The following is a 55,388-nucleotide window of genomic DNA, read 5'->3' as shown; positions in this document are numbered from 1 at the left end:
CTACACCAAGGCGCGCGAAGCCATGTTGAAGGCCACGCACACCCGGCACGCCCCTTGGACGCTGGTCGATTTCAACGATCAGCGACGGGGACGGCTTACCCTGATCAGCGACCTGCTGCATCGGTTGCCGGACACGCAGGTGCCGGATGCGCAGCTGGATTTTCCGGCGTTGAAGAGCAAGCCGTTGAAGGAACGCTTCAGCGTGATCAAACCGATCGCAGCGTTCGACGCCGACGATTGACCGGCCACGCGTTCAGAAGTGACCGTGGGAGCGGCGTCCCGCCGCGAGCTCTTCGCCTCTTCCCAAGCTGTCCAGAAGCTCGCGGCGGGACGCCGCTCCCACGGTTGCCGGCCGTGGTTGTTTGCAGGCGTGAGCCCTGGTTTGGCTGAATGCGTCCTTGAGTTGCGCCAGGGTGGATTTCATCCAGTCAATTCGTGTCCTTTCACTGTCTGCAAGGGACAACACAAGGACAGATCGTGGCGCGTACGCAGCATCGATTCCGAATTGTGCGGACATGCACAGGAAGCACTGCATTTCTTAATGTGACGATGACTGCAATATCAGCATGCGGTGCCTTGACACCACTGACGTTGCCCACCAGTGTCGGACCCGCCCGACAGCGCCGCACACCGTATGCGGGCGCACCGTTCACGGGCTTGCGGCATCCAGCGACACTCTTGTGGTTCTTGCCTGAGGGAACAAACGCGCCGCAGCCGTATCGCCGCGCGCAAGCGAATCGCAGACGCCGTTGCGCGTCTGCGTCGATCCTCACCGTCAGGTATCTGGAGAACGCACCATGAGCACTAGAGTGATGAAAGCCCTGCTGTCCGGCTGTCTGCTGGCGGCCTGGATAGCGCCTGCACAGGCGCAGGCGCAAAGCGTCAGTTGCACGGGAGTGGCCGAATGGAACGCAGCCACCATCTACAACCCCGGCGACAAGCTGGTTTACCAGGGCAAGCTCTATCAAGCGCAGATCGCCATCTGGAACGCGCCGCCCACCCATTGCCCCAGTTGCGGTTGGTACCTGGATCTGGGTACATGCAGCACCGGCGGCACCAACCAATCGCCGACCGTCTCACTGACTTCCCCGGCCAACAACGCGACCTATACCGCAGGCGCTTCGATCACCGTTTCGGCCAATGCCGCCGATAGCGACGGCACTGTGGCGCAGGTGCAGTTCTTCCGCGGCACTACCTCGCTGGGCGTGGACACAAGCTCTCCGTACAGCGTCAGCTGGAGCAATGTTGCCGCTGGAAACTACGCGATCAAGGCCGTGGCCACCGACAACGCCGGCGCCACCGGTACGTCCGCGCTGGCCAATATCACGGTCAATCCGGTGACTTCGCCCGACACCACTGCGCCCAGCGTGCCTGCTGGCCTGGCTGCTCCGTCGGTGACCTCTTCAAGCGTCAACCTGACGTGGACCGCTTCGACCGACAACGCCGGCGGCAGCGGCGTGGCCGGATACGATGTTTACCGCAACGGCAGCCTGGTCGGGTCTTCCACCAGCCCGGGCTATACCGACAGCGGCCTGTCCGCGGCCACCGCCTACACCTATCGTGTTCGCGCGCGCGACAACGCAGGCAACGCTTCGGCGCAAAGCGCACAGATCAGCGCGACCACCAGCCCCGGCGGTGGCGGCGGCAACAAGCGCGTGCTGGGGTATTTCGTGCAATGGGGCATCTACGGGCGCAACTACCGGGTCAAGAACATCGACACCAGCGGTTCGGCGGCCAAGCTGACCCACATCAACTACGCCTTCGGCAACGTGCGCAACAACGTCTGCGAAGTCGGCCTGACCATTCCTTCCAACGAGTCCACCGGCGCGGGCGGCGATGCGTTCGCCGACTACACCAAGGCCTTCGGCGCGGCCGAAAGCGTCAGCGGCGTCGCCGATACCTGGGACCAGCCGCTGCGCGGCAACTGGAACCAGCTCAAGCAGCTCAAGGCCAAGTACCCCAACATCAAGGTGCTGATCTCGCTGGGCGGCTGGACCTGGTCGCGCGGGTTCGCAAGTGCGGCGCGTCCGGAGAATCGCGTGGCCTTCGTGACCTCCTGCGTCAATGCCTACATCCGCGGCAACCTGCCCGTCACCGATAACGCAGGCGGCACGGGTGCGGCAGCCGGTGTGTTCGACGGCATCGATATCGACTGGGAATACCCCAATGCCTGCGGCCTCTCCTGCGGCGGCGCCGAAGACCGCGCCAACTTCACCGCCTTGCTGGCCGAGTTCCGCCGCCAGCTCAACCTGGTGCGTCCCGGCCTGTTGCTGACCATCGCTTCGGGCGCTGGCGTCGACAAGATCGCAGCCACCGACCCCGGGCAATACGCGCAGCACCTGGATTTCATCAATGTGATGAGCTACGACTTCCACGGCACCTGGGAACCGAGGACCAACCATCATTCGGCGCTGTTCGCTTCGCCCAACGACCCTTCCACCGGCGATGTGAAGTTCTACAACAGCAACGATGCGATCGAGGCCTTCCTGGCCCGCGGCGTGCCCGCAAGCAAGTTGAACCTGGGCATCGGCTTCTACGGCCGCGGCTGGACCAATGTGCCCAACGTCAACAACGGCCTGTACCAGACCGGCAGCGCGGCGCCTGGCACCTACGAAGCGGGCAACGAGGACTACAAGGTGCTCAAGGACCGTCCGGGCACGATCTACACCGACGCCAATGCGCGCGCGACCTGGAAGTACGACGGCAACACCTTCTGGAGCTACGACACGCCGGCGATGGTCACCGAGAAGATGAACTATGTGAAAGCGCAGAACCTGGGCGGCGCTTTCTTCTGGGAATTCAGCGGCGACGATGCGCAGGGCACATTGGCCAAGACGGTAGGCAACGGATTGCAATAGTTCTGGTTAGGAACACGGAATAGGAACAGGGCGCCTAAAGAGCGCCCTGTTTTTTTGAGCAGTCGCAAAAATCCATCAGTCGCGTCCTTCTCCCGCTTGCGGGAGAAGGTGGCCGACAGGCCGGATGAGGGTGCGAGCGAAGCCGCCGTGTCGGTGTTGCCAGTGGTGCGTCTGGCGAGGGAGTCCAATCCCACACTCGTCGTGAGGTCGGATACCCAGTTAATTGGCTCCGATATGCCCTCACCCGCCTTCGGCACCCTCTCCCGCAAGCAGGAGAGGGGCTCCAACTGTGTTCCGCCCAGAAATCCAAACATTTTTGAAGCCATCGCCACTCAGGCGACGCGGAAACCCGGTGCCACCGGCCCTTCCCAGTCCTCTCGCACGACCTCCACAACATCCGCTGCAGGAGGGCCTTCGTGCAGCCAGCGCGACAGCGTTTCCAGCGACTCCTCATCGCCCGCGGCGATCACTTCCACCCGCCCGTCGACAAGGTTGCGCGCACTGCCGGACAGGCCCAGGCGCAACGCCTGCTGGCGAGTGGAGGCACGGAAGAAGACTCCCTGCACCTTGCCGCTCACCCAGAACCGCGACGCCGGCATGACATTACTTCGCAGCTTTGGGCGAACCGGCCGAAGCGGCTACTGTTTCTATTTCCTTGGCCGTTACCGGCCCCAGGAACTGCTTGGCCACCTTCCCGTCCGGCGCGATCAGGTAGGTCATGGGCAAGCCGCGCGGCGTGGCGAAATCCTTGGGCGGGTTGTAGACGTCGAGGATGGCGACGGGATAGACCACCGGGCGCGTCTTGAGGAAATCGCGCATGGCCTGCGGCTCTATCTCTTCGTAGGCCAGGCCCACGACTTCTATGTCTTCCCTTTGCTTGTCCAGCGCCGACAGCTCGGGCATTTCCTTGATGCAGGGCGCGCACCAGGTGGCCCAGAAGTTGACCACCACCCACTTGCCGCGATGCGCCGCAAGTTCGTAAGCGGACCCTTCCACCGTCTCGATTTTCAGCACCGGAACCTCTGCGGTCGCATGGCTGGAAGAAACGGCATCGGGCGCGGTGGCGTCCGGCACGACCGGCGGAGTCGCCGCAACCGGGGCCGCCTCTGCGTCGCGTTTGCACGCCGCCAGGGCGAACAGGAGAAGCGCGCCGCAAAGCATCGTCTTGGATTTCATGGTTCCGGATTCCATGGCCTGGATTTTACGCTCCGCTATCGCCTTCGTTCGCATAGAGATCGCTGACCCTGCGCTTCAACAGTACGCGCAGGGGAACGCGCAGTTCGTCCAGAGCGTTCCTGGCCGCGATACCCAACTGGTCGTCGTGGCAAGGCAGGCGCGCCTCGGCCACCGGAACGCGCAGCTGGCAGGCCTCGTACAGCTCGGCCAGGGTCATGTCGTCCAGATCGCGCGCCAGCAGCCACTCGCCCTGTTCGTCGCGACGCAGCAGATTGATGTCGCCCAACTGGCACAGAAGCTGCTGCGCCAGGGAATCGGTGAGGATGGGCTCCATCTCCAGTATCTGGTCGCTGTGCAGGCCCCGCCCCTCCGCGCGCGCTTCGTCGAAGCGCCCGAGCAGGCGGAGCAATGCGTAGAACTCGTATCCCAGCGGCAGCCGCATGGACGCCGGCTGATAGCGGAACGCCGATATGGCCGAGGCGAAAGAAGCGCCGAGCAGGATCGCGACCCAGCAAAGATATATCCATAGCAGCAGCAGGATGGGTGCGACGGCGACGGCTCCGTAGATCTTCTCGTAAGAATCGAAACTGCCCAGATAAATCCCTAACCCCCACTTAATCAGCTCCAACAGCAGTGTGGCCACCAGGCCACCGGCCAAGGCATAGCGGAGCTTAATGGTGCGATGGGGTACGACACGATAGATAGCCGTGATGGCACCGAGTTCGATCAATACCGGCGCCAGACTGACGCTCAAGGTCTGCAGTACATAGCCGGTAGTGGTGGCGAAGACAGGTAGTGCGAAGAAGCGAGCGGAAATCGCCAGAGAGGCGGCCGCCACCATTGCGCCCAGAGTGAGCACTGTCCAGTACACAAGGAAGCGCCCCAATCGGGGGCGCGAACTGCCCACACGCCAGATATGGTTGAAGGTGGTTTCCACGCTGTTCAAGGTGATCAACAGCGATATGACCAGAGCGATTACGCCAGTGACAGTCAGCTTTTTTGCGTTGGCCGAGTACTCCTCGATGTACCCTGACACCGAACTTGCGGCACTAGGTACGAAGTTGGAAAAAACATAGTCGGTGAGCTGCTTGCTCCATTCATCGAACACGGGAAATGCGGACAGCACTCCGAACACCACCATTGCCAGCGGCACCAGCGCAAAAATCGTGGTGTAGGCCAGCGCGGCGGCGGCCTGGAATAGGCGGTCGTCGAGGAAGCGCCGGGCCAGGAAGCGGGCGAAAGTGCCGGCCCGCGCGCGATCACGCATGCGTTCGCTCCAACGGTTCAACGAATCCAATGGTTCCATTGCCGGAAGGTTACCCGATGCGCGGAGCCGGCGACATCGCCGATACTAGGCGCCATTGCAACGATCGGGCGGGACCATGCCGGAAATCCTGGTGCTCTACTACAGCCGCGGCGGGTCGGTGGCGCGGCTGGCCAAGCAGGTCGCGCGCGGCGTCGGCGAAGTCGCCGGCATGGCCGCGCGCCTGCGCAGCGTGCCGCCGGTGGCCGCGGTGACGCAACAGGCCTCGCCGCCGGAACCGGAGGAAGGCGCCCCCTACGTGCAGGCGCGCGACCTGGCCGAATGCGCCGGACTGGTGCTGGGCAGCCCTACCCGGTTCGGCAACATGGCCGCTCCCCTCAAACATTTCATCGATGGCCTGGGCGCCGAATGGGCCAGCGGGACGCTGGTGGACAAACCTGCAGGGGTTTTCACCTCCACCGCTACCCAGCATGGCGGACAGGAATCGACGCTGCTTTCCATGCAGGTCCCGTTGTTGCACCACGGCTGCGTGATCGTCGGCATTCCTTACACGGAGCCGGCTCTGAGCACTACGCGCGGCGGCGGTACGCCTTACGGCGCCAGCCACGTGGCCGGCCTGGCGGACGACCCGCAATTGAGCGAGGAAGAAGCGATCCTGGCCCGTGCGCTGGGCCGGCGAGTGGCGGAGATCGCCAGGCGTCTGGGGCCGGCGGCATGAAGGCGTCGCGCGTGGTCCTGGCATTGTCGCTGTTCGCACTGTCGGTGCTGTTCTCTGTGTGGTTCCACGACAGCAAGCTGCGTGTGGCCGCGATGATCTTCTTCACCTTGCCGCCGCTGCTGTTGCTGGTCGGTGTGCTGCGCGGCAACGCCAAGGCCGTGTTCTGGGCCGGCGTACTGGGCCTGTTCTGGTTCAGCCATGGGGTGATGGAAGCCTATACCTTGCCTGCCGAGCGCGCCTATGCGCTTACCGAGGTCGTATTGGCGGTCATGATCATCATGGCCGGCAATTGGCCGGGCGTCAGCGCGCGGTTCGGCAAGAAGAAAACGGCAGGCGGCGCATGATCGCTTCTGCGCGCGTTCCCGCTGTTCTGGCGGTCCTTGCCCTGTTGATTTTCGCCCCGCAGGTCCGCGCCGACGAGAACTGCGAACCGGTCGCCGAACAGGTGGCTACCAACGCGGACCGATCGACGCTGTCGGTAGCCACGGTATGCGACAAAGAGGGAATCCGCAGCTACCTGATGCGCGCCCGAACCAGGGACGGCCGGACCGACCAGAAAACCGTGGAAGTGGAGACCGAGTACACGACCATGGGCAGCGCCAGCCTGGTCGATATCGACGGCGACGGCTATCACGAAGTCGAGGTGCGTGGCATGTGCGGCGCCGGGCCGAACTGCGAAGGCGAGCTTTACCGCATCGATCGCAGCACAGGGAAACTGGAACTTTTCTTCAGTGGCGGCTATTCCGAACTGTCGGTGATCGACGGCTATCTGGTCGAGGCCGGCCGCGCCAGTTGCTGTTCGTGGGAATACCATGCCTACCGCCTGCACGGGCGCACCGGCACGCTGGACTACGACGACATGGATTTCATGGTCGAAGTGGGCGCCGACCTCGACAGCGAAGAAGAAAATGCGCCGGCGCGCTGTACTTTCAGCCGCAGCATCGAGGGCGCGCGCCGAGTCATGCCTCCGCACAGCCGCGAATGGTTGCAGTTGTGCGAACTCTACGGCGACTACCGCCTCACCACACCCGAAGAAGCGAGCGCGGCCGGAACGGCCGGGAGCGCGCAGGAGTAAGCGAAATGGAAGAACTGCTGATCGTCACCACCGGTGGCACCATCGACAAGATCTACTTCGACGACAAGTCCGACTTCCAGGTGGGCGATCCGCAGATCGGCCGCATCCTGCAGGAGTTGGGGGTGGCGTTCCGCTTCAATGTGATCCCCATCATCCGCAAGGATTCGCTGCACATCAGCGACGCCGACCGCGAACTGGTGCGCGACACCATCGCCGCGCAGTCCGCGCGGCACGTGTTGATCACCCACGGCACCGACAGCATGGTCGCCACCGCCAAGGTGCTGTCCAGCATCGAAGGCAAGACGATCGTGCTGACCGGCGCGCTGAACCCCGCGCGCTTCCGCGGCTCCGACGCCGAATTCAACATCGGTTGCGCGGTGGGCGCAGTGCAGTCGTTGCCCGCTGGCGTCTACATCGCCATGAACGGGCGCATCTGGGACCCGGCCAAGGTGCGCAAGAACGTTTCCGCCAATCGTTTCGAAGCTGCGGATTGATGCGTCAAGAATAAAGCGAGAACATCTTGATTTAGTAGGGGATGCCGCAACTTCTTTCCCCTCTCCCCTTGCGGGAGAGGGTCTGCTTTTGATCTTCCGGCTTGTACTTAGCACCCCGGAGACGGAAACAAAGCACGCTCGCTGCGCTCACGCTCCCCTCTCCTGCCCTTCGGGCATCCTCTCCCACAAGGGGAGAGGAACAACATCAATGGCAACAGAAAAGACTCCTCCCGCAGACAAAAAGAAACCCCGGCTCGCGCCGGGGTTTCCACTCGCCTTCCTGGCGGCCTTCGATCAGAAGGTGACGCTCCAACTGTTGATGTAGCCGGTATCGCCACCGGCGTTGTCGTTCACGCGCAGGTTCCAGGTGCCGTTCAATGCTTCGCTCGACAGGTTCACCGTGTAGGTCGAGTTGATGTTGTCGGCGCTGCCGCCGCTGCGGTTGTGAAGCACGTACACGCTGCCATCGGGAGCCACCAGATCCACCTTCAGATCGCCGATGTAGGTGTGCACGATATTCACCGCCACCGAAGTGCTGGCCAGTCCGCTGCCGCTGCGGCCGGAGACGGTGATGGGGCTGTTGACCGTGGTGTTGTCGCCGATGGCCACATCGGTGCCGTTGGTGTAGGTCTGCGTGCCGCCACCGCCGCCGGTGGTGTAGCTGCCGGTCAGACTGACGCCGGAGAAGGCCGAGTAAGCCTTCAGGCGGACGTAGTACGTGCCTGCGGTCGGCGTGGCGAAGGTGCAGGTCTCGGCGTTGCCGGACTTGTACGGACGGCAGTCGTAGACCGTGTCGGTGGGCGCGCTGCCCGACTTGACGTACAGGTCGGCATCGCCGGTTCCGCCGGAAGTGGCGATGTTGAGATTGCTGGCGCCGGCCGGCACTACGATGGTGTAGTTCAACGATGCGCCCGCCGCTGCCGCCAGGCCGGTTACCGGCACGCCGTTCTGCAGCACGGTACCACCACCGCCCGAGCTCACCGTGACCGAACTGGTCTTGGTGTTGGTGGCGCCGCCGTTGTCGGTCACCGTCAGGGTGACGGTGTAGGTACCTGCGGCCGAGTAGGTCTTGCTGGGGTTGGTGGCCGTGGAAGTGGTGCCGTCGCCGAAATTCCAGCTGCGCGAAGCGATGGTGCCGTCGCTGTCGGTGGAAGTGTCGGTGAAGCTGACGGTAAGCCCGCTGGCCGAGGAGGTGAAGTTGGCCACCGGATTGACGTTGCCACCGCCACCGCCGGCCGCATCCACCGCCGCCTTGGCGTCGGCGATACCGGCGCCGATCGGCTGCGAGGGCGTGGACGGGAACGGACGCGCCGAACTCTTCAGCAACGCTTCGACCTGCGCCGGGGTTTTCGGCGTGGCCGAGACGGCCTGGATCAACGCCACCACGCCGGCCACGTGCGGAGTCGCCATCGAGGTGCCGCTGTAATTGGCGTAGGTTTCCGAACCCGGTGTGGTGGTGCCGGTGTTGAGCGTGGACATGATGGTCGAACCCGGAGCGGCGATATCCACGCCCGCGCCGTAGTTGGAGAAGCTCGAACGCGCGCCGGTGCTGGTGATCGAACCCACCGCCACCACGTTGGCGCAATTGGCCGGCGAAGCGTTGGACACGTTGGTGTTGTCGTTGCCCGCCGCTATGACCAGGGTGGTGCCGCGGCCGACCGCGCCATTGATCGCCGTCTGCGTGGTCGAACCGCAGGCGCCGGAACCGCCCAGGCTGAGGTTGATCACTTCGGCCGGGTTGGCATTGGCCGGAACGCCGCTGACCGTACCGCCGGAGGCCCAGGTGATGGCGTCGGCGATGTCGGAGTCGTAACCGCCGCAGGTGCCCAGCACGCGCACGGGAACGACTTTGGCGCTGTAGGCCACGCCCGCCACGCCCTTGGCGTTGTTGGTCACCGCCGCGACCGTGCCGGCCACGTGGGTGCCGTGCCAGCTGGAGTTCTGCGCGGCATGCACGCCGCCGCACTGGTTGGCGGTGACCCAGTCACCCGGATCGCTGGGATCGCTGTCGCGGCCGTTGCCGTCGTTGGACACGGTGGTGTCGATGATGAAGTCGTAACCCGGCAGGATGTTGGCGTTGAGGTCGCTATGGTTGGTGATGCCGGTGTCGAGCACCGCGACTACGGAGCCGGCGCCGCTGGTGACGTCCCAGGCTTCGTTGGCGCGGATGCCGGCGTCGGAGTCCTGGTAGCCCCACTGCTGGCTGTAATTGGTGTCGTTGGGGGTCAAGAAAGGTTTGTTGAGTTTGTCGACTTCGATGTATTCCACGTTGGGGTTGCTGGCCAACTGACGCATCAGCGATTCGGCTTCCACCCGGTCCAGTTTGCGGTCCGAACGCACGACATCGGCGCCTACCGCCAGGCGGCGCAGCTGCCTTACTTCCAGAGCGCGGCCCGCCTTGGCAGGAACGGCGCGGGTCGCCGATCGCAGCGCGCTGTCCAGCGACGCCGCGCTGACGCGCTCGGTGCTGCCGTCGCGGTATTTGACGATGAACCGGTCGAAGCTGTTCTGCTCGGGAGAATGCAGCCCGCTGACATCAACGCGGCCTGCCGCCATGGCGGGCAACGCGCACATCGAGGAGATTGCGATAGCGGTGGCGCTGGCCAGCACATGCATACGCAGACGACGCTTTGAGACATCTGACATTGAAGTTCCCTCTACAAGTGAGTGGTGCCGCTAACGCGGCTGCTTCGGGAACGGCCGTGGCTTGGAGCAAGGGTGGGTACGGCCGTTTCCGCTGGTGGGATACGCCGAAAGCGCATCCTGAGCCGAACCTAACCGGGCGTACGGTATGCGCACAAGACATTCCGGTGAGGAATCTCACCGAATCGAGCGCAGATATCTCTAAATGTGACGGTAACCGGTTTCAAATGTTACTAACCGGCCTTGCGGCGTGAAGGCCGTGTGAGCAGAGTCCGGTAATGGAACCGTTTGCATGCTGCGTCACGGAGCCGCATTGCGCGGCCCGGGGCCTGTCAAAGCTGTTGGGCGAGCCTCAAAGCATTCCCGTTTCCAGCTTGGCCGCTTCCGACATCATGTGCCGGCCCCACGGCGGGTCGAAGACCAGTTCGACATCGGCCTCGGCCACGGTGGGGATGAGCTCGAGCTTGTTGCGCACGTCGTCGACCAGGATCTCGCCCATGCCGCAGCCGGGGGCGGTCAGGGTCATCTTGACCTCCACTTCGCGCTGGCCGTCGCCGCGATGGCGCAGGTTGGCTTCGTAAACCAGGCCCAGGTCCACGATATTGAACGGGATCTCCGGATCGAAGCAGGTGCGCAGCTGTTTCCAGACCAGCTGCTCCACCTCTTCGTCGCTGGCGTTCTCGGGCAGGCTCAGCGATTCGGCCGGCTCCTTGCCTATGGCGTCGCCGTCCACCCCCGCGATGCGGAACAGGTTGCCTTCCACGAACACCGTATAGCTGCCGCCCAGCGCCTGGGTGATGTAGCCGAAACTGCCCGCCGGCAAAGTGACGCTGTCGCCTTGGGGCACCAGGACGGCGGCGCAATCGCGCTCGAATTGGACCGGTTCGCTGCTACGGGAGTACATGACAACCAGATGGGGGCCGCGCGGGCTGGCGCAAGCCGTCATTTTAGCCCGCCTGCCCGCTGCGCAGCGGGGCGAGGCGATCTGGTGAGGGCAACGGAGTGTTCCGGAGCGGACAAACCGCGGATGGCCGCCATTGCGGTGCCGACGATGCGGCGCTTTTTCCTCACGCTCCTGCGCGGCGACCCGTATCCTATGCCGTCACCACGGAGCCCCGATGCAAGAAGCCCAACCCAACACACGCCCCGCACGCTGGCTGGCCCCGGTGATGCTGCTCCTGGGGGGACTCTGCTTCACCGTGGTCTGGATCATGTTGTCGGTGTACACCGGCAGGACCTGCGGCTGGATGGCCGTGCTGGGAGCGCTGGATGCCGCCGTGATGCTGCGGCTGGGCGGAATGCCGCGCGGCGCGGCACGCACGCTGCTGGCAGTACTGGCGACGGTAGCTATCCTGGTGCTGGCCAATTGGGGCGTCGCGGCCACGCAGATCGGTTTCTCCATGGGACTGAACCCATGGGATTCAGCGCTCAAGCTGGGTATGGACTACGCCTGGACGCTGGCCGGTTTGGCCAATCACATGGTGGACCGCGTGTGGATGTCGGTGGCGCTGGTGGTAGCGGCCGTAGCCGCGCGCTGAAATTTCCGACGCTTTGTAGAGCCGAGCTTGCTCGGCCGCTTTTCTGGATCGCCGCGAAGGGCAGCCGAGCAAGCTCGGCTCTACAAGGCGGGCTAATGGCCGCCATCAAGCGCCTTGAGTTCGCTCACCAACGCGCTGGCCATTTCCGCGCCGTCGCCATACAGCATGCGCGTGTTGTCGGCATAGAACAGCGCGTTTTCGATGCCGGCGAAACCGGTGCCCTTGCCCCGCTTGATGACGATGGTGTTCTTGGAATCGACCACGTCCAGAATGGGCATGCCGTAGATGGGCGAGGCCGGATCGGTCTTGGCCACCGGATTGACCACGTCGTTGGCGCCGATCACCAGCGACACGTCGGTGTTGGGGAATTCGGGATTGATGTCGTCCATGTCGGCGATCAGGTCGTAGGGCACGCCGGCTTCGGCCAACAGCACGTTCATGTGCCCCGGCATGCGCCCGGCGACCGGATGGATGGCGAACTTCACCTTCACCCCGCGCTCCATCAACCGCTGCGCCAGCTCCCAGATCTTGTGCTGCGCCTGGGCCACGGCCAGGCCGTAGCCGGGCACGATCACCACGCGTTCGGCGAAGGCCATCATCGCCGCCACGTCGCCGGCTTCGATGGGCTTCTGCGAGCCGCTGATTTCCTGCATTTCGCCGCTGCCGGGACCGAAGCTGGAGAACAGCACGCCGCTGATGGGGCGGTTCATGGCCTTGGCCATCAGCCGCGTCAGCAGGATGCCGGCCGCGCCGACCATCATGCCGGCGATGATCAGGGTTTCGATGCCCAGCACATAACCTTCGAAGGCCACGGCCAGGCCGGTGAACGCGTTGTACAGCGAGATCACCACCGGCATGTCGGCGCCGCCGATGGGCAGGGTCATCAGGATGCCCAGCGCCAGCGCGACGATGAAGAAAGCGATGATCCACGGCGTGCCCAGCGTCCAGATTGCCATGACGCCCAGCACCACCGCCGCCAGCGCGACCAGCGCGTTGAACCACTGCTGGCCCGCGAACGTGTAGCGCTTGTCCATGCGCCCATCGAGTTTGGCCCAGGCGATGATGGAACCCGACAGCGACACCGCGCCGATCAGCGCGCCCACCACCGCCAGCACCAGGGTCACCCGTGAAGGCGAGCCGCCCATGGACGAATAGCGCAGCAGTTCCACCGCGCCGATCGCCGCCGCCGAGCCGCCGCCCATGCCGTTGTACAGCGCCACCATCTGCGGCATGTCGGTGATGGCCACGCGATTGGCCGAGATCCATGCCGCCGCGGTGCCGATGGCTACTGCGGTGAAGATCAGCAGATGGTTGTGCAGCTCGGGCAGCAGGAAGGTGGCGGCGGTGGCGATCAGCATGCCCAGCCCTGCCCAGCGGATGCCGCTGCGCGCGGTCATCGGCGAGGCCATGCGCTGCAGGCCCAGCAGGAACAGCATGGCTGCGACCAGGTAGCTCAGTTTGACGAAGGTCGCCAGCACCTCTGGTGTGATCAAGCTCATGGCTGGGCTCATGGCTGCGCCCCCGGCTTGCCGGCCGGTTTCTTGGAGGACTTGAACATGTCCAGCATGCGCTCGGTGACCACGTAGCCGCCGGCGGCGTTGCCCGCGCCCAGCAGCACGGCGACGAAGCCGATCACTTTTTCCAGGGTGGTGTCGGCATGGCCCAGCACGATCATGGCGCCGATCAGCACGATGCCGTGGATGAAGTTGGAGCCCGACATCAGCGGGGTATGCAGGATCACCGGCACCCGCGAGATGATCACGTGACCGGCGATGGCCGCCAGCATGAAGATGTACAGGGCCACGAAACCGTCGCTCATCCACTCTCTCCTCGGGCACTGCGCCCCGCCCGCATCATAACCGGCCCCTGAATCCGTTGGCAGCAAGGTCAACCGTTCGCCGGGAACAGCGTTTCCTTCCCCGAACCCACCACACCAAGGACGACGCGATGAAATGCAAACCCGTGCTGTTGTTCGCCGCATTGCTGCTGGGCATCGCCGGCACCGCTTCCGCCCGCGACCTCGGCGACCGTGTCGACCATCGCCTGGACCGCCGGGGCGACCGGGTGGAACAGCGGCTCGACCTCAAAGGCGACCGGATAGAAACCCGCTATGACCAGCGCGCTGCCTGGGCCGATAACCACGGCCATGCGCGCGCGGCCGATCGCCTGACAGCGCGCGGCGATCATGTGGACCGCCGGCTGGACCGCAAGGGACAGCGCGCCGACAACCGTCTGGACCGTCGCGGCGACCGCTTCGACCGCCATTGGGACCACAGGCACTAAGCTGTGCTGGTGAGTGCCGACATCAGCCAGGCTGGCTTCGACCAGCAGACCGGGAACGCCGCGCGTCCGCCTGCGGCGACGCTGGAACTGTTCCTGGCCGGTATCGGCACCCGTGCGTTCCGCTTCGCCGAAGCCGGCCTGCGCAGCCGCGACGACGCACTGGATGCGGTGCAGGACGCGATGATGAAGATGCTAGGCTACCGCGAGCGTCCCGCCGCCGAATGGACCCCGTTGTTCTGGAGCATCCTGCGGCGCAAGATCGTGGACGTGCAACGGCGCGGCAATTTCCGCCTGCGCTTGTTCGCTCCGGCCAACGAACGCGGCGAGGAAAGCCTGATCGACTGGGCCGACTCCGCCGCCGGACCTTCGCAAGCCCATGACCAGCGCGAAGCCTATGCCAAGCTGACCCTGGCCCTGCGCAAGCTGCCGGCGCGCCAGCGCGAAGCTTTCACCTTGCGCGTGCTGGAAGAACTGGACGTGGCCGATACGGCCCAGGCCATGGGCTGTTCGGAAGGCTCGGTCAAGACCCATCTGTCGCGCGCGCGCGACGCTTTGCAGAAACAACTGGAGGATTTCCGATGAACCCGGGAATCGAAGAACGCAACAACGAATTCGACCGCGACATGCGCCAATTGCATGCGGCCGCCGTCGCGCAGGTTTCGCCGCAGACGCTGGCCCGGCTGCGCGTAGCGCGACATGCCGCGCAAACCGCACCCAAGCGCGAGCACGTCTGGCGCTGGGCCGCTGCTACGGCATTCTCCGCAGTGCTGGCAGTGGCCTTGGGCGTGCAGTTCCTGCCGCGCTCGGGCACCGTGCCGACGGCGCAACCCATAGTCGCGGCCGTGGACAACGACGATGAGTATGGCGACAGCGTCGCCGCGCTGGACGAAAGCCCCGACCTGTACATGTGGCTGGCTTCTTCCGAAGCCGAGCCGCTGGCGATGGAGTAACCGCATGAAGACCGTTCTTCCCCGTTCCCTCGCGCTTGGCCTGCTGTTGCTGGCCGGCAACGCGCTGGCGCAATCGGCACCTGCGCAGCCGCTGCCAGACTGGGACAAATTGACCCCGCAGCAGCGCGATGCGTTGATCGCACCGGTGCGCGAGCGCTGGAACAGCGATCCCGACGACCGCCCGCGCATGCTGGAGCACGCGCAACGCTGGAAGAGCATGACGCCCGAGCAGCGCCAGCAGGCGCGCAAGGGCATGCGCCGTTACGAGGGCATGAACCCCCGCCAGCGCGAAGAGGCGCGCGTGCTGTTCATACGCATGAAGGACCTGCCGCCGGAGCAGCGCAGGAAATTGCGCGAGGACTGGAAGAACATGACGCCGGAACAGCGTCGCGTGTGGATACAGAAGAATGCGCCGAAGGAGCCGTTGCCGCCCTTGCCGCCTCGATGAGTCCAAGCCGATGGCTTCAGCTGCAGAGCCGGCTTGCGGCACCATCGGCCGGATAGTTCCGCTGGGCTACGGATACACCCGTATCAAGGGTCGTTATCCCGGCGAAAGCCGGGATGACGGCCTGGATTATTACGATTGGGCCGCGAATCCGCTTCCCGCTTTCAACTTATTTTCATGCCGCCGCAACCGCTTCCGGCCACCGCGTCTTCGCGAGCAGCTCATCGTTCCAGTCGAAATCGATCGCGCCCTCCTTGACGAACAAGGAAACGAAATTGAACACGTTGCGCGAATACATCTCGCTGGCGTGCACCGCGCCCATGCTGGCCAAATTGAGCGGACCGGCGACGGTCACCCCGTTGTGCGCGATGGTTTCCCCCGGCCGGGTCGCTTCGCAGTTGCCGCCCGTTTCGGCAGCCAGATCCACGATCACACTGCCGGGCTTCATCGCCTCCACCATCGGCATGGTGATGATCTTCGGCGCAGGACGCCCTGGCACGGCGGCGGTGCACACCACCACGTCGATGCCCTTCAGGTGCTCGGCCAGGCGGCGTTGCTGTTCGGCACGCTCCTCGTCGGTGAGCTGGCGCGCATAGCCGCCCTCGCCCGCCGCGCTGACGCCCAGGTCCAGGAACTTGCCGCCCAGCGATTCGATCTGTTCGCGCGTTTCCGGGCGCACGTCGAAGCCCTCCACCTGCGCGCCCAGGCGCTTGCTGGTGGCGATGGCCTGCAGGCCGGCCACGCCGGCGCCGACGATCAAGACCTTGGACGGACGGATGGTGCCGGCCGCGGTGGTCAGCATGGGGAAGAAGCGCGGCGCCAGCTGCGCGGCGATCAACACCGCCTTGTAGCCCGCCATGCCGGCTTGCGAGCTGAGCACGTCCATCGCCTGCGCGCGCGTGGTGCGCGGCAGCTTTTCCAGCGGAAACGAAAGAATGCCGCGCGCCTTGAGCGCCTCGCCGCGTGCCGCGTCGGCTTGCGGCTGCAGCATGCCGACCAGGGTCGCACCCTGCTTCAATTGTCCGATGGCCGCAGGATCGGGCGATTGCACGCAAAGCACCAGATCGGCCTGCGCCGGCGTATCGGCCGTCGCCAGCTGGGCACCCGCATCGAGATAAGCCTGATCGACGAAACCGGCGCCGAGTCCAGCACCGGGTTCGACCTTGATGCTGGCGCCGGCAGCCACCAGCTTCTTCACCGTTTCCGGAGTGGCGGCCACGCGACGCTCACCCGCCGCCGACTCCTTCAACACCAGCACTTCAATCGCCATGTTCCCCTCACCGGTCCGATTCCAGACTGCCGATGCTAGCAAAGCGCGGGGAAGAAGGCCGATTTGCGGGAAAGGGGGCTTTGGCTTTGGCTCAACCACCCCCGTGAGGCGCGGCAAGCGGGCCGGGATCAACCCCGCAGGGGCGGCGCACAGGGATGTGCGCCGTTTCCGGAGGCGCAGGATGCGCCTTACGGAAATTCCCGGCCTGCTTGCGGACCCGGTGGCTTCATCGCCGGGCGCGACGTTAGAGCCTGCCCCGTACTTGATACGGGGGCGGCTTTCTTTTGGTTACTTTTCTTTGCCGTTCAAAGAAAAGTGACTCGCGCAAAGCGCGAAACGCTTTTGATCTGCTTCTGAGACAGTAAAGCAAAAAAGCAAGATCAAGATGGATCCCAGCTTTCGCTGGGATGACGTCCGATTCTTTCCGGCTTGTGCGTAGGTCGCCGGGTCCCGCCTTAGCGAGGATGACGATTCATGAGAATCTGAGACGAAGGCGAGCGGAAATCAGGCGCCGACGGCCGCCTTTTCCGGGTCCAACCGCTCGATCACGCCCTGCATAGCGCTATCGAACGCATCCTCTTCCTCATGCGTGCGCAGCCGCCCCATGCGCACCATCATCGCCAGCTCTTCCGGCGAGGCCACGCAGAAACGCACCCCGCGGCGATTGACGAACAGCAGGCGCGAAGAAATCGGGCTGACCCACGACAGCTTGCCGGCCTGCACCTTGTTGTCCTTGTCCACGAAGTCAAGCCACGTGCCGATCGCCAGCGAGCGGAAATGGTCTGCGTCGGTGCTGTCGAAATCCAGCGTATCGGTGCCTCCGACCAACTGGATGGAAACCGAATCGTCCTCCGCCACCTTCGGCAGCGCGACCTGCGGCAGCTCGGGAAGCTGTCTTTCCAGGTCCGGGCGCGAAGCCGCCACCGCCTGCAAAGTGTCGTGCAGCGCATCGACCGCGGAACTGGCGGCATCGGGATTCATGCCCACGCTGGCGAACACCTTCTGCAGCGAAGGCCGCCAGCTTTGCAGCCACGGCTTGCCGATGATCTGGCGCTGCGCTTCGGTGAGCTCCTCCATCAATCCGTCGGCCAGGGCCAGCGCATCGCGCAAACCATCGCCGTCCTCGCCTTCGCGCAGCACGGTCATGGTGACGTGGTGGGCCCAGGGCTGGCGCATGAAATCGTCGATGGCCTGCGGCACATGGCGGCCGTCCAGGCGGGCGGACAGCTCTTGCGCCATGCGCACGCGCGCACTTTCCAGGCGTTCCTGGCCGCTCTGTATTTCCGCGGCGCGGCGTTCGGCGATCTCGATGCGGCGCTTGTGCTGGCCCAGGAAATCGCGGAATTCCTCTTCCAGGGTCAGGAAAATGGCGAGGTTCTCGTTGAACTCGGCGGTCAGGCGGTCCACCACTTCCTCGACCTTGGTCATCAGGGTGCGCTCGGCCGCGCTCTCGCCGTTGTTGCCTTCGCAAGCCTCGGCCAACACATTGAGCAAGCGCCGCGCCGGGTGGGTCTTCTGCACGAACATGCGCCGATCCAGCAACGCGACCTTGACGAAAGGAACCACCAGCCGGCCGATCAGCTCGCGCGGGCGGCCTTCCAGATCGCGCTCGTCCAGCATCACGTCGAAAAGCATGCCGACCAGATCGATGGCGTCCTCGTCCACCGGCGCCAGGCGCGCGGTCGAAGGATCCACGCCCAGTTGCGTGGCGCCGCTGAGCACTTCGCTCTTCAAGCGCTGGGCCAACGATTCGCCGGTATCGCCGATGGCCGCGCGCAGCGTTGCGCTGGGCGTGCTTTGCAGCAGGGAAAGCACCGACAGCATTTCGCGCTGCGACAGCGGACGGTTGTCCCCGCCGGAGGAAGCGCGCGCGGGTTCGGCGACCTCGCGATTGCCCCGCGATTCCTGCAGCAAGTGGTGCAAAGCCTCCAGCAGCACGCCCTGCGCCCCACCGGCGTAGCCGGAAGGGCCATCGCCGAAACTGCCATGCCCCATGGACGCCTGCATGCCGCCTTTCATGCCCGCCATGCGGTGGGTGAACCGCGCGGCCCAGGCAGGTGCGCTGGCTTCGTCTTCCTCGGCCATCGCCTCCCGCTCCATCTCGCGGGTCATCTCCGGCGCGCGCTGCGCCGGCCGGGCGGGCGAACGGGTAGCAGGCATCTCGGGCATCACCCCCGATTGCACGAGTCGTTGATCAAGCGCTTCGTAGATACGGCCGATGCCGGGCACCAGGTCGCGCTCGCACAATTTGATGACCACCAGGCGCACTTCCAGCGAAAGCTCGCAGGTAGCGAAGGCTTCGTGGATGGCGACGCCGATATGTTCCGGGCCGATGGGGTTGTGGTCGTTGTCCAGCACCAGGTTGCCGGCGATCCATCCCAGCCGGCGGTCCAGGCGCTGCAGCACCGGCTTGCAATCGCGCATGATCACGCTGGCCAGGTTGCGTGCGGCCAGCCGCGACTCCAGCTCCTGGTCGGAAATCAGGCTCAGCCCAGAGCTGGGTTCGGCCAGCGCGCTTTCCATCGAAAGCGGCTCGCCGGCCTCCAGCGATCGCCAGGCTTTCTCGAGATGCGTACGGAAACGACGGATGATTTCATCCCGGCGGCGGCGCAGTTCGCGCATCGCATCCAGAAACGCCATCTGCGAATGGCCGGCGCGTTCGGCGCGATCGAACAAGGCGTCGTCGAAGCGGCCAAGGGCCACGGCGAAGGTATCCACCAGCGGAGGCACCACGGTGACGCGCGCTTGCTCCAGCAACCGCGAATCGCGCCTGTAATGCTCGGCGTTGTGAGTGCTGCTGGACATGCTCAAGGTTCCCCGCCTTGGCAGGCGATTTGTGTCGGGGGCTGGACAGGATCGGAACTCCTAGTCCCACCCGCACAGCTTAGGGAATCGCGGTCTGCGGCAACCGTGACCCGTTAGGCACTTTGATGCCGTGCAACATGCATGAAACGCTAAACTAGCCCCCATGACCACCCCGAACCCATTGCAATTCCTCGATAGCCGCCTTTCCGTCCCCTCCAAACAGCTGACCGAGCCCGGTCCCGACGACGCCACCTTGACGCGCATGCTGCGGGCCGCGGTGCGGGTGCCCGATCACGGCAAGCTGGTGCCCTTCCGCTTGCTTCGCATACAGGGCCTGGCCCGCCATGCGCTGGGCGAAGCGCTGGTCGCACGCACCCTGCAGCGCGATCCGCAGGCGCCTGCGGCGGCCATCGAGAAGGAACGCATGCGCTTTTCCCATGCGCCGCTGATCATCGCCGTGATAGCGCGGCTCACCCCGGATCACAAGGTGCCAGAGCAGGAGCAACTGCTCAGCGCCGGTTGCGTCTGCTTCGCGCTGCTGCAGTCGGCGCAGGCGCTCGGTTTCGGCGCGCAATGGCTGACCGGTTGGGCCGCCTACGACGAAGCGATCGGACGGACCCTGGGCCTGCGGGAAAACGAAAAGGTCGTCGGTTTCATCCATATCGGCACACCCAAGCTGGATGTGCCCGAGCGCGAGCGCCCACAGGTCGCGGCCTTGCTGAGCGACTGGCAGCCACCGTCGGTGGTGAGCACGTCGAACCATGCCTGAAGCAATGGTCGCGCCCAAGCCCCTGTATCTGGTGGACGCCAGCCTGTACGTGTTCCGCGCCTGGCATTCCATGCCCGACCAGTTCCACGATGCCGATGGCTGGCCGACCAATGCGGTGCATGGCTTCGCGCGCTTCGTGCTGGAACTGCTGGAACAGGAGCGTCCGCAGAACATCGCCATCGCTTTCGACGAAGCGCTGGACAGCTGTTTCCGCAACAAGCTGTATCCGGCCTACAAGGCCAACCGCGACCCTGCGCCGGAAGAACTCAAGCGCCAGTTCACCCACTGCAAGGCGCTGTGCGCCGCACTGGGCCTGAACGTGCTGGCGCATAGCGAATACGAGGCCGACGACCTGATCGGCAGCGCGCTGCACTTCGCCCGGCCGCGCGGCTTCCGCGGGGTCATCGTGTCGGCCGACAAGGACATGTCGCAATTGCTGATGGAATCCGACGAGCAGTGGGATTTCGCCCGCGGGCAGCGCTGGGGCATGGCCGGGGTGAAGGCGCGCCATGGCGTGGAAGCCGCCCAGATCGCGGACTACCTGGCGCTCACCGGCGATGCGGTCGACAACATTCCCGGCGTCACCGGCATCGGCGCCAAGTCGGCGGCGATCCTGCTGGCGCATTTCGGCAGCCTGGACGTTCTGCTTGCGCGTATCGACGAGGTAGCCTTCCTGCGCCTGCGCGGCGCGGCGCAGATGGCCGTGCGCCTGCGCGAGCAACGCGAACATGCGCTGCTGTGGCGGCAACTGTCGACCATCGCGCTGGATGCGCCGGTGGACGGCGCGGAACCGGACTTCGTCCGCGCCAGCGTCGACGCCGGCATGCTCGATGCGCTTTCCGAATCGCTGCGCTTCGGCCCGATGACGCGCCGGCGGCTGCGCGCCGCCGCCGGCCTTGCCGACAATGCCTTGTAGGAGCGGGCCCTGCCCGCGACCGGGGCTTTCCCAGTGAAGCTTCGTCGCGGGCAGGGCCCGCTCCTACATCGGTTCTTATCTTCCCGTTAGCATGTACGCATGAACGACAAGACCGCATCCCCCAAGACCGTCTACGAAGGCAAATACCTGCGCATGTTGGAGCGCGGCACATGGGAATACGTGGAACGCACCCACGCCACCGGACTGGCCGCGATCATCATCGCGGTGACGCCGGAGGACAAGGTGCTGTTCGTCGAACAATTCCGCGTGCCGCTGCAGGCGGCGACCATCGAGATGCCGGCCGGACTGGTGGGCGACATCCATGCCGACGAATCCATCGAGATATCGGCGGTCCGCGAGCTGGAAGAGGAAACCGGCTGGACCGCCGCGCACGCGGAAGTACTGATGATCGGTCCGACCTCTTCGGGCATGGCCAGCGAAAAGATCGCCTTCGTCCGCGCCACCGGCCTGACCCGGGTCGGCGCGGGGGGCGGCGATGGCGACGAGAACATCACCGTCCACGAGATCCCGCGCAAACAGGCCGCCGCGTGGCTGGTGCGCAAAATGGCCGAAGGCTACGAACTGGACGCCAAACTGTGGGCCGGTTTGTGGATGATCGACCATCACCTGGACGGCGCGCCGCGTGGATAGCCTGGCGACGTTGCTGGGCGCGGACGATCCGGCCCCCTTCACCGTGCATCGCGAACATGGCGATTCCCCTTTCGTACTGATCGCCGACCATGCCGGACAAAAAATCCCCGCGCGCCTGGGCGATATGGGCCTGACGCAGGCCGAACTCGATCGCCATATCGGCTGGGACATCGGCATCGCCGGCCTGGCCGAACGCCTCTCGGAAAAGCTCGACGCCTTCGCCATCCTGCAGACCTATTCGCGGCTGGTGATCGACTGCAACCGTCCGCTGGAAGCGCCCGGCTCGATAGTCGCGGTCAGCGATGGGACCACAATTCCCGGTAATGAAAGCTTGGACGACGACGCCAGGACCGCACGCGCGTTGGAGATCTTCGCGCCCTATCACGCGCGTATCACCCAGGAACTGGATCGCCGCAGCGAAGAGTCACCCGCACCGGTGCTGGTCTCGCTGCACAGCTTCACCCCTGTGTTCGCAGGCTTCGTGCGGCCCTGGCATACAGGCGTGCTCTATCACCGCGATGCGCGCCTGGCCCATGCCTTGCGCGACGCGCTGCGTGCGGAGGCGGGACTGGTAGTCGGCGACAACGAACCGTACGCGGTCAGCGACACCAGCGACTTCGCCGTTCCGGTGCATGGCGAGCAGCGCGGGCTATTGCACGTGGAGCTGGAAATCCGGCAGGACCTGATTGACGATGCAGCGGGACAGGAAGAATGGGCCGAGCGGCTGGCCCGGATTCTGCCTGCACTGTTGCCGGATTTGACGCACGGCTGATCCGCTTCTGCTACAACGGTGCTACCCCACGCTTCCAGCACCGCTATTCCGCCCGTTGCACCTGCACGGTGCGATGCAGTGCCGGCGGCTCCATGCCCCGGAGTTTCCCGTGCTGATACGCCTCGGTTTCGAAATCACCCACCGCTTCCCCGAACCGACGCCGATGCTGCTGACCTTGAACGTGCACGATTCGCGGCGCACGGACATCGCCATCGCCAAGGAACTGCAGACTTCGCCGGCCGTTCCGCTGCAGCAGTACCACGACGGCTTCGGCAATCTCTGCACGCGGCTGGTTTCGCCGGCCGGGTCCTTCACCGTGTCCTCGGATGTCGTGGTGCGCGACACTGGCTGGACCGATGCGGTGGTCCCCGACGCGCAGCAGATTCCGGTCTATCAATTGCCGGATGAAACCCTGGTCTACCTGCTGGGCAGCCGCTACTGCGAGACCGACAAGCTCGCCGAGCAAGCCTGGGATCTGTTCGGCCATACGCCCACCGGCTGGGCGCGCGTGCAGGCCATCTGCGACTACGTGCACAATCGCATCCAGTTCGGCTACGAGTTCGCCAACGCCACCAAAGGCGCCGCGCAAGCATTGCAAGAAGGGCGCGGCGTGTGCCGCGATTTCGCTCATTCGGCAGTGGCGCTCTGCCGCTGCATGAACATCCCGGCGCGCTACTGCACCGGTTACATCGGCGATTTCGGCGTGCCGCCCAGCACGGCGCCGATGGATTTCTCGGCCTGGTTCGAAACTTTCCTCGACGGCCAGTGGTACACCTTCGACGCACGCCACAACTTCCCGCGTATCGGCCGCGTGCTGATCGCGCGCGGACGCGATGCGGCCGACGTGGCGATCAGCAACACCTTCGGGCCGAATACGCTGGAGAAGTTCGAGGTGTGGTCGGAGGAAACCTTCGTGGAAGCGTTGATTCCTCGCGAACCCACCGCCACGCAGGAGCTGCGTAAGCTGCGACTGTGAAGATGGGCTGCCGGTTGCTGCCTCTTGCGACCGGAAAGATTCCGGTCGCAGCTTGCGCAGCTCCTACAAAGCGAATTTGTCGGTGGCGGTCACCAGCGCATCCACATGCTCTGCTTCGAACGCCGAGTGCCCCGCCGTCGGCGAGATCACCAGCTGCGCTTTCGGCCAGGCCTTGTGCAAGTCCCAGGCGTTGGCCATCGGGCAGACCACGTCGTAGCGGCCGTGCACGATCACGCCCGGGATGTCGGCGATCCTGTACGCGTCGCGCAGCAACTGGTCCTCCACTTCGAAGAAACCGCCGTTGACGAAGTAATGGTTCTCGATGCGGGCGAAGGCCAGCGCGAAGGCGGCGTCTTGGTGTCCGCTGATGAAATCCTGGTCCACGCGCAGGAAACTGGTAGCGCCTTCCCATACGCTCCACGCGCGGGCCGCAGCCAGGCGGGTGGCTTCGTCTTCGCTGGTCAGGCGGCGGTGGAAGGAAGAGATCAGATCGTGACGCTCCACCGCCGGAATCGGCTCCAGGAAGTGCTCCCATGCATCGGGGAACAGGCGCGAGCAGCCTTCCTGGTAGAACCATTCCAGCTCCCAGCGCCGCAGCATGAAGATGCCGCGCAGGACCAGTTCGGTCACCCGCTGCGGATGTTTCTGCGCGTAGGCCAGCGCCAGGGTGGAACCCCAGCTGCCGCCGAATACCTGCCACCAGTCGATGCCGAGTTTTTCGCGCAGCCGTTCAATGTCCGCGACCAGGTGCCAAGTGGTGTTGTCCACCAGATCCGCATGCGGCGTGGAGCGGCCGGAACCGCGCTGGTCGAACAGCACGATGCGGTATTTGGCCGGGTCGTGGAAACGCCGCATCTTCGGGCTGCAGCCGCCGCCCGGGCCGCCGTGCAGCAGCACCACCGGCTTGCCATGCGGATTGCCGCACTGTTCGTAGTAGAGCGTGTGGCGTTCGTCGACCTTGAGCGTACCGGTGTCGAAGGGTTCGATTTCCGGGTAGAGCTGACGCATGGGTGTGACCTGCGATCTGGGAGCGCGAAGTTTAGCGCAGGGGCGATTGCTTCGTTGTTTCGACGGCAGGCGCGGGTCGCACTTCGCATGCGAACCCCGCCACTCATGAGGTCATCCCAGCGAAAGCTGGAAGTGCTCCTCAACAGCCGAATGGCTGGTCATCCATTTTGACTTTGCTCTTGCTTCAAGGCTTTACGACGAAAAACAAGATCAAGATGGATCCCAGCTTTCGCTGGGATGACGATCGCAAGGATTAGAGCTCCGGCATAACGATGGACATTGCGGTCCTTGCCATGCTCCGCATCACGGCCGACGCCCCAACGTCACTCTATCGCGCGACTCGAGGTCGCGCTCGGTCGCTATTTCGACAAATCCCGCCGCTGCAAACAGTCGCCGGATCGCCGCACCCTGATCGACGCCGTGTTCCAGCAACAACCAGCCGCCGGCCTGAAGGAAATCGTCGGCACCGCGAACCAGTTCGCGGATGTCGTCCAACCCGTCGCTGCCCGAAGACAACGCGGCCGCCGGCTCGAACCGCAGATCGCCTTGCGCAAGATGCGCGTCGCCCTCGGCGATGTACGGCGGATTGCTGGCGATGAGATCGAAGCGTTCGCCTGTCAGCGGCGCAAACCAGCTTCCCTCGCGGAACTGCACGTTGGCGATCGCGTGGTCGTGGGCGTTGCCGCGCGCGACCTGCAAGGCCGCCGCGCTGGCGTCAGTGGCGACGACGCTGCATTGCGGACGCTCCTTGGCGATCGCAAGCGCAATGGCGCCGCTGCCGGTGCCCAGATCGGCGACCCGCAACGGAAGCGCGACCGGCAGCCGCCGCAATGCCAGTTCGACCAGCAGCTCGGTCTCCGGGCGTGGGATCAGCGTGTCGGCCGTGACCGCGAGATCGAGCGTCCAGAAACCGCGCCGGCCGGTGAGATAGGCGACCGGCCGGCCCGATTCGCGCGCCTCGAGCAGCGCCTGGAAGCGCCGCAACGCGGATGCCTCGACGGTTTCGTCGCCATGCGCGTACAGCCAGGACACCGGCTTGTCCAGCGCATGGGCGAGCAAGGGCCTGGCATCGACCATCTCGATGCGTTCACTGGCCTGGCGCAAAACTGCATCCAGTCGGGGCGGGCTCGTATCCATCGGCGACATCGTAGCGGGTGGGACCTGCGGGTATAGCGCCCTGACCGGGTAGGAAGGCCGCAGTCATTCAATAGTCACTACCTATCAATATAATGCCATTAATCGATTAGAGATATCAATCGATCGGCACTAATATTCACAGCACCTATCAATCACCCCACCAACGAAGGAAGCATAGATGTCCCTGATCAATACCCAAGTGAAGCCCTTCACCGCCAATGCCTTCCACAACGGCAAGTTCATCCAGGTTTCCGACGCCGATCTGAAAGGCAACTGGTCCGTGCTGATCTTCATGCCGGCCGCTTTCACCTTCAACTGCCCCACCGAGGTCGAAGACGCCGCCACCCATTACGCCGAGTTCCAGAACGCCGGAGCCGAGGTCTACGTCGTCACCACCGACACGCATTTCTCGCACAAGGTCTGGCACGAGACTTCGCCGGCCGTGGGCAAGGCGCAGTTCCCGCTGGTCGGCGACCCGACCCACCAGCTGACCCGCGCGTTCGACGTGCACATCGACGAGGAAGGCCTGGCCCTGCGCGGCACCTTCATCATCAATCCCGAAGGCGTGATCAAGACCGCGGAAATCCACGACAACGCCATCGCCCGCGACATCAGCGAAACCTTGCGCAAGCTCAAGGCCGCCCGCTACGTCGCCAGCCACCCGGGCGAAGTGTGCCCGGCCAAGTGGAAGGAAGGCGAAAAGACCTTGGCCCCGTCGCTGGACCTGGTCGGCAAGATCTGAACGCTGGCTTCGCAACAACGCTCCACAACAACACTCCTCCCCCAAAGAGGCGATCCCCTCCCCCGTACGCGGGGGAGGGCTTTAATCGGAACCAATACGCGAGTACTCCATGCTTGATGCCGATCTGAAAACCCAGTTGCAGGCCTACCTCCAGAAGGTGACGCGCCCGATCGAAATCGTGGCGTCGCTGGACGACAGCGAAAAATCCCGCGAGATGGAGGAACTGCTCGGCGAGCTGGTCCTGCTCTCCGACAAGATCAGCCTGACCGAACGCCGCGATGCCGATGCGCATACGCCCTCCTTCGCCCTGAACAGCCCTGGCCACGACATCCATCTGCGCTTCGCGGGCATTCCGATGGGCCACGAATTCACTTCGCTGGTGCTGGCGCTGCTGCAGGTCGGCGGCCATCCCTCGCGCGCGGCGCAGGACGTGATCGAACAGATCAAGAGCCTGGAAGGCCCGGGCCCTGGCGGCGTGCTCAAGTTCGAGACCTATTTCTCGCTCAGCTGCCAGAACTGCCCCGATGTGGTGCAGGCGCTGAACCTGATGGCGGTGCTGAACCCCAATATCCACCACGTCGCCATCGACGGCGCGCTGTTCCAGCAGGAAGTCGAAGCGCGCCAGGTGATGGCGGTGCCCACCGTCTACCTCAACGGCGAAGTCTTCGGCCAGGGCCGCATGGAAGTGGAAGAGATCGTCGCCAAGCTGGACACCGGCGCGACTGCGCGCGATGCGAAGAAGCTCGCGGCCAAGGCGCCCTTCGACGTGCTGATCGTCGGCGGCGGCCCGGCCGGCGCGGCGGCGGCCATCTATGCCGCGCGCAAGGGCATCCGCACCGGCGTGGTGGCCGAACGCTTCGGCGGCCAGGTGCTGGACACCATGGACATCGAGAACTTCATCTCGGTGCAGGAAACCGAAGGCCCGAAGATGGCCGCGCAGCTCGAACAGCACGTGCGCCAGTACGAGGTGGACATCATGAACCTGCAGCGCGCCGAGAAACTGGTGCGCGGCGATGAACTGATCGAAATCCAGCTGGCCAACGGCGCCTCGCTGAAAGGCAAGACCGTGATCCTGACCACCGGCGCGCGCTGGCGGCAGATGAACGTGCCCGGCGAGAACGAATACCGCAACAAGGGCGTGGCCTACTGCCCGCACTGCGACGGCCCGCTGTTCAAGGGCAAGCGCGTGGCGGTGATCGGCGGCGGCAACTCCGGCGTGGAAGCGGCCATCGACCTGGCCGGCATCGTCAGCCACGTCACCCTGATCGAATTCGACCACCAGCTGCGCGCCGACGAGGTGCTGCAACGCAAGCTGCGCAGCCTGCCCAACGTCAAGGTCGTCACCTCGGCCATGACCACCGAAGTCACCGGCGACGGCCAGAAGGTCAACGGCCTGGTCTACGAGGACCGCGGCAACAATGTGAAGCACGCGCTGGCGTTGGAAGGCGTGTTCGTGCAGATAGGCCTGCTGCCGAATACCGAATGGCTGAAGGGCACGATCGACTTGTCCCCGCGCGGCGAGATCATCGTCGACGAACGCGGTCAGACTTCGCTGCCCGGCGTGTTCGCCGCCGGCGATGTGACCACGGTGCCGTACAAGCAGATCGTGATCGCGATGGGCGAAGGTTCCAAGGCCGCGCTGAGCGCGTTCGATCACCTGATCCGGACTTCCGCACCTGTCGAGGAAGCGGAAGCGCAGGCGGCGTGAGCTTTTGCTCCCTTCTCCCGCCGGGAGAAGGTGGCGCGAAGCGCCGGATGAGGGAGGGAGAATTCCAACCCACGGAAAGTCCGTTACAAGCTGACAACCCATTCCCTCATCCGCCCTCCGGGCACCTTCCCCCGGAGGGGGAAGGAAAAGCTACTCTTCCCCAATGAACCTCCGCGACCTCAAGTACCTGCTGGCTCTCGCCGACCACAAGCACTTCGGCCGCGCGGCGGCGGCGTGCTTCGTCAGCCAGCCCACGCTGTCCACCCAGATCAGGAAGCTGGAAGAGGAACTTGGCGTGTCGCTGGTGGAACGCGCGCCGCGCAAGGTCATGCTGACGCCCGCGGGCCGCGATGCCGCCGAACGCGCGCGCCGCATCGTCGCCGAAGTGGAGCAGATGAAGGAAGCCGCGCGCCGCAGCCAGGACCCGGAAGCCGGCACGGTGCGGCTGGGCATCTTCCCCACGCTCGGACCCTATCTGCTGCCGCACGTCATTCCGCGCATACGCGAGCGGTTCCCCAACCTGGAACTGCTGCTGGTGGAAGAGAAGAGCGACGTGCTGCTGTCGCGCCTGCACGAAGGAAAACTGGATGCAGCGCTGCTGGCGCTGCCCGTGCACGACGATCAGCTGCACAGCGAGTTCCTGTTCGAGGAACCGTTCCTGCTGGCGGTGCCGGAGAACCATCCGCTGGCCCGACTCGATTCGCTGAGCCTGGGCGAACTCTCCAATCAGAAGCTGCTGCTGCTGGAAGACGGCCATTGCCTGCGCGAGCAGGCGCTGGAAGTCTGCCGGCTGTCGGGCGCGAACGAGAAATCCGAATTCCGCGCCACCAGCCTGGAAACGCTGCGGCAGATGGTCGCCGCCAACGTGGGCATCACCCTGTTGCCCACGTTGGCGATCAAACCGCCCGTGGCCCGATCACAGAACATACATTTGCTAGGCTTCAGCGACTCGCATCCCAGCCGCCAGATTGCGATGCTATGGCGCAGGAGTTCGGCGATGGCCGGGTTCCTGCTGGAGCTGTCGAAGGTATTCTCCGAACTGCCGGCGGAACTGTTCTCGCCCACTCCCGAAATCGGCCTGCAGCCGCCCCTGCCTCCGGGCAGGAAACCTGCCGGCAAACGCCACTGAATCCCCCTATCAGGACAACCAAAAGCACCATGACCTCCGCATCGAAACTGCAACAACTCCGCGAGCTTTCCGTCGTGGTCGCCGATACCGGCGACTTCGATGCGGTCAAGCGTCTGCGCCCGGTCGACTGCACCACCAACCCCACCCTGGTGCGCAAGGCGCTGGACCTGCCGGTCTACGCGGACGCCATCGAGAAAGAACTGGCCTGGGCGCGCACGCAATCGGACGACAGGCAAGCGCTGGTCGAAGAAGTGGCCGACCGGCTGACCATCGCGGTGGGTTCGGCCCTGGCCGGGCTGGTCCCGGGTCGCGTGTCGACGGAAGTGGACGCCGATCTGGCCCACGACACCGAAGCCACGGTGAAGAAAGCGCACAAATTCATCGACATGTACGCCGCGCGCGGCATCGGCCGCGAACGCATCCTGATCAAGGTCGCCGCCACCTGGGAAGGCGTGGAAGCGGCGCGCCGGCTGCAGCGCGACGGCATCGACTGCAACCTGACCCTGATCTTCAACCGCACCCAGGCCCTGGCCTGTTCGGAAGCGGGCGCGTTCCTTATTTCGCCGTTCGTGGGCCGCATCCTGGACTGGTACGTGGCGCGCGGCGAAGCGCCGGCGAACATCGATGCGGACCCGGGCGTGGTGTTCGTGCGCGGCGTCTACGATGAATTCAAGCGCCGCGGATCGCCGACGGTGGTGATGGGCGCCTCGTTCCGTTCCACTGCGCAGATCGAAGCGCTGGCCGGTTGCGACCGCCTGACCATTTCGCCGGACCTGCTGGAGAAACTGGAAGCGGAAACCGGCGAACTGCCGCGCAAGCTTTCGCCCGCCAAGCCGGAAACCAATGCCGATACGCCTATCGACGCGACGCGCTTCGCCAGGGACCTGGCGGACGATCCCATGGCGACCGAAAAACTGCGCGACGGCATCGCCGCGTTCGCCAAGGATCTGGTGGGTTTGCGCCAGACCATCGCCGAACGACTGTCCGCCACCGCGTGAACCTGCGCAACTTCCTGATCGCCTGCCTGGTGCTGGGCGCGCTGGGCTGGTGGTATTCCTCGCACTCGCCACGCAAAGTGAGCGCACCCGGCGGTGTATCCACCACCGCCGGATGTCCGCTGCCGCCTCTGGTGAACGCAGGCGAGGCGCCGCTGCAGAGCGACGTGCCCGCTTCGATGCCGCCATTCGCATTGAACGCCGCGACGCTTCAGCCCTTGGCGGGTTTCAGCATCGAGGCGCGGGTGCTGTCGCGCGAGGACTACAGCCTGGGGCGGGAGGCCGATCTTTCGCCCACCGATCTGGCGCTGGGCTGGAAAACCATGCGCGACGAAGCCGTGTTGTCGCAGTTGGACATCAGCCAGTCCTCGCGCTGGTACAACTACCGTTGGGAAGACCAGCCCCCGTTACCGCCCGGAGAAATCGCGCAGAACAGCGCCAACATGCACATGATTCCGGCCAGCGATGCGGTGGCCGACGCGCTTGCCCATGTCGGCAAGGGCGACAGCGTGCGCATCGATGGCTGGCTGGTGGAAGCCAGGGCTCCTGACGGCTGGCGCTGGCGCAGTTCGACCACTCGCGAAGACACCGGCGGCGGCGCCTGCGAAGTGGTCTACGTGTGCGGCATCACGCGGCTTTGATCCACGCGCAAGAGCAGGCGCTTTCGCTCTCGTCTTTGTAGAGCCGAGCAAGCTCGGCTCTACAAAGACGAAGAGCATTGCGGCCTTCGGGCGCTCGCATCGAGTACTTGTTTCAAGGATTCCGGGCTGCCAGAACCACCCGGTTGCGGCCCTCGCGCTTGGCCGCGTAAAGCGCGCGGTCCGCTCTTTCCAGCGCGGCGGCCGCAGTCTGTTCGTGGGCAAGACGCATCGCCACGCCCACGCTGACCGTCAGTTTCACTGGCTGGCCCTGCCAGTCCACCGTCGACTCCTCGATCTGCAGGCGGATCCGCTCGCCGATTTCCCACGCCTGCCCCTCCTTCGGACCGGGCAGCAGCACCAGGAATTCCTCGCCGCCGTACCGTCCCAGCAGATCGCCCGGCCGCAAGGTATGGATCAGGACCTGCGCCAGATGCCTGAGGCATTGATCGCCGCAGGCATGGCCATAGGTGTCGTTGACCAGTTTGAAAGCGTCCACGTCGATGAACAGCAACGCCAGGGTCTGGTCCTGTTTGTGCGCTTCGATGAAAGCATGGCTCAGCGCCAGGTCGATGGCATTGCGGTTGAGCACGCCGGTCAATGCGTCCAGCTCGGCGGAGCGGCGCAGTTTATGCGTCTCGCGGGCTTCGGCGGTCTGCTGCAATACCAGGTGCCCGAACTGTTCGGCCAATGCGAGCTCTTCCGCGCTGAACGCCTGCGGACCCACCCGCTCCAGCAGGGCCACGCCCACGTCGCCCTTGCCCGTGGTCAGCGGCACCGCCGCATAGACCATGCTCGCCGCACGCGGCTGCGCGCTTCCCGGCACCGGATTCATGATCAGCTCGGTCATCGGCAACTTGCGCTGCGCCACCGCGCGCAGCGTCGCATCGTTGACGTCGATCAACGCGGATATGCGCGAGGTATGGGTGACCGGCTCGGTGATCCGGGTCTGGTCGTAGCCCGGACGGGAAAGGACGATGGTGGCCGAATTCAACTGCAGCCAGGGCAGCAGGCTTTCCATCGCCATCTGGACCGCGTACCACTCCATGTCCTTGGGAGCGACTTCACGCAGGCGCTTGCGCAGCAGACCGGCCAGATTGGTATAAGCCTGCTGCTGCAACAGCCGCTGTTCGCTGGCCTTGCGGGCCGTGCGCTCCTGCTCGTGCTTGAGGCGGAAATCGGCGATGCGGCCGATCAACGCTACCACCAGCACCACCGCCACCAGCACCAGCCCGATCTGGTAGCCGGAACGGCCCCAGAACGGATGCGCCATTCCACGCACGCTCAGCTCGAACATCGTGCAACTGATGCCGAGCACGATCAGTGCGGTCAGCAGCGGCCAGCCCAGCCACGCCTTGCGCAGGATGGCGGCGAAGAAGGCGACCATCGCAAGCGCGGCCGCCGCCGCCCAGCCGATGATCACCAGCGTCTGCATGGTCGTCGGAGCGAACGCGAAGCCGCACAAACCAGCCGCGGCCAGGGCGGCCATCGCCGATGCGCCGGCGACGGGAACCCAGCGCAGCCAGAAATTGTCAGGACGCCGGCCCGCGAAATCGCGCGCCGTGCAGATTCCGGATGCGCTCACCAGCAGCATGGCGATATTGGTGCCCTGCCCGCCCAGCGGCTTCAGCCAGGCCAGGAAGGGAACCGTGTAGGCATGCCCGTTGACCACCAGCATCAACAGGAACGAGGTGCTGACGAAGGCCAGGAAGCTCAGGAACGCGAGCTCGCGCGCACCCAGGCAAAGCGATATCGCGACGATGGCCAGCACCAGCATGCAGGCGTACAACGCGACCGCGACGGCCAGTTCCCTTTTGTCCTGCTCGGCTCCCAGCGGCATGCGCACGACCTGCGGGCGCAAGGTACGCGCCAACTCGCTACTGGCGGTCACCTCGACGCTGACCGGTCCGCGCCATTCGGCAGGAAGCGTTTGCGAAAAGGCCATCGGCAGCAGCCCATCGTGGGGCTGGGGGTGGAAGAAATCCTGCGCCGGCGGGCGCCAGCCGGGAGCCTGCAGCCGCAACTCCTTCAGCTCGACCCGGTTGAATCTGAGCTGCCAGGGGGACTCCTCCGGCCCGCGGCCGGGCAGATCGAAGCGCAACCGGAACCGCGCCGGACTTCCTTCCGGCGGAAGCACCACGCCTTGCCCGTCCAGGCTGAGGTGGGCGCGCGGTTGCGCATCCAGCAACTCCAGGGCGACCGGAATTTCCAGAGGCTGCGCCACCGGGCTTCGGGCCTGCGCAATGCCTTCCCAAGCCAGGGTCAGCGACAGGAGCAGAAGGCCCCATGCCAGCCACCACGGGCCCGGGCTCCGCACGGCGCGCAAGCACGAACCGCTATGCCGTGGCAGGCAGCGCATCCGGATCTCCTTCGCCATGGCTGCCGCACTCCTGCGCCAGCGGCAACTCCTTCAGGCAGGCCATCGCCTCATCGATGTGGGAATCCGGAACGCAGACCCGCAAGACGCCGAACAGCGGCAGCTCGCCCGCGCCTCCCAGCAGGGATTCGCCAAAAATGAACGCCGGAATATCCAGGCCTTCCAGCGCATGTTTGGCCAGGTGGGCCTCGATCAGGTTGTTTGCGCGATAAACGACTTGCACGGCGGCTCCCCCCGGACACCGGGCCCAGAGTAACCCCAGTTGCGGCCAAAACCATGGCCTGCCCGCAGGAAGTGCACGGGCGCGTCGGCTAAACTGTGACCCCGAACGCAAGGCTCCCTCACCGCATGTCCGCCGCACCTTCCGACACCTCCGCGCCTCACGATGCCCACGCAAGTCCCGCGGCCGGCGAGAAGAACGACTTCATCCGCCAGATCGTCCGCGAGGACCTGGCCAGCGGCAAGCACGCGGTCGTGCATACCCGTTTCCCGCCCGAACCCAACGGCTACCTGCACATCGGGCACGCCAAGGCCATCTGCCTGAACTTCGGCATCGCCGGCGAATTCAGTGGTGTCTGCAACCTGCGTTTCGACGACACCAACCCGGCCAAGGAGGACCCCGAGTTCGTCGCCGCCATCCAGGACGACGTGCGCTGGCTGGGCTTCGAATGGGCCTCGTTGCGGCATGCCTCGGACTATTTCGAGGTGTACTACCTGGCCGCAGAAAAACTGATACGGGACGGCCTGGCTTACGTGGACGATCTGGATCCGCATTTCATGCGCGAATTCCGCGGCACCCTGGTCATCCCGGGACGCAATTCTCCGTACCGCGATCGTTCGGTCGAAGAAAATCTCGACCTGTTCCGGCGCATGCGCGCGGGCGAATTCCCGGACGGCGCGCGCACCCTGCGCGCCAAGATCGACATGGCCAGCGGCAACATGAACCTGCGCGATCCCGCGCTGTACCGCATCAAGCACGTCGAACACCAGAACACCGGCAACGCCTGGCCTATCTATCCGATGTACGACTTCGCCCATGCGCTGGGCGATGCGATCGAAGGCATCACCCATTCGCTGTGCACGCTGGAGTTCGAGGACCACCGCCCGCTGTACGACTGGTGCGTGGACAAGGTGGCGCTGACCGCGCATCCCGAATTGCTGCAGCCCCTGCTGGACCGCGGCCTGCCGAAGGAAGCCGCCAAGCCGCGCCAGATCGAATTCTCCCGCCTCAACATCAACTACACGGTGATGAGCAAGCGCAAGCTGACCACGCTGGTCGGCGACAAGCTGGTGGACGGTTGGGACGACCCGCGCATGCCGACCCTGCAAGGCCTGCGCCGCCGCGGCTACACGCCGGCCTCGCTGCGCCTGCTGATCGACCGGGTCGGCATCAGCAAGCAGAACTCGCTGATCGACTTCAGCGTACTGGAAGGCAGCCTGCGCGACGATCTGGACGCGGCCGCGCCGCGGCGGATGGCGGTGATCGATCCGGTCAAGTTGGTGCTTGCGAATCTGCCGGAAGACCACGACGAGACGCTGACGTTTTCCAACCACCCGAAGGACGAAAGCTTCGGCAAACGCGAGATTCCGTTCTCGCGCGAGCTGTGGATCGAACGCGAGGATTTCGCCGAAGTGCCGCCCAAGGGCTTCAAGCGGCTGATTCCCGGCGGCGAAGTGCGCCTGCGCGGCGCCGGCATCGTGCGTTGCGAGGAGGTGGTCAAGAACCAGGCTGGCGAAATCGTCGAACTGCGCGGCTGGCTGGATCCCGAATCGCGCCCCGGCATGGAAGGCGCCGAGCGCAAGATCAAGGGCACCATCCACTGGGTCAGCGCCAGGCACGCGGTGCCGGCAGAATTCCGACTGTACGACCGCCTGTTCACTGTGCCCGATCCGGACGATGAATCCGAAGGCAAGACCTACCAGGATTACCTCAACCCGGAATCGCGCAAATCCGTGCGCGGCTATGTCGAACCGGCCGCCGCAAGCGCGGCGCCGGAGCAGTCGTTCCAGTTCGAACGCATCGGTTATTTCGTCGCCGACCGTCGGGATCATCATAGCGGGGCGCCGGTATTCAATCGCAGTGTGACGCTGCGGGATACGTGGGCGGCAAAAAGCTGATGTTGGTGTACGGCCGCACCAGAAAAACGACCGTCATCCCCGCGAAGGCGGGGACCCAGTGCCTTTGCCTTTCAGAGCCTTGAGTCGCCGGATCCCCGCTTTCGCGGGGACGGCGACTGATTTATCTGATTACAGGAGATACGCCATGCGCCTCATCGCCTCAATACTGATCTCGCTAACCATCGCGCTTTCGCTGACTTCCTGCGCAGCCCCTACAGCCACCGAACCGGCTACCGGCAACCTTGCAGGCTCCACGCCGCCACCGCCGCCGGCCCCACCCGCGCCGCCATCCGCGCCACCGATGTCTTCGCCTACTCCGCCACGTCCAGTGCGCGCGGAAGTGACCATCGACACTTCCTGCAAGACCAGCGCCGACTGCGCGGTGAAGAACGTCGGCAACTGCTGCGGGGCGATGCCCGCCTGCGTCAACAAGGACAGTCCGACCGATCCTGCAGCCGTGCAGGCCGCTTGCGCCGCCAAGGGAATGATGAGCGTCTGCGGCTTCGCCGAGATCAGCGCCTGCCAATGCGACAACGGCCGATGCGCGCCCGCCGGCGGTACGGCGCCGCAGGTCCAGTGATGCTCTACGCGCAAGTCCATCTGACCCTGCCCGCCTGGGTGCACGAAACCGTCGACGCATCGCTGGTTTACCCCAGCGATGCCGGTAAGGTGGCGCTGGCCATCGAGCTCTCGCGCATCAATATCGATGCGAACACCGGCGGGCCCTTCGGCGCCGTGGTCTTCGGACCGGACGACCGCATCATCTCGGTCGGCGTCAATCGCGTGCTGCCGCAGAACACTTCGCTGGCCCATGCCGAAAACATGGCCTACATGCTGGCCCAGCAACGCCTGCAGACCGCGCGCCTCAACGAACGCGTGGGCGGAACGGTGACGCTGGCCACTTCGTCGCAACCCTGCTGCCAGTGCTACGGCGCCACAGTGTGGGCCGGCATCGACCGTCTGCTGATCGGCGCACGCGCCGAAGACGTGATGGAGCTGACCGAATTCGACGAAGGCCCGCTTCCGGCCGACTGGATAGGCGAATTGAACAAACGCGGCATCGAAGTGGTCCGCGACCTCAACCGCGATGCGGCGCGCGAAGTCCTGCGCAGCTACGGCGAACGCGGCGGCGACCGTTATTGACGCAATCTACCTGCGTAGGAGCGACGTGAGTCGCGAATTGATCGCCGGCCAATTGCCGGCGATTGAATTCTCAATAGTACCCTTCGCGACTCACGTCGCTCCTACGGCGCATCGCTCATGATCGGCCTCCTCTGCTATTGCCGACAAGGTTTCGAGCCCGAGCTGGCTGCGGAGCTGACCCAGCGCGCCACCCTCGCCGGCCATCCCGGCTATGCGCGCACCGAACGCAACAGCGCCCACGTGGTCTTCGTCTGCGACGACGGCGCGGCGCTTTCGGAAGCGTTGCCATGGCGCGAACTGATCTATGCGCGGCAGAAACTGCGGTTGATCGCCGAACTGCGCGGGCTCGACCCGAAGGACCGCATCGCTCCCATGCTCGCTGCGCTGGCGGGCCAATCCCGCTTCGGCGATCTGTGGGTCGAGCATCCCGATTCGGATGTCGCCAAACCATTGGCCGGATTGGCGCGCAGCTTCGGCAATGCGTTGCGTCCGGCATTGCGCAAAGCCGGTCTGATGGCGGACAAGGAAAATCCGCGGCTTCCCCGATTGCACGTCGTCTTCGTGGACGGCGACCATGCCTTCCTGGCTATTGCCGATCCTCAAGACAGTTCCCCTTGGCCGCTGGGCATCCCTCGCCTGAAACTCCTCTCGGACGCCCCTTCGCGTTCGGCCTTGAAACTCGAAGAAGCCCTGCTGACGCTACTCGACCCACAGGAGCGCGAAACGCTGCTGAAAGCGGGTATGACCGCCGCCGACCTGGGCGCCGCGCCGGGCGGCTGGACCTGGATCCTCACCCGCCATCACCTGCGCGTGATCAGCGTGGACAACGGCCCTCTGCGCCAGAACGTGATGGACAGCGGACTGGTGGAACACCTGCGCGCGGACGGTTTCCAATGGAAGCCTTCGCAATCGCTGGACTGGATGGTCTGCGACATGGTGGAGCAACCCAGGCGCGTGGCCGAACGCATGGCCACCTGGTTCCGCGAAGGCTGGTGCAGGCATGCGGTCTTCAATCTGAAGCTGCCGATGAAGAAACGCTGGGACGAGACGCGCTTGTGCCTGGATCTTTTCGCCGAACAATCCGAAAGGCCGGTGACCATTCGCGCCAAGCAGCTTTATCATGACCGCGAGGAAATCACCGTCTTCGCCACCGCAACACGATGACGCCTTCCTTGTAGGAGCGGGCCCTGCCCGCGACCGAGCCTGACCGGTAGAGCTTCGTCGCGGGCAGGGCCCGCTCCTACAATGGCAATGCACCTTACGAAGGAACCGCTATGAACGTAAAAGACAGCAACGGCACTCCGCTCAGCGACGGCGATTCGGTCACCGTCATCAAGGACCTCAAGGTCAAGGGCACTTCGCTGACGATCAAGCGCGGCACGCTGATCAAAGGCATCCGCCTGACCGACGACGAGGAAGAGATCGAATGCAAGGTCGAGAAGATCAAGGATCTGGTGCTGAAGACCTGCTTCCTCAAAAAGGCCTGAGCCATGGCCGCGACCTGGATCACCATCGCCGCGTCCTCGTTGCCCGAAATCATCCGCATGGCGCGCCCTTTGTTCACCCGCACGCCGCAGGTGGACAACAGCCACCAGCCGCGAATGGATTTGATCGGCGAGCAGATCGCCCAGCTGCAGGATGCGGCGACGCAGAATGCGGACTCGATCAAGAAGCTGGCCACCGACATGCAGAAGACCATCGAAGTCCTGCAGGTGGGCGCCGATCAGGCGGAGCGCCGATTGCGCCGCGCCAGCCAGCTGACCTTGATCGCGACCACCGTCGCAATTCTGGCTTTTGCCCTCGCCGCCTACGCACTGGCGCGCTGAGCGGTGCCGCTGGCGCCGCCGGGATCTCATTCCCTGCAACGCCACCGTGGCAAGCTACTCCCCTGAAGAGGACAGCGGCCATGCAACCCATCGAACTCAAGGACCCCGCCGGGTTCGCCAACGAATTCCTGCGACTGACCCTGCTGCAGGGTTTCCAGTCGCTGACCAAACGCGATCTGGAGCTGCTGATCTTCGTGCTGCTTGAACGCGACGGCGCCATCCAGCGCAGCGATTCCAATGCCGCCGCCGCATTGCGCCTGCGGGTGACTCCGGCCAAGGTCAAGGCGTTGCGCCGCGACGGCTACGCGCGCTGGCGGGCGCTGGTGCCGGAGGAAAGCGATGCGGCCCTGCAACGGATCGTGGCCAGCGTGCTGACCGAAGACAACCTGCGTTCCGGCGCCAAGCACGTCAGCGAGCGCAGCAAGAAGGAAGGTTTCCTGGCGGTCCGCATAGAGCACCCGGACGACCAGCAGCAATTCGAGCAGGCCATCCTCGACGTAGGCGCGCTGCCGGTCTACGAACGCAACCGCGACGTGGTGGCGGTGCGTTTCGACACTCTGCTCAAGATCGCCGAGAAATGGGGCTACCTGCAGCCCGATCCCAAGGCCATCGCCGACCAGTTGAACAGGCTGGCGCCCGCTGCCGAAGAAGTCGCCGACCTGTTGAAGAAGGACGTGACCAAATTGCGCTGGCAGGAAGTGCGCAATGCGCTCAACAGCCTGGGGGCGAAGGCGATCGCGAGTACCGCCGAAGGCGGGTTGAAGGGGTTGTTGAAGATCGTGTTTCCCTTCATTCCAGGTTGACGGCTTATTTCGAGCTAACGACTTTCAGCGCCCGGCAATAACTCGACCGTCATCCCCGCGAAGGCGGGGACCCAGCGACTTGGCTTTTGTCGCGTAAAGCTTAAAGTCCCTGGATCCCCGCCTTCGCGGGGATGACGATTGAAGATTTGACGCGAAGAACGCCCCTCCTCAATCCTCCCCTCCAGTCGGAGGTGAAGAAGGCAAAAGCTACAACCCCGAAGCCTTGCGCCAGAACAGCGCCGCCAGCGGCGGCAGTTTCCCTGCCATTCCCAATGCGAACCCGCGCAACAGCGTGGCGTGCATATCGTCGTTCGAGAACGCCTGGTTGATGCCGTCGAACGCGTAGGCCGCGGCCGCATTCTCGCTGCGGCACTCGCGCGCCCAGCGTGCGAGGCGGTGCGGCGAGGACCAGTCCGCGCGCCGCGACTGCGCATCGGCGATGGCGTTCCGCAGCCTGGCCACGTCGCGCAAACCCAGGTTGACGCCCTGCCCGGCCAGCGGATGCACCACATGCGCCGCATCGCCCATCAGCAGCACTTTGCCGGAAACATAGGCGTCGGCCAGCTGGCGACGCAGAGGGAAGGCGGCGCGGCGGGAGACCGCATGCACTTCGCCCAGCCGCGCTTCGAAGGCGCGGGTCAGTTCGCGGTCGAAGGCATCGTCCTGCAGCGCCAATACGCGATCGGCTTCTTCGTTCGGCAGCGTCCAGACGATGGAGCTGCGCCCCTCCACGAACGGCAGGAAAGCGAGCGGACCGCTTGGCAGGAACCGCTGCCATGCGGTCTGTTCGTGGGATTTTCCGGTTTCGACGAAAGCCACCACGCCGCGCTGCCGGTAATCGTGCGCGGACACCTGCAGGCCCGCCAGCTGGCGCAACGTGGAATCGGCGCCGTCGGCGGCAATGGCGAGCCGCGTCTCCAGGCGCGTGCCGTCGTCCAACCGCAGACGCACGCCGCCGGTTCCGGTCGAAGCGCCATCCTGCTCCATCGACTCGACCCGCGCAGGGCAATGCAGCCGCACGCCCGCCGCCGGCAGCGCCGCCCACAGGCGATCGGTCAGCAGGTTGTTCTCGACGATCCAGCCCAACTGGTCGCGGCCCAGCAGGTCGGCGTCGAACGACAACTCGCCGCCGCCCGACGCATCCCATACCCGCATCCGGCGATAGGCTTGCGCACGCGCGCCGCGCACGGAATCCCAGACTCCCAGGTTGTCGAACAGCGCCGCATTGTCCGGCGCGAAAGCATAGACGCGCAGGTCCGGCGTACCGGCGGACCAATGCGCAGGTTCGCGCCCTTCGACCAGTGCGACTTCCAGGCCCAGCTTGGCAAGCGACAGTGCACAGGCCGCACCCACCACGCCGCCGCCGACTACGGCTACATCAAGACCGCGGCGGCTCATGGATGCGCCTTTTCGAGGTTTCCTACCGACGCGCGAAGAGCAAATCCCCCCTGCCCCCCTTTTTCAAAGGGGGGAACAGCCCGGACGCTTTCAATTCTGATTGACCCCGGCAGAGGGATCGGCTTACACATCTTCTTGCAGAAGACATGACCACTCTCCCTTTGAAAAAGGGGGGCAGGGGGGATTTGCTCTTCGCGCACTCCATGAAAACTCATCGGCACAACTCCGGCACTTCGCCACGGAACCCCATCGCCCCGCCCACCAGCATCGACTGCAATGCGACCGAATTATCGGCCGCCAGCAAACCCAAGCTGCGCAGTGGCCGCAGCAGTGGTGACGCGTTGCCGGTGACGCGCGCCAGGCCATCGGAAAATTCCAGCGTGCGTCGTCGATCCTCGCTGCGTCGTTGCGCATAGCGGTCCAGCAATGCGGTTGCGCCCGGGTCGGGCGCATGTTCGATCAACTCGGCCAGAGTCAGGGCATCGCGCAGGCCCAGGTTGAAGCCCTGCGCGCCGATCGGATGGATGGTCTGCGCGGCATTGCCCAGCAGCACCGCGCGCGCGGCGGTCGTGCGCTCGGCCACCACTTTGACGATGGGATAGACGCTGCGTTCGCCGGTGGCGAGGAAACGTCCCACGCGCCAGCCGAATGCCCGCTGGATACGCTCCATCCACGCTGCGTCATCGAGCGCTGCGACTTCTTCCGCCTGTTCGTTGGCTACGCCATGCACCACGCCGAAATGGCGGTCGCCACGCGGCAGCAGCGCGGTCGGGCCGTGTTCGCCGAAACGCTCGTAGGCGGTGCCGTCCGGCGCCTGTTCGGCGCGCATGCGGGCGACGAACAGGGTCTGCCGGTAATCGTGTTCGCTGGCGGCGATGCCCAGAGCTTCGCGCAGGCCGCTGCGCGTGCCGTCGGCAGCGACCAGCAGGCGCGCGCGGAGTTCGCGCTCGCCCTGTGCGTCGGCGATGCGCAAGCTGCGCGATTCTTGCTGCGAACCGCCCAGACCGACGAAGCGGGCGGGCCGGTACCGCGTGAGCCGCTCCAGTTCCGACAGCCGCGCTTCCAATGCCTCGCCGAAATCGCGCGCCACCACGACCTGCCCGAAAGCTTCGCGGCCGTAATCGGCCGCTTCCAGCCGGGTTCTGCCGAAGTCGCCCTGGCGGCTGACATGGATGCGCCGGATCGGGCCGGTGGGCGCGCGCAGCTTCGCCATCACGCCCAGCGCGGTCAATGCGTTGACCGTGGCGCCGGCGAAACTGAGGTTGCGCTGGTCGAACACCGCCGGCATGACGCCCGCCGGCGTGGCTTCCACCAGGCCGATGTCCAGCCCCAGGCGATCCAATGCGATGGCCAGGCTGGCGCCGACCAGGCCGCCGCCGACGATGAGTACGTCGTGTGCGAATACATCGTGTTTTTCGGTCATGTCCCTATGATAAGCCCGCTGCGACGGGCTCTCCGTTAGAATGGCGGCTGAGCTTCCCGGACAGGCCTTCCATGAACACCACGACCCAGCGCGCCATCGTCTTCACCCTGATCGCCTCGTTGTTGCTGGCGACGCGGCTGAACCTGCCCGCTTCCCTGACCCATCTGGGCCCGATCCCGGATGCCTCCTGGGCCGCGTTCTTCCTGGGCGGTTTCTACCTGCGCGGCTGGACGCGCTGGGCGTTCCCCGTGTTCATGGCGCTGGCGGTGCTGGCGGACTACGTGGTGATCAGCGGCCAGGGCATGGATTTCTTCGCCCATTACTGCATGTCGGCGGCATACTGGTTCCTCATCCCGGCTTACTTCGCCCTCTGGTTCGGCGGCCTGCTGGTGCGCCGCTACTACGCCTCGACCGAAGGCGCTGAAAGCAACGGCAAGGTGCTGGCGGTGCTGGCCGCAAGCCTGTTCGGCTCGGTGGTGCTCTGCCATCTGCTGAGCCAGGGCAGCTTCTACTGGATCAGCGACAGCGTCGCCGACCCGAGCTTCGCCGGCTGGTGGAAGAACTACAGCGACTGGTTCGTCCCCTACCTGCGCACCACGGCGATCTATGCCGGCCTGGCGGTCATCGTCCATGTCGGCGTGACCCAGGCAGCGCGTCTGCGGGCGCGGGCCAAAGCGCCGCGCTGAGCCGCGCACAGGTGCCTCGTGGGTAACCGCCTGTCCAAGATCTACACCCGCACCGGCGACGACGGCACGACCGGTCTCGGAGACGGCACCCGGGTCGGCAAGGATTCGGCGCGGGTCAATGCCTATGGCACCGTGGACGAAGCCAATTCCAGCATCGGCGTGGTTCTTGCGGCGCAGGTGCCGGACGATATCCGTGCGCTGCTGACCACCGTGCAGCACCAGCTGTTCGACCTGGGCGGCGAACTCTGCATTCCCGGGCACGCGGCGATCAATGCCGAAGACGTGGACGTGCTGGAACGCCAGTTGGACCGGTACAACGAAGCCCTGCCCCCGCTGAAGGATTTCATCCTGCCGGCCGGTGGCGAAGCCGCTGCGCGCTGTCACCTGGCGCGCACCATCGTGCGCCGCGCCGAACGCGAGACCGTGACCCTGGCGCGGCACGACGCCGTGCGGCCGGAAGCCATCCGCTATCTCAACCGGCTCTCGGACCTGCTGTTCGTGCTGGCGCGGGTGCTGGCCCGGGCCGACGGCCAGGGAGAAGTGCTCTGGAACCACGAACGCCGGCACGCTTGAGCCGACTCGCCTCAGCACTTCGTCCAGCAACATGATCATCTACACCCACCCCGCCTGCCTGGCCCACGACCCCGGCCCGGAACATCCGGAGCGGCCGGCCCGGCTGGAAGCGGTGCTGGCCGGACTGCGCGCCGAACACGGCGATCTGGACTGGCGCGAAGCGCCGCTGGCCAAGCTCGGCGACTTGCGGCGCGTGCATAGCGAGGCGTTGCTGCGCGAGGTGCTGGACAGCGATTTCAGCGGTTACCGCATGCTGGACCCGGATACGGTGGCCTGTCCGGAGTCGCGCGCCGCCGCGCTGCGCGCCGCCGGAGCCGCGGTGGCGGCGGTGGATGCGGTCATGCTGGGCGACAGCCGGACCGCGTTCTGCGCGGTCCGCCCGCCCGGCCACCACGCCACGGGCGACAACGCCATGGGTTTCTGCCTGCTCAACAACGTTGCGGTGGCGGCTGCCCATGCCTGCGACCGGCACGGACTGGAGCGCGTGGCCATCGTCGATTTCGACGTGCACCACGGCAACGGCACGCAGGCCATCTTCTACGAGGAGCCGCGGGTCGATTATTTCAGCACCCACGAGTCGGGCATCTATCCCAACAGCGGCACCCCGCGCGAACGCGGCGTCGGCAATGTCTTCAACGCCTTGCTGCCGCCGGGGACCGGCGGCTTCCGGTTCCGCAACGTATGGGCGGACACCCTGTTGCCGGTTCTGGACGACTTCCGTCCGCAGCTGCTGCTGATCTCGGCCGGGTTCGACGCGCACATGCGCGATCCGCTGGCCGACCTGATGCTGGAGACCGAGGATTTCGCCTGGCTGACCCGGCAATTGCGGGCCATCGCCGATCGCCACGCCTCGGGCCGGATCGTGTCTTTGCTGGAAGGGGGCTACGACCTGGAAGCGCTGCGCGAATGCAGCGTGGCCCACGTGAACGAGCTGCGCTGACGCCGGGCGGCGGCCGTCCGCCCGGTGCGCATGATGAACCTCGCCCGAAACCCGACCGGGGCTTTCATTGCCCGTATGCTGGGGATACGGCAAGCTAGCGGCCGCTTTTGACCTTCTCCAGACGAGCCATACACCGCGTGCGCCCAGCCCTCCGCCTGCTCCCGCTGCCGTTCAGTATCGCTTTGTGCCTGCCGGCGCTGGCCGAGGACAAACCCGACAACTGGGATCTTTGCCCGATCATCGACGCTATACCGGCGTTCGACCAGGCCGAAGCGCCCAAGCCCGGCACGACCGCCGCCGAGGCCAGAGAACAACGAGCCACTCAGCCAACCGCCATCGAAGGCGACCGCCAGACCGGCACCGACGTGAACATGGCCTATGAAGGCAACGTCGTATTGCGTCGCGGCGACCAGTTCCTCAATGCCGACAACCTGAAGTACGACCAGGAAACCGACACCTACGTCGCCGATGGCAACGTGCGCTACCAGGACAGCACCATGCGCGTGATCGCCGCGCGTGCGCACGGCGACCAGAACACCGACACCCACGAAATCGAGGACGTGCAGTACCAGCTGGTCTCGCGCCGCGGCAACGGCGGCGCCGAAAGCATCGACCTCACCGGCGCCAAGGGCCGCTTGAACGGCTCCACCTATTCCACCTGCGATCCCCAGCAGCGCGTGTGGGAACTCCGCTCCAACCGTATCGATGTGGACACCGACGAAGGCTGGGGCGTGGCCCGCGACGCCACCATCCGCATCGGCAAAGTGCCGGTGCTGTACGTTCCGTGGATCAAGTTCCCTATCGACGACCGCCGCCATACCGGCCTGCTGTATCCGGCCGTCGGCATGTCCGGACGCAACGGCTTCGATTACCGCCAGCCGATCTACCTGAATCTGGCGCCGAATTACGACGCCACCATCATCCCGCGCTACATGAGCGACCGCGGCGTTTCGCTGGGCGGGCAGTTCCGCTATCTGTACGAAGGCGGGCGCGGCACGTTCGACCTCAACTGGATGCCGACCGACGATCTGGTCAAGGACCGCGAGCGCGACTACGCCAACGGCACCGAGGTCGACATCTACGGCGACCCCTTGCGCAGCAAGAATCGCGGCATGTTCCGCTACAGCGGTTCGCACAACCTCAACAGCGAATGGCAGGCGCGCGCCGACCTGGCTTGGGTCAGCGATTCGCGTTACGTCGAGGATTTCGCCAACTCGCTCTATGGAGTGTCGGCCACTTCGCTGGTCAGCACGCTCGGACTCTACGGCCGTGGCCGTTATTGGACGGCCGGCGCCATGGCCGATGTCTGGCAACTGTCGGACTACACGCTGACCGAAGGCTCCCTGCCCTACAACCGCCTGCCGCGCGTCTACTTCAATTGGGAACAGCCGTTCGGGCGCTGGTTCACCGCTGGCATCGATGCGGAGGCCGTCCGCTTCCAGCACAACCAGGTGCTCGACGCCAACGGCCTGAACACCACGCCGGGCGGCAGCCGCCTGGACCTCAAGCCTTTCGTGTCGATGCCCCTGCAAGGCGCCTCCTGGTACATCACGCCCACGCTGGCCTGGCGCTATACCAGCTACAAGCTGGACGAGGAATTCAGCGCCGACCCCCGTTTCACCGACACCAGCCCATCGCGCAGCCTGCCGATCGCATCGCTGGATGCCGGCTTGTTCTTCGACCGCGACACCGAGATCAAGGGCGAGCGCTACCTGCATACGCTGGAGCCGCGCCTGTTCTATCTGAATGCCCCGTACCGCGACCAGGACGGCATCCCGATCTTCGACACGCGTCCCTTCACTTTCAGCTGGGGCCAGCTGTTCCGCGACAACCGCTACACCGGCCCGGACCGCCAGACCGACGCCAACCAGCTGACCCTGGCCTTGACCAGCCGCCTGCTCCGTCAGGCCGATGGCCACGAGAAGCTTTCCGCGAGCCTGGGCCAGATCTTCTATTTCGACGAATCGCGGGTCACCGCTCCCGGCGAGCTGCCGGTGGAAAGCGGAAAATCCGCCTGGGTCGCCGACCTCAACTACGCACCGACCGATCGCTGGACCATCGGCGCTTCCTACCAATGGAATCCCAAGTTCCGGCGCGAAGATCTGGCCAGCCTGCGCGCGCGCTATCTGCTGCCCGACGACGGCGTGGTCAACCTCGGCTACCGTTACCGCCGCAACGTCTCCAATGGCGCCGATCTGCTCGAACAGGCGGATTTCTCGTTCCTTTACCCCATCACGCCCACCTGGAGCGTGGTCGGCCGCTATTACTACTCGATCCTGGACAAGAAGCCGCTGGAAGCCCTGGCCGGCGTGCAATGGGACAGCTGCTGCCTGGCCGTACGCGCGGTCGTGCGCCGCTACGTGCGCAACCGCGAAGGCGACCTCAACAACGCGTTCCAGGTCGAGTTCGTACTCAAGGGTCTCGGCTCGGCCGGTCAGAACACGGAGCGCACCTTGCGCCGTGCTATTCTCGGCTACTACCGCGACGACCTCTATCTCGTCCCGCCAAGCAACACTACGCCGGACCCCGACGACAACGATTCCGGACCGGAATGAACCCCATGAAGACTATGACTATCCGACTGCTCCTCGCCGGCGTGCTTGCCGCGCTGTTGGCGTCCACGCCCGTGGCCGCCCAGAACCTGCAACCGCTGGACCGTATCGCCGCGGTGGTCAATGAAGACGTGATCCTGCAGAGCGAGCTCGACCGCGCAGTGAAGAACGTCACCGCGCAATACGCCAACCAGCCCGGGCAGCTGCCGCCGCGCGAAGTGCTGGAGCGCCAGGTGCTGGAACGCCTGGTACTGGTGCGCCTGCAGGTCGCGCGCGCCGCCGAAACCGGTATCCGGGTCAGCGACGACGAGTTGAACAATGCCGTCGCCGCCGTCGCCCAGCAGAACGGCGTGTCGGTCGAGGCGCTGCGCCAGCGACTGGCGGGAGAAGGCGTTCCCTTCGCAGACTTCCGCAGCTCGGTCCGCGACGAGATCACCGTGCAGCGCCTGCGCCAGAGCTTCGGCCAGAGCCGTATCCAGGTCAGCGAAGCCGAGGTCGATGCGGCCATCGCCGCGCAGGCCAACAACACGCAATACCATCTTGCCCACATCCTGGTCGGCCTGCCCGAGGGCGCCACCGCCGAGCAGATCGCCACCGGACAGAAGAAGATCGAAGGCGTCAAAGGCCTGGTCGACAGGAACGAACTCGATTTCCCCGCCGCCGCCGTGCGCTACTCGGACAGCCCCAACGCCCTGGAAGGCGGCGACCTGGGCTGGCGCAGCCTGGACGAGATTCCGGGCGCCTTCGCCCAGATGCTGAAGACCATGAGCCCGGGTCAGGTGGTCGGTCCGATCCGCGGCCCCAGCGGCTTCCAGCTGCTGAAGCTGGTGGAAGTGCGCGACGGCAGCCAGGCCGCAGCCAAGACCGTCACCGAATACCACGCCCGGCACATCCTGGTCCGCGTTACGCCGGTGCAGGACGCCGCTGCGGCCAAGGCCAAGATCGATACCTTGCGCGCGCGCATCGCCGGCGGCGCCGACTTCGTCGAGGTCGCCAAGGAATCCTCCGAAGACGCCAACAGCAAGAGCGAAGGCGGCGATCTGGGCTGGTTCGAGGCTAACGCGTTCGGGCCGGCCTTCGGCAAGGAAATCACCGGCACCGCCGATGGCGGCGTTTCGGCGCCGTTCCGCACCGAGGCGGGCTGGCACATCGTGCAGCGCATCGGCCAGCGCCAGACCGACGTGACCAGCGCCACCCAGCGCGCCCAGGTTCGCGAGACCATCGGTCGCCGCAAGCTGGAAGACGAATACAACCGTTACCTGCAGGAACTGCGTGGCGAAGCCTACGTCAATGTCCGCAACGGCAAGGGCGACGGCGAAACCCCGGCCCCGGCTCCCGCCAGCGGCGGCTGAGTGAAACCCGGGCTCGCGCTGGTTCCGGGCGAGCCGGCCGGCATCGGTCCGGAATTGTGCGTGCGCCTGGCGCAGCAGCCGCGCTCGGATTGCACGCTGCTGGCCTTCGGCGACGCGGACACCTTGCAAGCCGCCGCGCGCGCCCTGGATCTGCCGCTGCGCCTGCTTGAAGCGGGCGATGCGGCGAGCCTTCCCGGCGATCTGCGCCTGCATCCGGTTCCCAATGCCGTCGCCAACCGTTTCGGCAGCACCGCGCCCGACAACGCGCGCGCGGTGATCGATGCGCTGAATGCCGCTTCCGACGCCTGCCTGCGCGGGGAACTGGAGGGACTGGTCACCGGACCGGTGCACAAGGCCGCGATCAACGCCGGCGGCATCGCCTATACCGGCACTACCGAGCTGCTGGCCGAACGCGCTGGCCGCAGCGTGGTGATGATGCTGGCCAACGACATCGTGCGCGTGGCCCTGGCCACTACCCATCTGCCGCTGCGTGCGGTGGCCGATGCCATCGACGCGCGCACGCTGGAACGGGTGTTGCGCATCACCGAACAGGCGCTGCGCGACGATTTCGGAATCGCGCGACCGGTCATCGCCGTGCTGGGGCTGAACCCGCACGCGGGCGAAGCCGGGCATCTGGGCCGCGAAGAAATCGAAGTGATCGAACCGGTGCTGGAGACACTGCGCAATGAGGGCATGCGCCTGGTGGGCCCGCTGCCTGCCGATACCGCCTTCCTGCCGAAGAAACTGGCCGGCTTCGACGCGGTGCTGGCGATGTACCACGACCAGGGCCTTCCGGTACTCAAGTACAGCGGTTTCGAGCGCGCGGTGAACCTGACCCTGGGCCTGCCCTACCCGCGCGTCGCGGTGGACCATGGCACCGCGCTGGACCTTGCAGGCAAGGGCGTCGCCGATCCCTCCAGCCTGTTCGCCGCAGTGGAAACCTGCGCGCGCATCGCCGCGCAACGTAAACTCGCCGGATGAATTTCAAGGCGCCGCCCAAGAAATCCCTGGGCCAACACTTCCTGACCGACCGCGGCATGATCGAAATGATCGTGCTGGCGGTGAACCCGCAGCCGGGCGACCGGCTGGTGGAAATCGGCCCCGGCCAGGGCGCGATCACCCTGCCCCTGCTGCGCAGGCATGGCCAGCTGACCGCCATCGAATTCGACCGCGACCTGGTGGTTCCGTTGTCGCAGGCCGCCCATGGCGTGGGCCAGCTGACCGTGATCCACAAGGACGTGCTGGAAGTGGACTTCACCCGCATGGCCGGCGAGGAAAAACTGCGCCTGGTCGGCAACCTGCCCTACAACCTGTCCTCGCCGATCCTGTTCCATGCGCTGGACCATGCGGCGGCGGTGCGCGACATGCACTTCATGCTGCAGAAAGAGGTGGTGGACCGCATGGCCGCCGGACCGGGCAGCAAGGTCTACGGCCGCCTCAGCGTCATGCTGCAAGCCTATTGCGCGGTCACGCCGCTGTTCGATGTGCCGCCCGCGGCCTTCCGGCCACCGCCGAAGGTGGATTCGGCGGTGGTTCGGTTGATACCGCGCGCGCCGGAGACCATCGGCGTGAACGATCCCAAATGGTTCGCCGAAGTGGTCCGCGCCGCGTTCGGCCAGCGGCGCAAGACCTTGCGCAACGCACTGATGGGCACGTGCACCACCGAGCAGATCGAAGCCGCGGGACTGCGCGCCGATGCGCGCGCAGAGCAGGTGGAAGTAGAGGGCTTCGTGCGTCTGGCCAATGGGGCGGGGAATAGGGAATAGGGAGTCGGCAAAACTCCTTTTCCGCTTTATCCATTCCCCATTCCCGATTCCCCATTCCCGTTTTTTGCATACACTGTGGGCATGAGCCCTTCCGACTACGCCATCGCCATCGACGTAGCCACCCGCTTCCTCGACGACCAGTCCGTACCCGAGGACGGGCGCTTCGTTTTCTCCTACACCATCCATATCCGCAACCGCGGCAAGGTGCCGGCGCGCCTGCTGGGGCGCCACTGGATCATCACCGACGCCAACGGCAAGATCCAGGAAGTGCGCGGGGAAGGCGTGGTCGGCGAACAACCCTGGCTGCGTCCCGGCGACGATTTCGAATACACCTCCGGTGCGGTCCTGGAAACCGCGCTGGGCACCATGCAGGGAAGCTACGACATGCTCGCCGACGACGGCACCCGCTTCGACGCGCCCATCGCGGCCTTCACCCTGTCCGTTCCGCGTACGGTGCATTGAGGAACGCCGCGTGAGCGTCTGGGCCATCGGCGACCTGCAAGGCTGCTACGACGCCACCCAGCGCCTGCTGGAACGCCTGCGTTTCGATCCGGCCGTGGACAAACTGTGGTTCTGCGGCGATCTGGTCAACCGCGGCGGCCAGTCGCTGGAAACCCTGCGCCTGGTGCATTCGCTGCGCGCCAACAGCGTGGTGGTGCTGGGCAACCACGATCTTTCGCTGCTGGCCATAGGCGAACGCACGCCCGACGAGCAACGCAAGGTCAACACCGACCTGCAACGGATCGTATTGGCCGACGATCGCGACGAGCTGCTCGCCTGGCTGCGCATGCAGGAGCTGGCCCACGTGGACCGCGAACTGGGCTGGATGATGGTCCATGCCGGCCTGGCGCCGAAATGGACCACCGCACTGGCCGAAAAGCATGCGCGGGAAGTCGAAAAGCAGTTGCATGGCGACGGTTACCGCAAGCTGTTCCGCAACATGTACGGCGACAAGCCCAACTGGTCGCCGCAGCTGGGCGGCTACGACCGTTCGCGCGCCATCATCAATGTGCTCACCCGCATGCGTTACTGCACGCCGCGGGGGCGCATGGCCATCGAGGAAAAAGGTGGCCCGGGCACCCAGGCCCAAGGCCTGTACCCCTGGTACGAAGTGCCGGGCCGCGCCCAGCGCGACCTGAAGATCGTATGCGGGCATTGGTCCACGTTGGGCCTGATGATCGGCCACGGTGTGCACGCCATCGATACCGGCGCCGTATGGGGCGGCAAACTGACCGCCTTGCAGCTGGACACCGACGAACTGCGGCTGGTGCAGGTGGCCGGGCGGGACGTGCCGCCGCCGGCATGAAGCCGCTTCGCGTCGGTGCGATGGTGTCGCTCGCGCTGCTCGCCGCTTGCCGTCCTTCGCCGCCAGAACAACCGCAAGCCGAGTCTGCGCCCGTCGCCGCCGCCGCGGTCCCGGCGGCGTCGCCTCCGTTGGTGGCCGCAGCGCGCCGGCAGATCGGCGTGACGCTTCTATACGATCCGGCCTATGTCGAAATGCCCTACCCCGGCGGCGACGTGCCCGCCGAGCGCGGCGTATGCACCGATGTAATCGTGCGTGCGCTGCGTGCCGGCGGCTTGGACCTGCAGCAGTCGATCCATCAGGACATGCGCGCGCACTTCGCCGACTATCCGCAGCAATGGGGCTTGCAAGCACCCAACCGCAGCATCGATCACCGCCGCGTGCCCAACCAGATGCGCTGGTTCGAACGCGTAGGGTGGTCGCGGACGATCACCGCCAATGCGGCCGACTACGCGCCTGGCGATATCGCCGCCTGGAAGCTCAACGGCAGCGGTTTGTTGCATATCGGCATCGTATCCGACCGCAAAGCCGCGGACGGCACGCCGCTGGTCATCCACAACATCGGCAACGGCACGCAGGAAGACGACATTCTGTTTCGGCACGCGGTGATCGGGCATTACCGGCCGGTGCTGAGCGGTCTGTAGGTCGGGGCTACGCCCCCGACGTACGTGCAGCCCGCAGTTTCCGTGCGTCGGGGGCGTAGCCCCGACCTACTCGCAGCTATTTGCGGACGTAGTCCACGAACTCGAACGCGAACGCGTGGCGCTCGTCCGCCGCGTGTGCCTGGCGCGACACCACGTTCCATTCCGATGCATCGAACGTCGGGAAGAACGCATCCGCATCCTCCACTACCGTTTCGACGTGGGTCAGATCCAACCGGTCGGCGAACGGCAGCGTCAAAGCGTATATCTCCCCGCCTCCGATGACGCACAACTCGGTCGCCGATTCATCGCCTGCAACTTGCACCGCACCTTCGATCGATCCCACCGCCCGCATGCCGTCGAAAGGCGTCTGCCCCGACCGGGTCAGCACCAGGTTGGTCCTGCCCGGCAACGCGCGCCCCAGCGATTGCGCGGTCTTGCGCCCCATCAGCACCGGCTTGCCCAAGGTCAGCGCTTTGAAGCGCTTCAGGTCGTCGGGCAACCGCCAGGGCAGGTCGTTGCCCTTGCCGATCGCATGATTGCGATCCAGCGCCGCCACCAATACGACCGCAGGCCGGGTCATTCGGATTCCAGCGCCTGCTTGAGCTGTCCTTTGGATGCGAAATCCCAATCGCCGCCGTAGCGAACGTCATCCAGGCGCCAGCGCCCTTGTTCGCAGCGCAGCAGCGCCTGGTCCTTCCAGCGGAAAGCCTCCGATCCGGTTTCGCTATGCACGAATCCCACCTCGACGACCGCACCGTCGCCGTTGGCGACCGCGGACGCCGACTCCAGAGCGCTTGGACCTTCGAACAAGCTGGTGAACAGGCTGCCTTCGATGAAATCGGGTTTCTCGTCCGGATGGGCGACGATGAACGCCTGCTGGCGGACGCGGGCCTTCTCCACTGCAGCGCGCATCGATGAAGTCATCAACGGCGCCAGCTTGACCATGCTTTCGCTGGAGGGCAGACCGCTGGAAGCATCGGCCATGACTCTGGAATAGAAGTCCCGCGCGGCTTGCGCCGCATCGCCACTCCTGCACGCAGTGCCCGCGGCTTGCGACGCGCTATCTTGCGCGGCGACGGAAGCGCTCTTTTCCGCATGCCGCTGGCAACCGAGCGAGGCCAGCGCAATCAGCACCAGCGCCGCGATCAGACTGCGACGGGTGCTTTGATGGCCGGCAGCGGGTTGTAATCGCATATCTCAATATCCTTATAGTCGAACGCAAACAGATCCGTGATTTCTTCGTTGAGCCGCAATGCCGGCAAAGACTGCGGCTGGCGGGCCAACTGCTCACGCGCCTGCTCGTAATGGTTGGAGTACAAATGCGCATCGCCCAGAGTGTGCACGAAATCACCCACTCCAAGCCCGCACGACTGTGCCACCATGTGCGTGAGCAGCGCATAACTGGCGATATTGAACGGCACGCCCAGAAAGATGTCGCCGCTGCGCTGGTACAGCTGGCAACTGAGCTTGCCTTCCACCACGTAGAACTGGAACAGCGTGTGGCACGGCATCAGCGCCATCTTCGGCAGGTCGGCCACGTTCCATGCCGAAACGATCAGGCGACGCGAATCGGGATTGCGCTTGATCTCCTCCACCACCCATTTGATCTGGTCGATCTCGCCGCCCTCGGCGGTGGCCCAGCGGCGCCATTGCTTGCCGTAGACCGGGCCCAGCTCGCCGTTTTCATCGGCCCACTCGTCCCAGATGCCGACCTTGTTTTCCTTCAGGTAGGCGATATTGGTTTCGCCCTTCAGGAACCACAGCAGCTCATGCACGATGGAGCGCAGATGCAGCTTCTTGGTGGTGACCAGCGGAAAACCTTGGTTGAGGTCGAAGCGCATCTGCCAGCCGAACACGCTGCGGGTGCCGGTGCCGGTGCGGTCCGATTTTTCCGTACCCTGCTCAAGCACGTGCCGCAGCAGATCCAGATATTGCTTCATGCTTGCTTCTGTCCTTCATGCGCCCCAGTGGGAACGACCGGTTGCAGAACGGGAGAACGGCGCGACAGCCAGAACAGGAACAGGCCCAGCGCGATCAACGGCAGGCTCAGCAACTGGCCCATCGTCAGCCAACCGAAAGCAAGATAACCGATGCCCTCATCCGGCACGCGCACGAATTCCACCAGGAAACGGAACACACCGTAGAGCAGCGCGAACATTCCCGAGACCGCATAGCGCGGACGCGGCTTGCGCGAATACCACCACAGCACGCAGAACATCACCAGGCCCTCCAGGAACGCCTGATAAAGCTGCGAGGGATGGCGTGCGAATCTGTCCAGGGCGCCGGCGGCGTATTGGGCCTGCAGCTGCGCAGCGTCCAATCCGAGCTTGAGCACATTGGGATCGGTGCTGGGGAAAATCACTCCCCAGCCGGCTTGCGTGTACTTGCCCCACAGCTCGGCGCCGATGAAATTGCCGATGCGCCCGAAGCCCAACCCGGCCGGCACCAGCGGCGCCACGAAATCCATGGTGTCGAAGAAATGCATCTTCTGCTTGCGCGTCCACCACAGCGCCGCGGCCATCACGCCCAACAGGCCGCCGTGGAAACTCATGCCGCCTTCCCACACCTTGAAGATCATCAAGGGGTTGTCGAGGAACGCACCGAACGAATAGAACAGGATGTAACCGATGCGTCCGCCCAGCACCACGCCCAGCATGCCGTAGAAGGCCAGATCCGACAGTCCGTTCATGTCCACGCCCGGCAAGCGGCCAGCGCGGATGCGCTGGCGCCCCAGCCACCATGCGCTGACGAAGGCCAGCAGGTACATCAGTCCATACCAGTGGATCTTGAGCGGGCCGAGAGAAAGCGCGATCGGGTCGATCTGGTGGAGGTAGGTCATGTGGCCTGCGAAGGGTTGGGCAAGACCCTATTTTGCCCGAGTACCGCAGCCAGCGCCCGGCCTGTAGGAGCGGGCCCTGCCCGCGACGCTCTTCGCATGATGCCTGCCAAGCGAGAGCGTCGCGGGCAGGGCCCGCTCCTACAGGACAACAGCCGTCAATCCAGGATCAGCGGCCGGTTGGGCAGTTCGTCGCGATCCGGCGTGCCGTCGATCTGGGGGAAATGCTCGGCCAGCAGGTCCGATACCGCCTCGATACCCCGGACCACCGCCTGCTCCGGCTCGCCGGCCTGCATGCGTTCCTCCATCAGCAGGCAGACGCCGCGCCATTGTTCGGCACTGACCAGGCCGTTCAGGCCGCGGTCGGCCACGATCTCGATGCGGTGATCGGCCAGCAGCAGATAGATCAGCACGCCGTTGTTGGCTTCGGTATCCCAGGCGCGCAAGCGCGCGAAGGCGGCCTCCGCGCGGGCGCGCGCCTGTACGCCGCGCAGCACCATGCCGGGAGAAAGTTCCGATTCGACCGCGAACAGGATTTCGCCGCGGTGCTGCAGTTCGCCCGCGGCGATCGCATCGGCGATCCGGTGCAGGCTGTCCTCCGGAAACAGGTGGCGCGCCGAGCGCGCGAAGACATGGCGGAGAAGTCGCATCACCAGCTCCCCGAGGCACCGCCGCCGCCGGACATGCC

General features: G+C 65.2%; 55 protein-coding genes and 3 pseudogenes (1 of these 58 running past the window's edge). 38 read left to right on the top strand and 20 right to left on the bottom strand.

The window, feature by feature from the left end; genetic code table 11:
• Positions 1-241 carry the 3' portion of a polyphosphate kinase 2 gene (gene ppk2 / locus CSC73_RS15565; protein WP_163842075.1) on the top strand. Its footprint begins 542 nt before the window's first position, so 241 of the gene's 783 nt are visible here — the last part of the coding sequence; its start codon lies off the left edge, out of view; the stop codon is at positions 239-241.
• Between the two features lie 556 nt (positions 242-797).
• Positions 798-2,858, top strand: coding sequence for a glycosyl hydrolase family 18 protein (locus tag CSC73_RS18605; RefSeq protein WP_425502335.1), 2,061 nt, complete (start codon positions 798-800; stop codon positions 2,856-2,858).
• Positions 2,859-3,190: 332 nt separating this feature from the next.
• Here CSC73_RS18605 and CSC73_RS15555 read toward each other — a convergent pair whose 3' ends face one another.
• From CSC73_RS15555 to CSC73_RS15545, 3 genes are read right to left on the bottom strand one after another with little or no spacing between them, the layout of a single operon-like run.
• Positions 3,191-3,457, bottom strand: a complete 267-nt coding sequence (locus CSC73_RS15555) for an acylphosphatase (RefSeq protein WP_163842072.1) — start codon at positions 3,455-3,457, stop codon at positions 3,191-3,193.
• A 4-nt stretch (positions 3,458-3,461) separates the two neighbouring features.
• On the bottom strand, positions 3,462-4,034 hold the full coding sequence (locus CSC73_RS15550) for a TlpA family protein disulfide reductase (RefSeq protein WP_163842068.1): 573 nt from the start codon (positions 4,032-4,034) through the stop codon (positions 3,462-3,464).
• Positions 4,035-4,059: 25 nt separating this feature from the next.
• The gene (locus CSC73_RS15545) at positions 4,060-5,340 is read right to left on the bottom strand and encodes a YihY family inner membrane protein (RefSeq protein WP_163842065.1); all 1,281 of its coding nucleotides are present in this window, start codon (positions 5,338-5,340) and stop codon (positions 4,060-4,062) included.
• A gap of 76 nt (positions 5,341-5,416) precedes the next feature.
• Between CSC73_RS15545 and wrbA the strand changes: the two genes are divergently transcribed.
• From wrbA to CSC73_RS15525, 4 genes are read left to right on the top strand one after another with little or no spacing between them, the layout of a single operon-like run.
• Positions 5,417-6,016, top strand: a complete 600-nt coding sequence (gene wrbA, locus CSC73_RS15540) for an NAD(P)H:quinone oxidoreductase (protein ID WP_163842062.1) — start codon at positions 5,417-5,419, stop codon at positions 6,014-6,016.
• Positions 6,013-6,360: a DUF2069 domain-containing protein gene (locus tag CSC73_RS15535; protein ID WP_163842059.1), complete on the top strand. Its 348-nt coding sequence runs from the start codon at positions 6,013-6,015 to the stop codon at positions 6,358-6,360. Before wrbA ends, CSC73_RS15535 begins: the two co-directional genes overlap by 4 nt.
• Positions 6,357-7,091: a hypothetical protein gene (locus tag CSC73_RS15530; protein ID WP_163842056.1), complete on the top strand. Its 735-nt coding sequence runs from the start codon at positions 6,357-6,359 to the stop codon at positions 7,089-7,091. Before CSC73_RS15535 ends, CSC73_RS15530 begins: the two co-directional genes overlap by 4 nt.
• 5 nt (positions 7,092-7,096) lie before the next feature.
• Positions 7,097-7,585 carry an asparaginase domain-containing protein gene (locus CSC73_RS15525; protein WP_163842053.1) on the top strand — a complete coding sequence of 163 codons (489 nt, stop codon included), beginning with the start codon at positions 7,097-7,099 and terminating at the stop codon, positions 7,583-7,585.
• Positions 7,586-7,879: 294 nt separating this feature from the next.
• Here CSC73_RS15525 and CSC73_RS15520 read toward each other — a convergent pair whose 3' ends face one another.
• Together CSC73_RS15520 and sufT are read right to left on the bottom strand one after the other, a co-directional pair.
• Positions 7,880-10,231 (bottom strand): S8 family serine peptidase, encoded by a 2,352-nt coding sequence (locus tag CSC73_RS15520; protein ID WP_163842051.1) that lies wholly within the window; start codon positions 10,229-10,231, stop codon positions 7,880-7,882.
• Between the two features lie 349 nt (positions 10,232-10,580).
• Positions 10,581-11,132, bottom strand: coding sequence for a putative Fe-S cluster assembly protein SufT (sufT, locus tag CSC73_RS15515; RefSeq protein ID WP_163842048.1), 552 nt, complete (start codon positions 11,130-11,132; stop codon positions 10,581-10,583).
• A gap of 214 nt (positions 11,133-11,346) precedes the next feature.
• Between sufT and CSC73_RS15510 the strand changes: the two genes are divergently transcribed.
• The gene (locus CSC73_RS15510; protein ID WP_163842045.1) at positions 11,347-11,766 is read left to right on the top strand and encodes a hypothetical protein; all 420 of its coding nucleotides are present in this window, start codon (positions 11,347-11,349) and stop codon (positions 11,764-11,766) included.
• A 92-nt stretch (positions 11,767-11,858) separates the two neighbouring features.
• On the opposite strand, the pseudogene CSC73_RS15505 reads toward CSC73_RS15510, so the two are convergent.
• Together CSC73_RS15505 and CSC73_RS15500 are read right to left on the bottom strand one after the other, a co-directional pair.
• Positions 11,859-13,226: pseudogene (locus CSC73_RS15505) on the bottom strand (NAD(P)(+) transhydrogenase (Re/Si-specific) subunit beta); the annotation flags it as partial.
• A 47-nt stretch (positions 13,227-13,273) separates the two neighbouring features.
• On the bottom strand, positions 13,274-13,585 hold the full coding sequence (locus CSC73_RS15500) for an NAD(P) transhydrogenase subunit alpha part 2 (protein WP_093287578.1): 312 nt from the start codon (positions 13,583-13,585) through the stop codon (positions 13,274-13,276).
• A 128-nt stretch (positions 13,586-13,713) separates the two neighbouring features.
• Between CSC73_RS15500 and CSC73_RS15495 the strand changes: the two genes are divergently transcribed.
• From CSC73_RS15495 to CSC73_RS15480, 4 genes are read left to right on the top strand one after another with little or no spacing between them, the layout of a single operon-like run.
• Positions 13,714-14,049: a hypothetical protein gene (locus tag CSC73_RS15495; RefSeq protein WP_163842040.1), complete on the top strand. Its 336-nt coding sequence runs from the start codon at positions 13,714-13,716 to the stop codon at positions 14,047-14,049.
• A 3-nt stretch (positions 14,050-14,052) separates the two neighbouring features.
• Positions 14,053-14,631, top strand: a complete 579-nt coding sequence (locus CSC73_RS15490) for an RNA polymerase sigma factor (protein WP_425502334.1) — start codon at positions 14,053-14,055, stop codon at positions 14,629-14,631.
• Entirely contained in the window at positions 14,628-14,999 is a 372-nt protein-coding gene (locus CSC73_RS15485; RefSeq protein WP_163842038.1) for a hypothetical protein, read from the top strand. The genes CSC73_RS15490 and CSC73_RS15485 overlap by 4 nt, the downstream gene beginning before the upstream one ends.
• A 4-nt stretch (positions 15,000-15,003) precedes the next feature.
• A complete protein-coding gene (locus tag CSC73_RS15480) occupies positions 15,004-15,447 on the top strand; it encodes a DUF3106 domain-containing protein (protein WP_163842035.1) in 444 nt (147 codons plus the stop codon).
• A gap of 172 nt (positions 15,448-15,619) precedes the next feature.
• Here the strand turns inward: CSC73_RS15480 and CSC73_RS15475 are convergent, their stop codons facing one another.
• Both CSC73_RS15475 and CSC73_RS15470 read right to left on the bottom strand, forming a co-directional pair.
• Positions 15,620-16,714, bottom strand: coding sequence for an NAD(P) transhydrogenase subunit alpha (locus CSC73_RS15475; RefSeq protein WP_163842032.1), 1,095 nt, complete (start codon positions 16,712-16,714; stop codon positions 15,620-15,622).
• Positions 16,715-17,218: 504 nt separating this feature from the next.
• Entirely contained in the window at positions 17,219-19,519 is a 2,301-nt protein-coding gene (locus CSC73_RS15470; RefSeq protein WP_163842029.1) for a DUF1631 domain-containing protein, read from the bottom strand.
• Between the two features lie 163 nt (positions 19,520-19,682).
• Here CSC73_RS15470 and CSC73_RS15465 point away from each other — a divergent pair, with 163 nt between their 5' ends.
• From CSC73_RS15465 to CSC73_RS15445, 5 genes are all read left to right on the top strand, one after another.
• Positions 19,683-20,288: a nitroreductase family protein gene (locus tag CSC73_RS15465; RefSeq protein WP_163842027.1), complete on the top strand. Its 606-nt coding sequence runs from the start codon at positions 19,683-19,685 to the stop codon at positions 20,286-20,288.
• The gene (locus tag CSC73_RS15460; RefSeq protein ID WP_163842024.1) at positions 20,281-21,204 is read left to right on the top strand and encodes a 5'-3' exonuclease; all 924 of its coding nucleotides are present in this window, start codon (positions 20,281-20,283) and stop codon (positions 21,202-21,204) included. The genes CSC73_RS15465 and CSC73_RS15460 overlap by 8 nt, the downstream gene beginning before the upstream one ends.
• A 99-nt stretch (positions 21,205-21,303) precedes the next feature.
• Positions 21,304-21,855 (top strand): NUDIX hydrolase, encoded by a 552-nt coding sequence (locus tag CSC73_RS15455; protein ID WP_163842019.1) that lies wholly within the window; start codon positions 21,304-21,306, stop codon positions 21,853-21,855.
• Positions 21,848-22,627, top strand: coding sequence for an N-formylglutamate amidohydrolase (locus tag CSC73_RS15450; protein WP_163842017.1), 780 nt, complete (start codon positions 21,848-21,850; stop codon positions 22,625-22,627). The genes CSC73_RS15455 and CSC73_RS15450 overlap by 8 nt, the downstream gene beginning before the upstream one ends.
• Before the next feature lie 109 nt (positions 22,628-22,736).
• Positions 22,737-23,603 carry a transglutaminase-like domain-containing protein gene (locus CSC73_RS15445; RefSeq protein ID WP_163842014.1) on the top strand — a complete coding sequence of 289 codons (867 nt, stop codon included), beginning with the start codon at positions 22,737-22,739 and terminating at the stop codon, positions 23,601-23,603.
• Between the two features lie 63 nt (positions 23,604-23,666).
• On the opposite strand, the gene pip is transcribed toward CSC73_RS15445, so the two are convergent.
• Positions 23,667-24,611 (bottom strand): prolyl aminopeptidase, encoded by a 945-nt coding sequence (pip, locus tag CSC73_RS15440; protein WP_163842011.1) that lies wholly within the window; start codon positions 24,609-24,611, stop codon positions 23,667-23,669.
• Between the two features lie 303 nt (positions 24,612-24,914).
• Positions 24,915-25,748 carry a peptide chain release factor N(5)-glutamine methyltransferase gene (gene prmC / locus CSC73_RS15435; RefSeq protein WP_163842008.1) on the bottom strand — a complete coding sequence of 278 codons (834 nt, stop codon included), beginning with the start codon at positions 25,746-25,748 and terminating at the stop codon, positions 24,915-24,917.
• A 178-nt stretch (positions 25,749-25,926) separates the two neighbouring features.
• Here prmC and ahpC point away from each other — a divergent pair, with 178 nt between their 5' ends.
• The 5 genes from ahpC (at position 25,927) to CSC73_RS15410 (ending at position 30,963) form a co-directional block, all read left to right on the top strand.
• Positions 25,927-26,490, top strand: a complete 564-nt coding sequence (gene ahpC, locus CSC73_RS15430; RefSeq protein WP_163842005.1) for an alkyl hydroperoxide reductase subunit C — start codon at positions 25,927-25,929, stop codon at positions 26,488-26,490.
• A gap of 109 nt (positions 26,491-26,599) precedes the next feature.
• Positions 26,600-28,198, top strand: coding sequence for an alkyl hydroperoxide reductase subunit F (gene ahpF, locus CSC73_RS15425; protein ID WP_163842002.1), 1,599 nt, complete (start codon positions 26,600-26,602; stop codon positions 28,196-28,198).
• Positions 28,199-28,361: 163 nt separating this feature from the next.
• Complete coding sequence (locus CSC73_RS15420; protein WP_163841999.1) at positions 28,362-29,327, top strand: LysR substrate-binding domain-containing protein; 966 nt, start codon at positions 28,362-28,364, stop codon at positions 29,325-29,327.
• Between the two features lie 29 nt (positions 29,328-29,356).
• Positions 29,357-30,325: a transaldolase gene (locus CSC73_RS15415; RefSeq protein WP_163841996.1), complete on the top strand. Its 969-nt coding sequence runs from the start codon at positions 29,357-29,359 to the stop codon at positions 30,323-30,325.
• On the top strand, positions 30,322-30,963 hold the full coding sequence (locus CSC73_RS15410) for a hypothetical protein (RefSeq protein ID WP_163841991.1): 642 nt from the start codon (positions 30,322-30,324) through the stop codon (positions 30,961-30,963). The genes CSC73_RS15415 and CSC73_RS15410 overlap by 4 nt, the downstream gene beginning before the upstream one ends.
• A 112-nt stretch (positions 30,964-31,075) precedes the next feature.
• Here CSC73_RS15410 and CSC73_RS15405 read toward each other — a convergent pair whose 3' ends face one another.
• Together CSC73_RS15405 and CSC73_RS15400 are read right to left on the bottom strand one after the other, a co-directional pair.
• The gene (locus tag CSC73_RS15405; RefSeq protein ID WP_163841988.1) at positions 31,076-33,337 is read right to left on the bottom strand and encodes a GGDEF domain-containing protein; all 2,262 of its coding nucleotides are present in this window, start codon (positions 33,335-33,337) and stop codon (positions 31,076-31,078) included.
• Positions 33,297-33,560, bottom strand: a complete 264-nt coding sequence (locus tag CSC73_RS15400; RefSeq protein WP_163841985.1) for a putative signal transducing protein — start codon at positions 33,558-33,560, stop codon at positions 33,297-33,299. The genes CSC73_RS15405 and CSC73_RS15400 overlap by 41 nt, the downstream gene beginning before the upstream one ends.
• Positions 33,561-33,685: 125 nt before the next feature.
• Between CSC73_RS15400 and CSC73_RS15395 the strand changes: the two genes are divergently transcribed.
• The 7 genes and pseudogenes from CSC73_RS15395 (at position 33,686) to CSC73_RS15365 (ending at position 39,227) form a co-directional block, all read left to right on the top strand.
• A complete protein-coding gene (locus tag CSC73_RS15395; RefSeq protein ID WP_163841982.1) occupies positions 33,686-35,455 on the top strand; it encodes a glutamine--tRNA ligase/YqeY domain fusion protein in 1,770 nt (589 codons plus the stop codon).
• Between the two features lie 145 nt (positions 35,456-35,600).
• Complete coding sequence (locus tag CSC73_RS18700) at positions 35,601-36,035, top strand: hypothetical protein (RefSeq protein WP_425502333.1); 435 nt, start codon at positions 35,601-35,603, stop codon at positions 36,033-36,035.
• Positions 36,035-36,598, top strand: coding sequence for a nucleoside deaminase (locus CSC73_RS15385; protein WP_163841976.1), 564 nt, complete (start codon positions 36,035-36,037; stop codon positions 36,596-36,598). The genes CSC73_RS18700 and CSC73_RS15385 overlap by 1 nt, the downstream gene beginning before the upstream one ends.
• A 117-nt stretch (positions 36,599-36,715) precedes the next feature.
• On the top strand, positions 36,716-37,762 hold the full coding sequence (gene rlmM / locus CSC73_RS15380; RefSeq protein WP_163841973.1) for a 23S rRNA (cytidine(2498)-2'-O)-methyltransferase RlmM: 1,047 nt from the start codon (positions 36,716-36,718) through the stop codon (positions 37,760-37,762).
• 116 nt (positions 37,763-37,878) lie between these two features.
• Positions 37,879-38,085, top strand: a pseudogene (locus tag CSC73_RS15375) (alkylphosphonate utilization protein); the annotation flags it as partial.
• Between the two features lie 3 nt (positions 38,086-38,088).
• The gene (locus CSC73_RS15370) at positions 38,089-38,424 is read left to right on the top strand and encodes a hypothetical protein (protein WP_093287484.1); all 336 of its coding nucleotides are present in this window, start codon (positions 38,089-38,091) and stop codon (positions 38,422-38,424) included.
• Positions 38,425-38,504: 80 nt separating this feature from the next.
• Positions 38,505-39,227: a hypothetical protein gene (locus CSC73_RS15365; protein ID WP_163841969.1), complete on the top strand. Its 723-nt coding sequence runs from the start codon at positions 38,505-38,507 to the stop codon at positions 39,225-39,227.
• 207 nt (positions 39,228-39,434) lie between these two features.
• On the opposite strand, the gene CSC73_RS15360 is transcribed toward CSC73_RS15365, so the two are convergent.
• Together CSC73_RS15360 and ubiH are read right to left on the bottom strand one after the other, a co-directional pair.
• A complete protein-coding gene (locus CSC73_RS15360) occupies positions 39,435-40,625 on the bottom strand; it encodes a UbiH/UbiF family hydroxylase (RefSeq protein WP_163841967.1) in 1,191 nt (396 codons plus the stop codon).
• 211 nt (positions 40,626-40,836) lie between these two features.
• A complete protein-coding gene (gene ubiH, locus CSC73_RS15355; protein ID WP_163841964.1) occupies positions 40,837-42,048 on the bottom strand; it encodes a 2-octaprenyl-6-methoxyphenyl hydroxylase in 1,212 nt (403 codons plus the stop codon).
• A 71-nt stretch (positions 42,049-42,119) separates the two neighbouring features.
• Here ubiH and CSC73_RS15350 point away from each other — a divergent pair, with 71 nt between their 5' ends.
• The 10 genes and pseudogenes from CSC73_RS15350 to CSC73_RS15305 all read left to right on the top strand — a co-directional run bounded on the left by CSC73_RS15350 (position 42,120) and on the right by CSC73_RS15305 (position 51,864).
• On the top strand, positions 42,120-42,734 hold the full coding sequence (locus CSC73_RS15350; protein ID WP_163841961.1) for a hypothetical protein: 615 nt from the start codon (positions 42,120-42,122) through the stop codon (positions 42,732-42,734).
• 18 nt (positions 42,735-42,752) lie between these two features.
• Positions 42,753-43,307 (top strand): cob(I)yrinic acid a,c-diamide adenosyltransferase, encoded by a 555-nt coding sequence (locus CSC73_RS15345; RefSeq protein WP_163841958.1) that lies wholly within the window; start codon positions 42,753-42,755, stop codon positions 43,305-43,307.
• A 31-nt stretch (positions 43,308-43,338) separates the two neighbouring features.
• A complete protein-coding gene (locus CSC73_RS15340) occupies positions 43,339-44,247 on the top strand; it encodes a histone deacetylase family protein (RefSeq protein ID WP_163841956.1) in 909 nt (302 codons plus the stop codon).
• Positions 44,248-44,384: 137 nt separating this feature from the next.
• Positions 44,385-46,802, top strand: a complete 2,418-nt coding sequence (lptD, locus tag CSC73_RS15335) for an LPS-assembly protein LptD (RefSeq protein ID WP_163841954.1) — start codon at positions 44,385-44,387, stop codon at positions 46,800-46,802.
• A gap of 5 nt (positions 46,803-46,807) precedes the next feature.
• A complete protein-coding gene (locus tag CSC73_RS15330) occupies positions 46,808-48,151 on the top strand; it encodes a peptidylprolyl isomerase (RefSeq protein ID WP_163841952.1) in 1,344 nt (447 codons plus the stop codon).
• Positions 48,152-49,132, top strand: coding sequence for a 4-hydroxythreonine-4-phosphate dehydrogenase PdxA (gene pdxA, locus CSC73_RS15325; protein WP_163841949.1), 981 nt, complete (start codon positions 48,152-48,154; stop codon positions 49,130-49,132). It abuts the gene before it with no gap.
• Positions 49,129-49,917 (top strand): 16S rRNA (adenine(1518)-N(6)/adenine(1519)-N(6))-dimethyltransferase RsmA, encoded by a 789-nt coding sequence (rsmA, locus tag CSC73_RS15320; RefSeq protein ID WP_163841945.1) that lies wholly within the window; start codon positions 49,129-49,131, stop codon positions 49,915-49,917. The genes pdxA and rsmA overlap by 4 nt, the downstream gene beginning before the upstream one ends.
• Positions 49,918-49,998: 81 nt before the next feature.
• Positions 49,999-50,379 (top strand): Co2+/Mg2+ efflux protein ApaG, encoded by a 381-nt coding sequence (gene apaG, locus CSC73_RS15315; protein ID WP_163841943.1) that lies wholly within the window; start codon positions 49,999-50,001, stop codon positions 50,377-50,379.
• A 10-nt stretch (positions 50,380-50,389) separates the two neighbouring features.
• Positions 50,390-51,225, top strand: a pseudogene (locus CSC73_RS15310) (symmetrical bis(5'-nucleosyl)-tetraphosphatase); the annotation flags it as partial.
• A gap of 18 nt (positions 51,226-51,243) precedes the next feature.
• Positions 51,244-51,864, top strand: a complete 621-nt coding sequence (locus CSC73_RS15305; RefSeq protein ID WP_425502336.1) for a DUF1287 domain-containing protein — start codon at positions 51,244-51,246, stop codon at positions 51,862-51,864.
• A 76-nt stretch (positions 51,865-51,940) separates the two neighbouring features.
• On the opposite strand, the gene CSC73_RS15300 is transcribed toward CSC73_RS15305, so the two are convergent.
• The 5 genes from CSC73_RS15300 to CSC73_RS15280 all read right to left on the bottom strand — a co-directional run bounded on the left by CSC73_RS15300 (position 51,941) and on the right by CSC73_RS15280 (position 55,350).
• On the bottom strand, positions 51,941-52,444 hold the full coding sequence (locus CSC73_RS15300) for a dihydrofolate reductase (RefSeq protein WP_163841934.1): 504 nt from the start codon (positions 52,442-52,444) through the stop codon (positions 51,941-51,943).
• On the bottom strand, positions 52,441-53,058 hold the full coding sequence (locus CSC73_RS15295; protein ID WP_163841931.1) for a YqhG/Tai3 family protein: 618 nt from the start codon (positions 53,056-53,058) through the stop codon (positions 52,441-52,443). The genes CSC73_RS15300 and CSC73_RS15295 overlap by 4 nt, the downstream gene beginning before the upstream one ends.
• A complete protein-coding gene (locus CSC73_RS15290; protein ID WP_163841928.1) occupies positions 53,010-53,804 on the bottom strand; it encodes a thymidylate synthase in 795 nt (264 codons plus the stop codon). Before CSC73_RS15290 ends, CSC73_RS15295 begins: the two co-directional genes overlap by 49 nt.
• On the bottom strand, positions 53,801-54,703 hold the full coding sequence (gene lgt, locus CSC73_RS15285; RefSeq protein ID WP_163841925.1) for a prolipoprotein diacylglyceryl transferase: 903 nt from the start codon (positions 54,701-54,703) through the stop codon (positions 53,801-53,803). The genes CSC73_RS15290 and lgt overlap by 4 nt, the downstream gene beginning before the upstream one ends.
• Positions 54,704-54,858: 155 nt before the next feature.
• Entirely contained in the window at positions 54,859-55,350 is a 492-nt protein-coding gene (locus CSC73_RS15280; protein WP_163841922.1) for a TPM domain-containing protein, read from the bottom strand.
• Positions 55,351-55,388 lie beyond the last annotated feature (38 nt).

The organism is Pseudoxanthomonas sacheonensis, from assembly GCF_010093305.1.
GTDB lineage: Bacteria > Pseudomonadota > Gammaproteobacteria > Xanthomonadales > Xanthomonadaceae > Pseudoxanthomonas_A > Pseudoxanthomonas_A sacheonensis.
The sequence above is the reverse complement of the archived record's forward strand: the minus strand, read 5'-3'. Positions and strand labels throughout refer to the sequence as shown.

Excerpts from the sequence above, each read along its gene's own strand:
- ubiH (WP_163841964.1), bottom strand. The coding sequence starts at position 42,048 with ATGACCGAAAAACACGATGTATTCGCACACGACGTACTCATCGTCGGC.
- sufT (WP_163842048.1), bottom strand. The coding sequence starts at position 11,132 with ATGTACTCCCGTAGCAGCGAACCGGTCCAATTCGAGCGCGATTGCGCC.
- CSC73_RS15550 (WP_163842068.1), bottom strand. The coding sequence starts at position 4,034 with ATGAAATCCAAGACGATGCTTTGCGGCGCGCTTCTCCTGTTCGCCCTG.
- CSC73_RS15485 (WP_163842038.1), top strand. The coding sequence starts at position 14,628 with ATGAACCCGGGAATCGAAGAACGCAACAACGAATTCGACCGCGACATG.
- CSC73_RS18605 (WP_425502335.1), top strand. The coding sequence starts at position 798 with ATGAGCACTAGAGTGATGAAAGCCCTGCTGTCCGGCTGTCTGCTGGCG.
- CSC73_RS15340 (WP_163841956.1), top strand. The coding sequence starts at position 43,339 with ATGATCATCTACACCCACCCCGCCTGCCTGGCCCACGACCCCGGCCCG.
- CSC73_RS15465 (WP_163842027.1), top strand. The coding sequence starts at position 19,683 with ATGACCACCCCGAACCCATTGCAATTCCTCGATAGCCGCCTTTCCGTC.
- ahpC (WP_163842005.1), top strand. The coding sequence starts at position 25,927 with ATGTCCCTGATCAATACCCAAGTGAAGCCCTTCACCGCCAATGCCTTC.
- apaG (WP_163841943.1), top strand. The coding sequence starts at position 49,999 with ATGAGCCCTTCCGACTACGCCATCGCCATCGACGTAGCCACCCGCTTC.
- CSC73_RS15370 (WP_093287484.1), top strand. The coding sequence starts at position 38,089 with ATGGCCGCGACCTGGATCACCATCGCCGCGTCCTCGTTGCCCGAAATC.
- CSC73_RS15530 (WP_163842056.1), top strand. The coding sequence starts at position 6,357 with ATGATCGCTTCTGCGCGCGTTCCCGCTGTTCTGGCGGTCCTTGCCCTG.
- pip (WP_163842011.1), bottom strand. The coding sequence starts at position 24,611 with ATGCGTCAGCTCTACCCGGAAATCGAACCCTTCGACACCGGTACGCTC.
- CSC73_RS15305 (WP_425502336.1), top strand. The coding sequence starts at position 51,244 with ATGGTGTCGCTCGCGCTGCTCGCCGCTTGCCGTCCTTCGCCGCCAGAA.
- CSC73_RS15480 (WP_163842035.1), top strand. The coding sequence starts at position 15,004 with ATGAAGACCGTTCTTCCCCGTTCCCTCGCGCTTGGCCTGCTGTTGCTG.
- CSC73_RS15535 (WP_163842059.1), top strand. The coding sequence starts at position 6,013 with ATGAAGGCGTCGCGCGTGGTCCTGGCATTGTCGCTGTTCGCACTGTCG.
- CSC73_RS15525 (WP_163842053.1), top strand. The coding sequence starts at position 7,097 with ATGGAAGAACTGCTGATCGTCACCACCGGTGGCACCATCGACAAGATC.
- prmC (WP_163842008.1), bottom strand. The coding sequence starts at position 25,748 with ATGGATACGAGCCCGCCCCGACTGGATGCAGTTTTGCGCCAGGCCAGT.
- CSC73_RS15510 (WP_163842045.1), top strand. The coding sequence starts at position 11,347 with ATGCAAGAAGCCCAACCCAACACACGCCCCGCACGCTGGCTGGCCCCG.
- CSC73_RS15545 (WP_163842065.1), bottom strand. The coding sequence starts at position 5,340 with ATGGAACCATTGGATTCGTTGAACCGTTGGAGCGAACGCATGCGTGAT.
- CSC73_RS15290 (WP_163841928.1), bottom strand. The coding sequence starts at position 53,804 with ATGAAGCAATATCTGGATCTGCTGCGGCACGTGCTTGAGCAGGGTACG.
- rsmA (WP_163841945.1), top strand. The coding sequence starts at position 49,129 with ATGAATTTCAAGGCGCCGCCCAAGAAATCCCTGGGCCAACACTTCCTG.
- CSC73_RS15495 (WP_163842040.1), top strand. The coding sequence starts at position 13,714 with ATGAAATGCAAACCCGTGCTGTTGTTCGCCGCATTGCTGCTGGGCATC.
- CSC73_RS15385 (WP_163841976.1), top strand. The coding sequence starts at position 36,035 with ATGCTCTACGCGCAAGTCCATCTGACCCTGCCCGCCTGGGTGCACGAA.
- CSC73_RS15295 (WP_163841931.1), bottom strand. The coding sequence starts at position 53,058 with ATGCGATTACAACCCGCTGCCGGCCATCAAAGCACCCGTCGCAGTCTG.
- CSC73_RS15360 (WP_163841967.1), bottom strand. The coding sequence starts at position 40,625 with ATGAGCCGCCGCGGTCTTGATGTAGCCGTAGTCGGCGGCGGCGTGGTG.
- CSC73_RS15500 (WP_093287578.1), bottom strand. The coding sequence starts at position 13,585 with ATGAGCGACGGTTTCGTGGCCCTGTACATCTTCATGCTGGCGGCCATC.
- CSC73_RS15420 (WP_163841999.1), top strand. The coding sequence starts at position 28,362 with ATGAACCTCCGCGACCTCAAGTACCTGCTGGCTCTCGCCGACCACAAG.
- ahpF (WP_163842002.1), top strand. The coding sequence starts at position 26,600 with ATGCTTGATGCCGATCTGAAAACCCAGTTGCAGGCCTACCTCCAGAAG.
- lgt (WP_163841925.1), bottom strand. The coding sequence starts at position 54,703 with ATGACCTACCTCCACCAGATCGACCCGATCGCGCTTTCTCTCGGCCCG.
- CSC73_RS15460 (WP_163842024.1), top strand. The coding sequence starts at position 20,281 with ATGCCTGAAGCAATGGTCGCGCCCAAGCCCCTGTATCTGGTGGACGCC.
- CSC73_RS15330 (WP_163841952.1), top strand. The coding sequence starts at position 46,808 with ATGAAGACTATGACTATCCGACTGCTCCTCGCCGGCGTGCTTGCCGCG.
- CSC73_RS18700 (WP_425502333.1), top strand. The coding sequence starts at position 35,601 with ATGCGCCTCATCGCCTCAATACTGATCTCGCTAACCATCGCGCTTTCG.
- CSC73_RS15475 (WP_163842032.1), bottom strand. The coding sequence starts at position 16,714 with ATGGCGATTGAAGTGCTGGTGTTGAAGGAGTCGGCGGCGGGTGAGCGT.
- CSC73_RS15455 (WP_163842019.1), top strand. The coding sequence starts at position 21,304 with ATGAACGACAAGACCGCATCCCCCAAGACCGTCTACGAAGGCAAATAC.
- CSC73_RS15520 (WP_163842051.1), bottom strand. The coding sequence starts at position 10,231 with ATGTCAGATGTCTCAAAGCGTCGTCTGCGTATGCATGTGCTGGCCAGC.
- CSC73_RS15395 (WP_163841982.1), top strand. The coding sequence starts at position 33,686 with ATGTCCGCCGCACCTTCCGACACCTCCGCGCCTCACGATGCCCACGCA.
- CSC73_RS15365 (WP_163841969.1), top strand. The coding sequence starts at position 38,505 with ATGCAACCCATCGAACTCAAGGACCCCGCCGGGTTCGCCAACGAATTC.
- CSC73_RS15300 (WP_163841934.1), bottom strand. The coding sequence starts at position 52,444 with ATGACCCGGCCTGCGGTCGTATTGGTGGCGGCGCTGGATCGCAATCAT.
- CSC73_RS15280 (WP_163841922.1), bottom strand. The coding sequence starts at position 55,350 with ATGCGACTTCTCCGCCATGTCTTCGCGCGCTCGGCGCGCCACCTGTTT.
- CSC73_RS15405 (WP_163841988.1), bottom strand. The coding sequence starts at position 33,337 with ATGGCGAAGGAGATCCGGATGCGCTGCCTGCCACGGCATAGCGGTTCG.
- CSC73_RS15555 (WP_163842072.1), bottom strand. The coding sequence starts at position 3,457 with ATGCCGGCGTCGCGGTTCTGGGTGAGCGGCAAGGTGCAGGGAGTCTTC.
- CSC73_RS15415 (WP_163841996.1), top strand. The coding sequence starts at position 29,357 with ATGACCTCCGCATCGAAACTGCAACAACTCCGCGAGCTTTCCGTCGTG.
- rlmM (WP_163841973.1), top strand. The coding sequence starts at position 36,716 with ATGATCGGCCTCCTCTGCTATTGCCGACAAGGTTTCGAGCCCGAGCTG.
- CSC73_RS15470 (WP_163842029.1), bottom strand. The coding sequence starts at position 19,519 with ATGTCCAGCAGCACTCACAACGCCGAGCATTACAGGCGCGATTCGCGG.
- CSC73_RS15350 (WP_163841961.1), top strand. The coding sequence starts at position 42,120 with ATGAACACCACGACCCAGCGCGCCATCGTCTTCACCCTGATCGCCTCG.
- wrbA (WP_163842062.1), top strand. The coding sequence starts at position 5,417 with ATGCCGGAAATCCTGGTGCTCTACTACAGCCGCGGCGGGTCGGTGGCG.